Origin of the sequence: Lysinibacillus sphaericus (genome assembly GCF_006864135.1) — a bacterium.
GTDB lineage: Bacteria > Bacillota > Bacilli > Bacillales_A > Planococcaceae > Lysinibacillus.
In genome coordinates, this window is the sequence record NZ_SADV01000012.1 from 1 (window position 1) to 57,671 (window position 57,671).

General features: G+C 35.9%; 51 protein-coding genes, 3 pseudogenes and 1 riboswitch (1 of these 55 running past the window's edge). Of the genes and pseudogenes, 46 read left to right on the forward strand and 8 right to left on the reverse strand.

All coding sequences use genetic code 11. From position 1 onward, the window contains the following. The first annotated feature begins 503 nt into the window (after positions 1 to 503). Positions 504 to 603: riboswitch (purine riboswitch) on the forward strand. 273 nt (positions 604 to 876) lie between these two features. From C7Y47_RS14820 to C7Y47_RS14835, 5 genes and pseudogenes are all read left to right on the forward strand, one after another. Further along, positions 877 to 2,067, forward strand: coding sequence for an MFS transporter (locus C7Y47_RS14820; RefSeq protein ID WP_142509482.1), 1,191 nt, complete (start codon positions 877 to 879; stop codon positions 2,065 to 2,067). Between the two features lie 413 nt (positions 2,068 to 2,480). Continuing rightward, positions 2,481 to 2,765, forward strand: coding sequence for a hypothetical protein (locus tag C7Y47_RS14825; protein ID WP_142509483.1), 285 nt, complete (start codon positions 2,481 to 2,483; stop codon positions 2,763 to 2,765). A gap of 330 nt (positions 2,766 to 3,095) precedes the next feature. Continuing rightward, positions 3,096 to 3,203: pseudogene (locus C7Y47_RS25695) on the forward strand (bacitracin ABC transporter ATP-binding protein); the annotation flags it as partial. Positions 3,204 to 3,218: 15 nt separating this feature from the next. Continuing rightward, positions 3,219 to 3,920, forward strand: a complete 702-nt coding sequence (locus C7Y47_RS14830) for a hypothetical protein (RefSeq protein WP_142509484.1) — start codon at positions 3,219 to 3,221, stop codon at positions 3,918 to 3,920. Between the two features lie 882 nt (positions 3,921 to 4,802). Continuing rightward, a complete protein-coding gene (locus C7Y47_RS14835; RefSeq protein ID WP_142509485.1) occupies positions 4,803 to 7,409 on the forward strand; it encodes a cation-translocating P-type ATPase in 2,607 nt (868 codons plus the stop codon). Between the two features lie 323 nt (positions 7,410 to 7,732). On the opposite strand, the gene C7Y47_RS14840 is transcribed toward C7Y47_RS14835, so the two are convergent. From C7Y47_RS14840 to C7Y47_RS14850, 3 genes are all read right to left on the reverse strand, one after another. Then, the gene (locus C7Y47_RS14840) at positions 7,733 to 8,218 is read right to left on the reverse strand and encodes a DUF3231 family protein (protein WP_142509486.1); all 486 of its coding nucleotides are present in this window, start codon (positions 8,216 to 8,218) and stop codon (positions 7,733 to 7,735) included. Between the two features lie 893 nt (positions 8,219 to 9,111). Then, complete coding sequence (locus C7Y47_RS14845; protein WP_142509487.1) at positions 9,112 to 9,399, reverse strand: hypothetical protein; 288 nt, start codon at positions 9,397 to 9,399, stop codon at positions 9,112 to 9,114. 110 nt (positions 9,400 to 9,509) lie between these two features. Beyond that, entirely contained in the window at positions 9,510 to 10,205 is a 696-nt protein-coding gene (locus C7Y47_RS14850) for a cupin domain-containing protein (RefSeq protein ID WP_142509488.1), read from the reverse strand. A gap of 237 nt (positions 10,206 to 10,442) precedes the next feature. Here C7Y47_RS14850 and C7Y47_RS14855 point away from each other — a divergent pair, with 237 nt between their 5' ends. From C7Y47_RS14855 to C7Y47_RS14880, 6 genes and pseudogenes are all read left to right on the forward strand, one after another. Continuing rightward, positions 10,443 to 10,664, forward strand: a complete 222-nt coding sequence (locus C7Y47_RS14855; protein ID WP_142509489.1) for a transcriptional regulator — start codon at positions 10,443 to 10,445, stop codon at positions 10,662 to 10,664. Beyond that, a pseudogene (locus tag C7Y47_RS14860) lies at positions 10,661 to 12,157 on the forward strand (opine metallophore biosynthesis dehydrogenase). The gene C7Y47_RS14855 and the pseudogene C7Y47_RS14860 overlap by 4 nt, the downstream one beginning before the upstream one ends. Positions 12,158 to 12,419: 262 nt before the next feature. Next, positions 12,420 to 13,250, forward strand: coding sequence for an AraC family transcriptional regulator (locus tag C7Y47_RS14865; protein ID WP_142509490.1), 831 nt, complete (start codon positions 12,420 to 12,422; stop codon positions 13,248 to 13,250). A gap of 307 nt (positions 13,251 to 13,557) precedes the next feature. Beyond that, entirely contained in the window at positions 13,558 to 14,919 is a 1,362-nt protein-coding gene (locus tag C7Y47_RS14870) for an NtaA/DmoA family FMN-dependent monooxygenase (RefSeq protein WP_142509491.1), read from the forward strand. Further along, a complete protein-coding gene (locus tag C7Y47_RS14875) occupies positions 14,912 to 15,907 on the forward strand; it encodes an ABC transporter substrate-binding protein (RefSeq protein ID WP_142509492.1) in 996 nt (331 codons plus the stop codon). Before C7Y47_RS14870 ends, C7Y47_RS14875 begins: the two co-directional genes overlap by 8 nt. 825 nt (positions 15,908 to 16,732) lie before the next feature. Beyond that, positions 16,733 to 16,873, forward strand: a complete 141-nt coding sequence (locus tag C7Y47_RS14880) for a helix-turn-helix domain-containing protein (RefSeq protein WP_255505205.1) — start codon at positions 16,733 to 16,735, stop codon at positions 16,871 to 16,873. A 553-nt stretch (positions 16,874 to 17,426) separates the two neighbouring features. Here the strand turns inward: C7Y47_RS14880 and C7Y47_RS14885 are convergent. Continuing rightward, positions 17,427 to 18,035, reverse strand: coding sequence for a DUF998 domain-containing protein (locus C7Y47_RS14885; protein ID WP_142509493.1), 609 nt, complete (start codon positions 18,033 to 18,035; stop codon positions 17,427 to 17,429). A 249-nt stretch (positions 18,036 to 18,284) separates the two neighbouring features. Next, a complete protein-coding gene (locus tag C7Y47_RS14890) occupies positions 18,285 to 18,599 on the reverse strand; it encodes a hypothetical protein (protein ID WP_142509494.1) in 315 nt (104 codons plus the stop codon). A gap of 268 nt (positions 18,600 to 18,867) precedes the next feature. Here C7Y47_RS14890 and C7Y47_RS14895 point away from each other — a divergent pair, with 268 nt between their 5' ends. The 5 genes from C7Y47_RS14895 to tlp all read left to right on the forward strand — a co-directional run bounded on the left by C7Y47_RS14895 (position 18,868) and on the right by tlp (position 21,580). Next, positions 18,868 to 19,104, forward strand: a complete 237-nt coding sequence (locus tag C7Y47_RS14895) for a transcriptional regulator (protein WP_255505195.1) — start codon at positions 18,868 to 18,870, stop codon at positions 19,102 to 19,104. Further along, positions 19,094 to 20,353, forward strand: coding sequence for a DinB/UmuC family translesion DNA polymerase (locus C7Y47_RS14900; RefSeq protein WP_142509495.1), 1,260 nt, complete (start codon positions 19,094 to 19,096; stop codon positions 20,351 to 20,353). Before C7Y47_RS14895 ends, C7Y47_RS14900 begins: the two co-directional genes overlap by 11 nt. A 13-nt stretch (positions 20,354 to 20,366) precedes the next feature. Further along, the gene (locus C7Y47_RS14905) at positions 20,367 to 20,699 is read left to right on the forward strand and encodes a YolD-like family protein (RefSeq protein WP_142509496.1); all 333 of its coding nucleotides are present in this window, start codon (positions 20,367 to 20,369) and stop codon (positions 20,697 to 20,699) included. Then, positions 20,692 to 21,039, forward strand: a complete 348-nt coding sequence (locus tag C7Y47_RS14910) for an aconitate hydratase (RefSeq protein ID WP_142509497.1) — start codon at positions 20,692 to 20,694, stop codon at positions 21,037 to 21,039. The genes C7Y47_RS14905 and C7Y47_RS14910 overlap by 8 nt, the downstream gene beginning before the upstream one ends. Before the next feature lie 304 nt (positions 21,040 to 21,343). Beyond that, the gene (gene tlp, locus C7Y47_RS14915) at positions 21,344 to 21,580 is read left to right on the forward strand and encodes a small acid-soluble spore protein Tlp (protein ID WP_053595505.1); all 237 of its coding nucleotides are present in this window, start codon (positions 21,344 to 21,346) and stop codon (positions 21,578 to 21,580) included. 486 nt (positions 21,581 to 22,066) lie between these two features. Here tlp and C7Y47_RS14920 read toward each other — a convergent pair whose 3' ends face one another. Then, positions 22,067 to 22,543, reverse strand: coding sequence for a GNAT family N-acetyltransferase (locus C7Y47_RS14920; RefSeq protein WP_142509498.1), 477 nt, complete (start codon positions 22,541 to 22,543; stop codon positions 22,067 to 22,069). Positions 22,544 to 22,684: 141 nt separating this feature from the next. On the opposite strand from C7Y47_RS14920, the gene C7Y47_RS14925 reads away from it, so the two are divergent. The 18 genes and pseudogenes from C7Y47_RS14925 (at position 22,685) to C7Y47_RS15010 (ending at position 40,285) form a co-directional block, all read left to right on the forward strand. Continuing rightward, on the forward strand, positions 22,685 to 23,113 hold the full coding sequence (locus tag C7Y47_RS14925) for a GNAT family N-acetyltransferase (protein WP_142509499.1): 429 nt from the start codon (positions 22,685 to 22,687) through the stop codon (positions 23,111 to 23,113). A 1,004-nt stretch (positions 23,114 to 24,117) separates the two neighbouring features. Then, a complete protein-coding gene (locus tag C7Y47_RS14930) occupies positions 24,118 to 24,666 on the forward strand; it encodes a hypothetical protein (protein WP_142509500.1) in 549 nt (182 codons plus the stop codon). A gap of 269 nt (positions 24,667 to 24,935) precedes the next feature. Further along, positions 24,936 to 25,997, forward strand: coding sequence for a suppressor of fused domain protein (locus tag C7Y47_RS14935; protein WP_142509566.1), 1,062 nt, complete (start codon positions 24,936 to 24,938; stop codon positions 25,995 to 25,997). A 192-nt stretch (positions 25,998 to 26,189) separates the two neighbouring features. Next, positions 26,190 to 26,522 (forward strand): hypothetical protein, encoded by a 333-nt coding sequence (locus C7Y47_RS14940; RefSeq protein ID WP_185903501.1) that lies wholly within the window; start codon positions 26,190 to 26,192, stop codon positions 26,520 to 26,522. 253 nt (positions 26,523 to 26,775) lie between these two features. Further along, positions 26,776 to 27,210 carry a GNAT family N-acetyltransferase gene (locus C7Y47_RS14945; protein WP_142509502.1) on the forward strand — a complete coding sequence of 145 codons (435 nt, stop codon included), beginning with the start codon at positions 26,776 to 26,778 and terminating at the stop codon, positions 27,208 to 27,210. A 10-nt stretch (positions 27,211 to 27,220) separates the two neighbouring features. Next, on the forward strand, positions 27,221 to 27,700 hold the full coding sequence (locus C7Y47_RS14950; RefSeq protein WP_142509503.1) for a nucleoside 2-deoxyribosyltransferase: 480 nt from the start codon (positions 27,221 to 27,223) through the stop codon (positions 27,698 to 27,700). Positions 27,701 to 27,712: 12 nt separating this feature from the next. After that, positions 27,713 to 28,030, forward strand: coding sequence for a YbjQ family protein (locus C7Y47_RS14955; RefSeq protein ID WP_142509504.1), 318 nt, complete (start codon positions 27,713 to 27,715; stop codon positions 28,028 to 28,030). 508 nt (positions 28,031 to 28,538) lie between these two features. Further along, positions 28,539 to 29,516: a helix-turn-helix transcriptional regulator gene (locus tag C7Y47_RS14960; RefSeq protein WP_142509505.1), complete on the forward strand. Its 978-nt coding sequence runs from the start codon at positions 28,539 to 28,541 to the stop codon at positions 29,514 to 29,516. 173 nt (positions 29,517 to 29,689) lie between these two features. Then, the gene (locus tag C7Y47_RS14965; RefSeq protein ID WP_142509506.1) at positions 29,690 to 31,378 is read left to right on the forward strand and encodes an AAA family ATPase; all 1,689 of its coding nucleotides are present in this window, start codon (positions 29,690 to 29,692) and stop codon (positions 31,376 to 31,378) included. A 359-nt stretch (positions 31,379 to 31,737) separates the two neighbouring features. Beyond that, positions 31,738 to 32,271: a TetR/AcrR family transcriptional regulator gene (locus C7Y47_RS14970; protein WP_142509507.1), complete on the forward strand. Its 534-nt coding sequence runs from the start codon at positions 31,738 to 31,740 to the stop codon at positions 32,269 to 32,271. A gap of 150 nt (positions 32,272 to 32,421) precedes the next feature. Further along, entirely contained in the window at positions 32,422 to 32,844 is a 423-nt protein-coding gene (locus tag C7Y47_RS14975) for a DUF3995 domain-containing protein (protein ID WP_142509508.1), read from the forward strand. 402 nt (positions 32,845 to 33,246) lie between these two features. Then, entirely contained in the window at positions 33,247 to 33,546 is a 300-nt protein-coding gene (locus tag C7Y47_RS14980) for a hypothetical protein (protein ID WP_142509509.1), read from the forward strand. Beyond that, positions 33,504 to 33,661: pseudogene (locus C7Y47_RS14985) on the forward strand (ATP-binding protein); the annotation flags it as partial. The gene C7Y47_RS14980 and the pseudogene C7Y47_RS14985, both read left to right, overlap by 43 nt. Before the next feature lie 133 nt (positions 33,662 to 33,794). Further along, positions 33,795 to 36,050 (forward strand): poly(ethylene terephthalate) hydrolase family protein, encoded by a 2,256-nt coding sequence (locus C7Y47_RS14990; RefSeq protein ID WP_305067656.1) that lies wholly within the window; start codon positions 33,795 to 33,797, stop codon positions 36,048 to 36,050. Positions 36,051 to 36,095: 45 nt separating this feature from the next. Beyond that, a complete protein-coding gene (locus C7Y47_RS14995; RefSeq protein ID WP_142509510.1) occupies positions 36,096 to 36,707 on the forward strand; it encodes a histidine phosphatase family protein in 612 nt (203 codons plus the stop codon). Positions 36,708 to 36,979: 272 nt separating this feature from the next. After that, positions 36,980 to 37,819 (forward strand): D-alanyl-D-alanine carboxypeptidase family protein, encoded by an 840-nt coding sequence (locus C7Y47_RS15000; RefSeq protein ID WP_142509511.1) that lies wholly within the window; start codon positions 36,980 to 36,982, stop codon positions 37,817 to 37,819. 468 nt (positions 37,820 to 38,287) lie between these two features. Continuing rightward, positions 38,288 to 39,553 carry a polysaccharide deacetylase family protein gene (locus tag C7Y47_RS15005; protein ID WP_142509512.1) on the forward strand — a complete coding sequence of 422 codons (1,266 nt, stop codon included), beginning with the start codon at positions 38,288 to 38,290 and terminating at the stop codon, positions 39,551 to 39,553. 219 nt (positions 39,554 to 39,772) lie between these two features. Next, positions 39,773 to 40,285, forward strand: a complete 513-nt coding sequence (locus C7Y47_RS15010) for a GNAT family N-acetyltransferase (RefSeq protein WP_142509513.1) — start codon at positions 39,773 to 39,775, stop codon at positions 40,283 to 40,285. Positions 40,286 to 40,354: 69 nt separating this feature from the next. On the opposite strand, the gene gltS is transcribed toward C7Y47_RS15010, so the two are convergent. Further along, on the reverse strand, positions 40,355 to 41,539 hold the full coding sequence (gene gltS / locus C7Y47_RS15015; protein WP_142509514.1) for a sodium/glutamate symporter: 1,185 nt from the start codon (positions 41,537 to 41,539) through the stop codon (positions 40,355 to 40,357). Between the two features lie 5 nt (positions 41,540 to 41,544). Continuing rightward, positions 41,545 to 42,501, reverse strand: coding sequence for a formimidoylglutamase (gene hutG, locus C7Y47_RS15020; RefSeq protein WP_142509515.1), 957 nt, complete (start codon positions 42,499 to 42,501; stop codon positions 41,545 to 41,547). A gap of 140 nt (positions 42,502 to 42,641) precedes the next feature. Between hutG and C7Y47_RS15025 the strand changes: the two genes are divergently transcribed. The 12 genes from C7Y47_RS15025 to C7Y47_RS15080 form a co-directional block, all read left to right on the forward strand. Further along, entirely contained in the window at positions 42,642 to 43,529 is an 888-nt protein-coding gene (locus C7Y47_RS15025) for a LysR family transcriptional regulator (protein ID WP_142509516.1), read from the forward strand. An 803-nt stretch (positions 43,530 to 44,332) separates the two neighbouring features. Beyond that, positions 44,333 to 45,568: an acyl-CoA dehydrogenase family protein gene (locus tag C7Y47_RS15035; RefSeq protein WP_142509517.1), complete on the forward strand. Its 1,236-nt coding sequence runs from the start codon at positions 44,333 to 44,335 to the stop codon at positions 45,566 to 45,568. Beyond that, positions 45,565 to 46,341 carry an SDR family oxidoreductase gene (locus C7Y47_RS15040; protein WP_142509518.1) on the forward strand — a complete coding sequence of 259 codons (777 nt, stop codon included), beginning with the start codon at positions 45,565 to 45,567 and terminating at the stop codon, positions 46,339 to 46,341. The genes C7Y47_RS15035 and C7Y47_RS15040 overlap by 4 nt, the downstream gene beginning before the upstream one ends. Positions 46,342 to 46,353: 12 nt before the next feature. Further along, positions 46,354 to 47,397, forward strand: a complete 1,044-nt coding sequence (locus C7Y47_RS15045; RefSeq protein WP_142509519.1) for a phosphotransferase family protein — start codon at positions 46,354 to 46,356, stop codon at positions 47,395 to 47,397. Positions 47,398 to 47,900: 503 nt separating this feature from the next. Then, positions 47,901 to 48,110 carry a hypothetical protein gene (locus tag C7Y47_RS25700; protein WP_255505197.1) on the forward strand — a complete coding sequence of 70 codons (210 nt, stop codon included), beginning with the start codon at positions 47,901 to 47,903 and terminating at the stop codon, positions 48,108 to 48,110. A 96-nt stretch (positions 48,111 to 48,206) separates the two neighbouring features. Next, positions 48,207 to 48,575: a hypothetical protein gene (locus C7Y47_RS25705; protein WP_255505198.1), complete on the forward strand. Its 369-nt coding sequence runs from the start codon at positions 48,207 to 48,209 to the stop codon at positions 48,573 to 48,575. A gap of 883 nt (positions 48,576 to 49,458) precedes the next feature. Then, on the forward strand, positions 49,459 to 49,650 hold the full coding sequence (locus C7Y47_RS25710) for a hypothetical protein (protein ID WP_366151275.1): 192 nt from the start codon (positions 49,459 to 49,461) through the stop codon (positions 49,648 to 49,650). A 26-nt stretch (positions 49,651 to 49,676) separates the two neighbouring features. Next, positions 49,677 to 50,384, forward strand: a complete 708-nt coding sequence (locus tag C7Y47_RS15060) for an ABC transporter ATP-binding protein (RefSeq protein WP_142509520.1) — start codon at positions 49,677 to 49,679, stop codon at positions 50,382 to 50,384. A gap of 2 nt (positions 50,385 to 50,386) precedes the next feature. Continuing rightward, positions 50,387 to 52,360, forward strand: coding sequence for an ABC transporter permease (locus C7Y47_RS15065; protein ID WP_142509521.1), 1,974 nt, complete (start codon positions 50,387 to 50,389; stop codon positions 52,358 to 52,360). An 87-nt stretch (positions 52,361 to 52,447) separates the two neighbouring features. Continuing rightward, complete coding sequence (locus C7Y47_RS15070; protein WP_142509522.1) at positions 52,448 to 53,146, forward strand: response regulator transcription factor; 699 nt, start codon at positions 52,448 to 52,450, stop codon at positions 53,144 to 53,146. A 3-nt stretch (positions 53,147 to 53,149) separates the two neighbouring features. Next, entirely contained in the window at positions 53,150 to 54,385 is a 1,236-nt protein-coding gene (locus tag C7Y47_RS15075; RefSeq protein WP_142509568.1) for a HAMP domain-containing sensor histidine kinase, read from the forward strand. Between the two features lie 1,356 nt (positions 54,386 to 55,741). Continuing rightward, positions 55,742 to 57,671, forward strand: partial view of a non-ribosomal peptide synthetase gene (locus C7Y47_RS15080; RefSeq protein ID WP_142509523.1) — the start only. It continues 5,675 nt past the right edge of the window; the window shows 1,930 of its 7,605 coding nt (coding positions 1-1,930); the start codon lies at positions 55,742 to 55,744; its stop codon lies off the right edge, out of view.

The following is a 57,671-nucleotide window of genomic DNA, read 5'->3' on the forward strand; positions in this document are numbered from 1 at the left end:
AAAATCGAACAAGAAGTGCCTTATTTTTATCTGAGAAAGGTTCGCTTTTATGAAAACGTAAGTTTTTCAGTGCCCTCCGCTTGTGTTGCCTCTTTTTCCACTTTTTTAGTTGGCTGATAACGCTTGACAAACTTTATAAGTGGGGTAATAGACACAAACTGTTGAATTTTCAACTGTTTCTCTTATGGGGATTTGCTGTTTGCTGAGACTTGGAGAAATGATTGCTTGTTTATCGATTGAGAGCTCTTCTATTACTGGTTCTACACCATAAAACAACAATAAAAAATAGCATACTAAACCTACTATACGCAAACAATCACCTCGCAATATTCTGTTATATTAGTATGTATGGTCAAACTTAAAAAAATATAAGTAAAATCTAAAATTTCTCTCTTTTGAAATGATTTTTTATTCGGTAAGCGTTTGTATTTCAATGATTGAAAGGTATAGTAAACCGATTTTATGAAATAAATGTTGTCATGCAAAATTCAATATGCTAATATAGCTAACGTAAATATTTGATCTGTATAACCTCAATGATATGGATTGAGGGTCTCTACCAGGAACCATAAAATCCTGACTACAAAAATTTTGCTTTATTTTTGTAGTCAGGATTTTTTTCTTTTAACTTCTTTCAGCAAAAGTCTCCCACCTTTATAAATGGTAAGATGAATGCGGTTTTAAGTCACTTTTCAGCGATGTCCAAACATCTGTACCTGTCGCGTACAAAAAACATCCGCTGAAAGAAGTTAAAGCCTTCGGCAGACGTCACAGAATCGGCTTTGTGCAAGCACAACCCGATTCCGGACGCAATTATGCCGAGGCATAATTGATACCTCTCTACAAAAATGAAAGTGTAACAGAAGGGTGATTATTATGAATTGGAGAGTATATATTCTTGCCGTTACTACTTTTGCAGTAGGATTGGTGGAATTAATTGTAGGTGGTATATTACCAACAATTGCAGAGGATTTAAATGTGTCCTTAGCAACTGCGGGACAATTAATTACAATATTTGCTCTTGTCTATGCAATATCTGCTCCTGTCCTTTTATCATTAACCGCAAAAGTGGAAAGGAAGCGCCTTTATCTTATTTCTTTATTTATTTTTACTTTAGGTAATCTGATGACGTATTTTAGTACGACATTCTCGATCGTCATGATTGCTAGAATTTTCACAGCGATGAGTACTGCATTGGTCATCGTTTTATCCTTAACGATTACAACAAAAATTGTTGAACCAAAACATCGTGCAAAAGCTTTAGGGCTTGTTTTCGTAGGTGTTAGTTCTGCACTTGTCATCGGTGTCCCAATGGGGATATTTGTAGCTGAAGCATTTGGATGGCGAGCTGTGTTCTTAGGAATAGCACTTCTTTCAACTGTATCTATGATTCTTATTGCGTTACTGCTTGAAAAAATGCCTGTTGCAGAAGTTGTTCCATTAAAGGCTCAAATTAAATCATTAGCCAATTTAAAAATCTTAAGTGCACAATTAACAACACTATTTATGCTTGCTGGTCATTATATGCTTTACGCATATTTAACACCATTTTTAGTAGAAGCATTTGATATGAGTGCCTCATGGATTAGTATCTGTTATCTAATCTTCGGAATAGCGTCTGTCAGTGGGAATGCTCTCGGTGGTTGGCTAGCTGACAAAATTGGTACTGGTAAAGCCATTCTATTGATTGTATCTACCTTCGCCGTTGTATTATTTAGTATTCCTTACACGATTGTTGCGTTACCACTCTTTTTAGTCGTAACAATTTTATGGGGTGCACTTAGCTGGGCTCTTACACCGCCATTACAAAATTATTTAATACAGACTGATCCAAAAACATCTGATATTCAACAAAGTTTAAATACGGCTGCATTACAAATCGGTATATCCATAGGTTCAGCTGTTGGTGGGGCTATGTTTACTGTTACAGGATCTGCTATGCATTTATCTAGCTTCGGTGTTATTTTAGTTTTATGTGCGCTAGGCTGTGCTATTTTCTCTCTAAAAAGAGCGCCAGTTTCACATGAGGCTGAGCTAGGGCTGAAATCGGCTCACAACAATTTGTAGTTAGAGTGGCTCATCGAAATCGAACGCCCCTGGAAAGCGCTTAGTCGGAACAGAAATCACATTAAAGTAATAGCAGGAATTTCCGATGAAATTTGGCCTATCATAAAGCAATTTGCGAAAACGTATATCATGTGAAAAGTTGATTGGAGTGGAGGCTTGGCGATAATCCTTGGGGTCAGCAATAAAGAGGAACAAAGGCTAAAACTATCACGTCCTGTGATAACGCCTTCGTGACCAACATCATGTTGTGGACGCCCCCGGGAAAGCGCCCAGTCAAAACGGAAATCAACCACGTTATGGTAACGAACTTTTAGAGTGAATTTTTTGGTTTAAATATCCAGAAAATACTACTGTAAAAGAAGGACAATTATATAGAGAGATAGAATGTAAGTTTAGAGGAGGTTGGTAAATACATGCTGATAGATTTAACGGAATTTAAAGAATCAAATGTGAAAGTGTTCGCAACGATTGACCAGACGCTTTACCGAAATGTGGGTGCTATTATTTTATATGAAGAGGATTCACACACTTTATCTGTACGAAAATTGAAACGAAAAATCGCTGATCAATATATACCAACAGACGAACTCGAAAACTTTCTGTTCGACTCTCAAGCAGATGCTATAAAATTTACTCATAAGCTTACTAGAATGAGTGCACTCGATTATTTATTAGTATCGAATAAAAAAGCTAAATGATATAAGGTTAATTGGGATTGTCCATAATTTAAAGAGGAGTTAGATACTATCGTTAATTTGACAATCCAGAAATATACAAAGGGCCCATTTTGAGTAATTATATTCAAATGCCCTTTGTATATTTTGATTCATGATAAATAATTTTACTAACTAATAGAAGTGATAGACTTCTCTTAGCTTTTTTAAGTAAAAATAGTTAATAATTATGAACACCCCATGCTCTACATTTCTTGAAGTGTTTTCCCCTATGTAATTTATCAAATGATATCCCTTAAGAACTAATTTTTTAAAAAGAAATTTTATTTAAATTTCCTTCTAGCTGAATTAATACAGCGCGTAGTTATTGCTAGAGCGCTGATTAATTTGCCAAAGTTATTATTAGCTGATGAACCAATTGGTAATTTGGATAGCCAATCGGGTACGGGCGTAATGGAACTAAGGAGGTGTTAGATTGTGCGAAAAAAACACATTTTTATTATTTTGTTCATCATCGCAATACTGCTGCTTGTAACAAGGAATACGTATAAAATGGAGATGAATAACATGAGTAATTACCCAATACCTGGAGAGATGGTAGAAATCAATCAACATAATATTCATGTTTATAAAACGGGTGAATCATCAAAGAGTAATTCCAGAATCATATTGCTACCTGGAAGTGGAACGACTTCTCCTTATGCTGATTTCTATCCTCTATATAGTAAATTAAAGGACAAATATACATTCACTAAAAAAATTAGTTGGAATACGATAAAGAGTATCGGTGAAATAGGACTAATTAATGCAATATCTAAAACAGGAGTCCTAGATAAGGTTTTCATTGATATTGATAATTTACCAAAGGACTTACAAAATATAAAAGAATTCATGGCCATAAAAAATATGAACAATTCTACAATGGAGAACGAAATACAAGAGATGAGCTCTAATGGAGAAATAATATTACAAAATGGGACCATAGGAGATATTCCATTACTTTTGTTTAGTGCAACAAATAATGGCTATAAAAATTGGTCACAAACACAAACAGAATTATTGGGGTTATCTACAAATACGAAGCAAGTAGTTTATGAAAACACTAAGCACTACATTCATCATGAAAAAGCTGAACCTATGGCACATGAAATTCAAATATTTTTAGAACAACTCGATTAAAATGTATTCACGTTTCTTCAATTGTTTTAATTAAACTCTTAATTTTTATGTAAAGTTGTATTGTAAGATGTGTAACTCAAAAACGCTTTCTGTACGTGAAATAATTAGAGAATCAAAATGCGTCTTCTAAAAAAATTATATTAATAATATCTAGAGAAAACAGTTTGTAATCGCAAGCTGTTTTTTTTATTGTACGCCTAGCATGGACGTAATCTAATTGGTACCAGTCAGCCACAAAGATAGAAGTAGTGTTAGCCAAGTGCAAGGCACCTCCTACTCGATAAGGAAATTGTAGAGTTTTAAGTGTGGATAATCAAGGGCAGAGTTTTCTCTAAGCTAAGACATTATATCCTCGAGGTCACTTCATTCTCTCGAGCGCTTTAACGCAAAGGTTTTATCAGCGATGTTCGAGGCCTTTATCAGTGATTCTAGCTCTTTTATCAGCGATTTTCGTTTGTTCTTTGCCCTTCAACTTTTCATGTAATAAAGATTCTTAATTTCTTAGTAGTACGAGTACTGCTGCTCGAAAATTGATGAATTTACATAAATATAATACAGAATCCATTTTATATGTTTACCTATCAAACAAATATTTAATTTCTATATCGATTATTATCATACTGGAATAGGGCAAGGAATAGATTGTTGTAGTTAAAGTATTTTAGGGGCTCGAGTAGATAGAGAGTCTGATGATTCAATACTATTTTTAGGATATATAAGTTTCTCTCTGCCTAAGATAGATAATTCAAAGGGGTCTACTGTTGGGAATCTAACGTATTAACTAATAACAGTATTTTCTCCTGAATCCAGTCAGTGAGAAGGAATTCGGGATAGGATAGCTGCTGTGAGTTACTTAATAATTTCAATTGGAGGGGGAATCGAATGTCAGACTATCATCAACAATCATCAGCTGAAGTTATGAAAAATTTGAACGTGACAGATCAAGGATTGAGTGATTATGACGTTCAAAAGAGGCAAGAAGTGTACGGCTATAATGTATTAAAGGAAGGAAAAAAAACAAGTGCATTCGCCGTTTTCTTTGGGCAGTTTAAAGATTTATTAGTCATTATTTTAATCATCGCTGCTTTCGTTTCATTTCTATTAGGGGAAGTAGGAAGCACGATTGTGATTATGGTTGTCGTTATATTGAACGCTATCCTAGGTACTGTACAGCATATCAAGGCAGAACAGTCTTTGGATAATTTAAAAGCCTTAACCTCTCCGATTGCCAAAGTAATGCGAAATAATCAACTCATAGAGATTTCTTCAGAAGATATAGTCGTTGGGGATCTTCTGTATTTGGAGGCCGGCGATTATATAAATGCAGATGGGAGATTATTAGAAAATCATAATTTGCATATCAATGAAAGCTCGCTGACAGGTGAATCAATCGCTGTAGCGAAAAGTATCGATCCTATTAAGGAAGGTAATGTAACGGTTGCTGATAAAAGGAATATGGTGTATTCTGGAAGTTTTGTGACAACAGGTCGAGGTATTGTCATGGTTACAGCTATCGGGATGCAAACGGAAATCGGCAAAATTGCAAATTTACTCGATACTGCGAAAGAAAAGAAAACACCTTTACAAGTAAGTTTAGATCATTTCGGAGAAAAATTAGCTTTAGGGATTACGTTAATCTGTTTAGCCATTTTCGTGATTGACCTTGTTAGAGGGCGTGCGCTAGTAGAATCGTTTATGTTTGCTGTTTCACTTGCCGTCGCAGCAATTCCAGAAGCACTAAGCTCCATTGTTACCATTGTGCTAGCTTTTGGAACACAAAAAATGGCAAAGGAAAATGCCATTATTCGAAAGCTTTATGCTGTTGAAAGTCTTGGAAGTGTATCTGTCATTTGTTCAGATAAAACAGGAACATTAACTGAAAATAAAATGGTTGTACAAGAGGTATATGTGGATGAAAAAGTTATTCCACATGATCAGCTACACACTGGAAATGCAGTTGAGAAAGATCTTATGTTAAAGGCAATATTATGTAATGATGCTGTAGGAAGGGACGATAAGGAATTCGGTGATCCTACTGAGATTGCACTTGTAAAACTAGGGAAGCAATATGGTTTTGACGAAATCCAGATAAGAGATCATTATCCAAGGGTGACCGAAATCCCTTTTGATTCAGATAGAAAGCTCATGAGTACTGTAAATAATATCAATCAGCAATCTATCATGATTACAAAAGGAGCATTAGACGTCCTTCTCCCTAAAATTATAAAAATAAAAACTTCAAATGGTATAGTTACTATTACAAAACAACAACGTCAAAAAATCGAAGCGGTAAATCGTGATTTTTCTATGAATGGGTTAAGGGTGCTAGCAGTCGCCTACAAAGAGGTAAAGGAAAATCAAGCAATTGATGCAAGAGCTGAAAAAGATTTAATATTTGTTGGTTTAGTCGCGATGATGGATCCGCCAAGAAAAGAATCTAAAGGTGCGGTTGAAAAGTGTATAAAGGCTGGTATTAAACCGGTGATGATTACAGGGGATCATAAAATTACGGCAACCGCTATCGCCAATCAAATCGGGATTTTAAATGAGCCCTCTGAAGCGATTGAAGGGCATGAAATAGAAGGTCTAACAGATCAGCAGCTTCAAGAAAAGGTTAATGATTTTTCTGTTTATGCCCGAGTAACACCAGCTCAAAAAATTCGTATCGTTAAAGCGTGGCAGGAAAAAGGACATGTCGTCGCCATGACAGGAGATGGTGTTAATGATGGCCCTGCCCTAAAACAGGCCGACATTGGTGTGGCAATGGGCGTTACCGGCACTGAGGTCGCTAAGGATGCCTCTTCTATGATACTAACAGATGATAATTTTTCAACGATTGTTAAGGCTATTGCAAACGGTAGGAGTATCTATACGAATATTAAAAACGCTATTTTGTTCTTATTATCTGGGAATGCAGGTGCCATTTTTGTTGTTTTATATGCAACAATATTAGGTTTACCAGTTCCTTTTGCGGCTGTGCATCTATTATTTATTAACTTACTAACGGATAGTTTACCGGCGATTGCAATCGGTCTAGAGCCGAATAATAAAAAAACAATGAAGGACAAGCCCCGAAATATTCATACACCATTATTAAACAAAGCATTTACTACTCAAGTGGTACTCGAAGGATTACTAATCGCCATTTCTACAACTATTGCCTTTGAAATCGGCTTGTCAACGGGAGATACTCTAACGGCGAGCACTATGGCATTTACGACATTATGCTTGTCACGATTAGTGCATGGCTTCAACTCCCGAGCTAAAGAATCGATCTTCGCCATTGGACTATTTTCGAATAAATACACTTGGCTTGCATTCTTAATCGGTTTTTTAAGCTTACACGCAGTATTGTTTATTCCAATGCTTACAAGTGTGTTTGAGGTTGCTACATTAAGCACCGCACAATTAGGCTTTATTTATAGTTTGTCTGTGCTACCGTTCCTTGTGAATCAGTGGTACAAGCTGTTGTTTGTGAGAAGGAGATAATGAGGAAAAAAGAGGCTGAAAGTTAAGATATCATATTAAATAAGGTATAATCTTCGGCAAAATGAGGGGTTGATTTCCGTTCCGCCTGGGCGCTTTCCTGGGGGCGTCCGATGAGCCGCTACGCTAGGCTCCAGGGTCTCATCTGTGACGCTATCCCCAAGGAGTCGCCCAGTCTCCACTCCAATCAACCTCTTCACAGAGCCTGTGCTTTCTAGCATATCACTCTAATTTATAGTGATTAAACAAAACTTTAGCATGAGGTTTGTCTGTGAAAAAGCGAAGCAACAATAAAAGCTCTCGTTTCAACAAAACGAGAGCTTTTATTAAATTGTAGTAGGAGCTAGTAGCCAGCCTTTGTCATTACTGAGTCGCACTAGCTTTGCACCAAGTATGGCATACCTTATATGAAGTTCTCCATATTTTGCAGTATGCTTCTTCTTAACGGATATTTCTAAAGCCTGGCTAACTGAAATAAGTGAAGAAGCTATATTCATCGATAAAATGGCGCTAATTTCTGTATCATTAATGGCTTTTTTTCCTCGAATATTGCCCATTTTCAACTGTCTGTAGTCGATTGAAGTAGTAGGAGCAAGTACCCCGTTTTCCTTTAATAACACTGTCAGATGTTTATTTTCCTCTTTTAAAGATTGCACAAAATCCACGATAATAGCCTTCAATTTTTTATCAACAGCATGCTTGAAAAATGCATGATTTGAAGCTATATAGCCATTATTAACGCCGATCTGTGTCCATATCTTAAAAATTTCCCTATAGCGTAGTGATACTAGATTTCCATTTACCAATTCCATAGTGACACTTCCTAACTCATGTTCTCGTTCATTTATTTGAGATTAGGATGTGTTAATAAATGAAATTCTAATCACTTTTTACAATAAAAGGGGTTAGCGATCATAACGTGAGGTTGATTTCTGTTCCGACTGGGCGCTTTGTTGCTGCCGCTTCGCTTTCGCACAGTAAAAACATTTGTTGCTGCCGCTTCGCTTTCGCACAGTAAAAACATTTGTTGCTGCCGCTTCGCTTTCGCACAGAGCAAAGCTTCCTGGGGGCGTCCGATGAGCCGCTTTTGGTGTTGCTGTCGCTACGCTTTCGCACAGTCAAAACATTTGTAGCTGCCGCTTCGCTTTCGCTACAGAAAACATTTGGTGCTGCCGCTACGTTCACACTACGCTTTCGCACAGAAAACATCCGCTACGCTGCAGGGTCTCGGGCCAACACGATGTTGGTCACGAAGGCGTTATCACATGATGTGATGCTTTTAGCCTTCGTTCCTCTATCGCTAATCCCCAAGGAGTCGCCCAGTCTCCACTCCAATCAACTTATATACACGGCATGTGTTTAAACAAATGTCATCCTAAATTAATAAGTTTATTCCTATTAGATTGTAGACAAACGCTACTCCTGATTGCATAAAGCTGTATAGTAATTTGATGATATGGGATTTTTGGTGTTTTAATCAAAATTATAATACTGTTTTGGCTATAGCTTATCTATTCATAATAAAGATGAGGAGCTGTTGATTTTTCACGGAGAGTGGCGACTCCTGCGGGATGAGCTTGCGCTGAAAGCCCCGCAGGAACGCAGTGACGAGGAGATTGAAGTCAAGCCCGCGGAAAGCGCCAACTCGGAGTGAAAATCAACCTTTGTTTATTGTTACGCATTATTTGTAGATAAGCTGAAAGTGTTATTCTTTTAACTTCTTGCTTTTATAGCTATTAATAGTTGTTTTTAATGCGGCAAAGTTTCCGATAGCTGCGTAACCATAAAAAAAGCCCATAAATATTCCTGCAATAAGATTATGTCTATGGCTAATGAAAATAGAAATAATCAAGCCGATAGCAAGGGCAATCGCGGGAACATATTTAGGCTGAACATGCATAAACACCTTAATGAGTTGTGTAATAAGTAACACAGCTGGAACGGCTATTATAGCGTCCCAAAAATTCGTATGGATCACTGGAAATAATTCCATTTTCTACACCTCTTTTAGTAATAACGAAGCTATGACTTAAAATTAGATTTTCCTTTTTATTTATTTTTATGCCATAAAAGGTGTAGCGCTTATGAGTCATACACTATTGCTTAATAATATGAGCCATAAGGATTCATATATGGATTCATATTTGGATAGTGATATGGCGGATATGGGTTCATAAATTGTGAAGGTCTGTACTTATTTTTATGTTTATGATGGGGATCTTTTTGCTCCTTTTGATCTTTTTGCTTTTCAGAGGTTGATTTTACACGGTTACAGTCTTTAGGTGGACCGATATATGTTGATGGTACAATAGGCGCGATTGTTTTCTTCCACTGATTTTCATCTAAACAATAAGTGTGAGCCATAACATTGGAAGGTGTAAATTTCAAAATATCTGAACCTAAAATAACATCAGGAGTTGGAGCATCAAAAATAGTCAATAAATGCGTGTCATTCTCAGTAGCTATTTCATAATGCCACCATCCTTGTGGTACATTGGCAACTTGGCCAGGCTCGATAGGATAGTTTTTAAACTCTTTTGTAAAAGGATTAAATATAGAAACAATGGCAGCACCAGAAATACAATAAATAAGTTCTGCTGCATTTTGATGATAGTGAGGCTCTATCACCTTATTTCTACTTAGAAAAATATCAAGCAAAGATATATTTTCTAACGTATTTAGTTGTTCTACACCTAGAATATTAATAAAATTTCGATCATCTTTTTTGAAAAGAGTATTGTCATTTACATCTGAAGTGAACTCGGTTGATGACGAAGTATAGTCAATATTCGAGCTAATAATTACATCCTTTCTAATTAATTTTCAATACATATCTTAAGCACAGAATATGTACAAAGCTATTTTAGTCTTACACAAACGCCCACTTTATTGCCCTCCTTAAAAATTAGCTGAAATTCCCTCTTCTGATTAGGAACATACGTGCGTATAATATGAATACGAACCTTTGTTCATTTAAAGAACGGCTCTGTTGTGCTCACTGTATATAACAGAGTTAGTAAAAAAGGAGCAGCGAGGATGAAAGAACAGTTAATAAAAGTAATGCAGCGTCAACAAGTAGTTAACATGATTTATGTAGCTAAGTCTGGTGTCATTACGAAAAGGCGTGTGAAAATCATAAAGATTGTTGGTGATTCTTTTACAGCATTTTGCTTTACGAGGCAGGCAAAACGTACGTTTATTATTAACAATGTTCTAGCATTAATGCCCGTTACACATCGAAAGCGTGAGGTGATATGAATTACGACAATTTGCCGCACAAAGACATTTTTTGTATTGACATGAAATGCTTTTACGCAAGCTGTATGGCAATGCTAGAAGGTTTAGATGTCTTGAAAGATCCCATTGCAGCTATTGGTAACTTTGAACAGCCCGGTAGAATCGTGCTCGCAGCCTCGCCGATGATGAAGGGGATTTTTAAATCAAAAAATAGACATTTTAATAAGGTTTTACTGTTAGGAACAGGGCCCACGGTAATTCAATTAGCTGTGAATTTCAAGAATTATTATAATGGTAAAGTAGCTATTGTTTGCTGGTCGAGAATCTTTACGTTCCAAAATTTTTTTTGACACTATCGTTCAGCATCAACTTGCACTTAAGGTATATATACAAAATATACAACATCAGTCTGTTGCAGGAACATGTACTATTGATGCATTTTTTAAAGGTTATCATACAATATATGGAAAATTGGATACCGTTGTACTTAGTGTTACTACAGATTCTTATTTATCAGTATTAGCACAAATCGATACCAAAGTGTTGGAGGAGGCTAGCTGCTTTATATTAATTTCGCCTACATTTGGCTCTAGTCATTTAATAACTAATTTCCTAAAGAATGTATCTCCCCAGGCTGAGGTAATTAGTTTTTCAACATATTATGGAGATACTAGATGGTTAAGCGAAATTCCATCAAATGAAGTATTGACGACAGGAGTAAAGAAAACAGTTTATATTGGTTCAACTTACTCAAAATCGGATAGATTAGATATATTATCTGAATTGTTTGATTATTTAGGGGTTCATCTGAAAAAAGTAGCATCTCCTCTTGAGGCAGAAACAAGAAATATTTCTTTATACGTGCACCCGCCCTTATTTATGAATGATTTTTCATTAAAAGCAATATTTGACGAAAAGAAAATAACAAAGTATGTGTATAAGCTTTATCCTGAAGGTCCTATTACTTATACTATGATTCGTCATTTATTAAATTATTGGAAAGAAATGATGGCGATTGTAAAACACTTCAATATTCAACCTCTAAATCTCTATTGAAATTTATGGTAGATGATAATTATCCATTACAGCCAGAAAGTATAGCCAGACAAGAAATAGAGGATTTTAACAAACTTGAGTCCATACTTCAAGAGTATCTGCTCTATATTCGCTATGCATCCTTATTAATTGACCCATTTTCTATACCAAATCAAGAAGGACGGTACTTTGATTTTTCTGCAGTTCCTCTTAGAAGGATTTTTAAAAATCATGATGGGGAATGGGATATTCCTAGAATGCCAAAAGAGGATTACTATCGTGTGAAAATCATTCAAGGGATTGCTAATGCCCTGAAATTGAAAAGTCCAACACTGGATCATTTTGTACAAACCTATGAAGAAAAGTTACAGCAAGTAGAAGCTTTATCTGAGAACAAAGTATATTCAGAAGCCTTTCGAGTAAAATCCTTTTCACAAGAAATAGAGATGATATGTAAGGAATTAATAGGTGTTATATAAGGACTCACGATTTTGACTAAATCGAGATTCAATGTGATGAAGAAATTAAACACTGGAAATTGTATGTGGAAATTTACAAGGCTCTTACAATATCGGCTCAATCATCATTCAGTGAACCTGAATTTGATAATCATGCATATAGCATTTGTAATTTGTGTATTTGCATTTGTTGCAAACCTTGCTAGACTATAGTTAATAATGAGAATCATTATTAACTATAGTCTTCATGTACAATGTTTGGATAGGGAGCAGGTGTACTATCATGATAGATTTGGATAAATTAGCCGAAATATTTGCTAGAGGTTTCTATGATATAGAAGGTGTTCACCGTTTAGTCATCCAGCCGAAAAGTATACTAAGTGAATTTAAGGCTGTCCGGCATGGATTTCTTTTTGTAATTCGTGGAGAGGCTAGAATGAGTGTGAATGGAACTGTCTATGAATTACATCCAGGCGCAGTAATTCATGTGGCTCCAGGTATGCAACTGGACGCGCAAGTTTTAAGTCAATCAGAGTACGAGTACTATTTACTGTTTTATAGATTTGACAAGTTAGACGAAGTATATGGAGGTCATGAATGCGACGCTCATTTCAAACTGGAAGCGGGAGCAAATCCGAGAGTGCTAGAATTACTTATCATGCTTCATCAGAATGCCAATACACTTAGAGGTATTGGAAAGCTTCGTGTTAAGGAGTTATTTTTAAGTGTCATGCATCAAGTTTTGATGGGGTGTAAGCATCGAGAGAGTGGCAGTTCACCAAGTGAAAGGGTGATAGAGGAGGCTATTGCATACATACACCGGTATTATATGAATCCGTTGACACTCGACGAATTGGCGGAGCTGCATGCAATGAGTCCCAAGCGTTTTTCCTACTTCTTTCATAAACATACTGGATTTCGTCCAATCGACTATCTTATTAATTATCGTATGGAAAGAGCGAGTGACTTACTTAAAGTAAGCAATTTTCCCATTCACGATATTGCTATTAGTGTTGGTTATACCAATCCGCTATATTTCAGTAGAGTGTTTAAAAAGAAATTTGGTGTGTCTCCCTCCGCGTACATACATAATTTAGATAATCATATAAATTGAGTTACTGATTGATATATTACGCCTGCAACTGGTGATGAACCGGGAGTGCAGGCTTTTTCCTTTTTGTCTCATTTTTTCCTTCCAGCCCTATCTTACACAGTCGGCTAAATCATCATTCAGCAAACCTAAATTAGATAATAATGCATATAGTATTTGTGATTTGTGTATTTGCATTTGTTGCATACCTTGCTACACTTTAAACGATAATGAGAATCATTATTAATTAATAGCCTTCTAGAGGTAACATCTGATCAGAGTATTTCATGGGCGCAAAACTATTTTTTCTATATAGGAAGGATTGGTAATATTGACTGTAAATAGACAATTATGTATTGGATTAGTCTTATCTGCTTGGTTGAAAGGAGGCGACTGGCGGCACCCAGACAGCGGTGTGGAAAAAATGGGTTCAATTGACCCTTACATTGATTTGGCAAAGATGGCGGAGCGGTCAAAGCTCGATTTTCTTTTCAGGGCGGATTATCTTTTTGTTAGTCCACAGATGCTTGGCGATTCCGCTAATTTCGGTAGTCCTGACCCTACTATGATATTTGCAGCGATTGCTCGTGAAACCGAGCGGGTCGGGTTAGTTACGACTATTTCTACGACTTTTAATCCACCTTATGTTGTTGCTAGACAGCTTCAGTCTTTGCATTGGCTAAGCAATGGACGTGCTGGCTGGAATATTGTCACTTCTATTGAAGGAGCTGAAAATTTCGGTGAGTCACCTATGCCTTCATCACAAGAAAGATATGCAAAAGCAATTGAATTTACGGAGGTCGTACGCAAACTCTGGGGAAGTTTTCCGAATGAAGCCATCGTTATTGATCGTGAGTCAGGTATGTTTTCTGATTTGAATAAGATTTCTCCAATTAATCATTCAGGTGAGTTTTTTAGTGTTAAGGGACCACTTACTTTGCCTGCCCATAAATCGGGACCGATTCCTTTATTTCAAGCAGGTGCGTCGGATACAGGACGAAATTTTGCCTCTTCAATAGCAGATGCTATTTTTGCAGCGATGCCAGACCTTGAATCGGGAGTGGAATTGCGAAATGATCTGAGAAGAAGAGCTATCGAGCATGGGCGCGATCCGGACGCCATAAAAGTTTTGCCAGGTTTATATTTTTTCTTGGCTGAAACTCGTGAGGAAGCCCATGAATTACATAAGGCCGCACACGCACATTTGACTATTGAGCGCAGACACGCATCGCTTAAATCAGTACTGGGTCTTGATTTGAGTAGCTTTGCTTTGGATCGTCGAGTAACTTCGGATATGCTACCTGATCCGAATCAGCCAGTCCGCAGCCGAACACATGCTGAGCTGTTGCGCCGGTATATTACAAATCATCAGCCTACAGTGGAAGAGGTATTAGCAAGGCCAGAGGTTGTCGGGTCTGCTCACTGGGTTTCAGTTGGAACGGTTGAAGACGTATTGAACGATATAATTGAGCGATTTGAGGCTGGAGCTATCGACGGATTTATAGCTATTCCAGGCGGTTCAGAAAAATCTTTGAAAATATTTTTTGAAAAGCTGATGCCGCAATTGGTTGAAAGAGGTTTGTTCAGAAGTGAATATACGGGTGTCACCTTGCGTGAGCATTTAGGGATTAATAATACTGATCATTATGATAGGGATACTGTGTTGAAAGGGGTTCCGGTGAAGAATGAATAAAAAATTTATACTAGTTGGCTTGATAGCATCATTCATGATTGTTTTGGCTGCATGTGGAGGAGGAGATAAACAGAGCAAATCAAGCTCAACCTCCGGCAGCAACGGAGATACAACGCAATCTCAAGTGGACAATATAGAAACAAGCGAAACAAGAACGATTGAGTATCTCGGTGAACAGTATACCGTTCCACTAAAAGCAGAAAAAATTGTGATTACTGGGGCTATGGAAGCGATGGAAGATGCGGTAATGCTTGACGTTCATCCAGTAGGGGCAATATCGGTGGGCGGAAAGTTTCCAGAAATGTTTGCTTCGGTAACGGACAAGGCGGAATCAATTGGTGAAAAAAGACAACCTAATCTTGAGAAGATATTGCAATTAGAGCCAGACGTTATTTTAGGTTCAACCAAGTTCCCAAAAGAAGTAGTGGTGAAATTGCAAAAAATTGCTCCCACTATTTTGGTGTCGCACGTTTCTACAAACTGGGAAGACAATTTGAAATTAATGGCCGAATTAACTGGAAAGCAAGGTGAGGCAGAAAAAATTCTATCCCAATATAAAACAGATTCACAAGCAGTAAAAGCATCGTTAAAAGAAAAGCTTCAAGGTAAAAAAGTAGCTGCTGTTCGTATTCGCGGAGGGCAAACTTACATTTTTGCGAAAAATGTAGACTTTAACCCTTTTTTATACAATGACATTGGTTTAGAAATGCCAGATCAGATAGGCATGGCTAAATTGCAAGATGCAATCTCTACCGAACAATTGGCAGAAATGAACCCAGACTATTTGTTTGTGCAATTCTCTACGAATGATAACAAAGATGCGGAAAATGCATTCGAAGACTTGAAGAAGAATCCAATTATCCAAAATATTAATGCCTTTAAACACGATCACGTATATCTCAATGTGGTTGATCCGCTTATGGAAGGAGGTCCTGTTTATAGTCGAATCAAGTTTTTAGAAAGTGTGCAAAAGCATCTGAACAAGTAATGGAATGGATCAAGGAGGAATGAAATCGTTATTAAGCCATAAGTTTGTTCTAATTGTCGTATTATGCATTCTGTTCAGTGTGACAATAATCGTATCTCTTTTTATATCTCTTTTCTATGATTCAAAATCAATGAGTTATGAAATGATATGACAGGCGTTTTTTCATTTTGATTCAGAGAATATGGATCATTTAAACATTCAAACTTCGCGCCTTCTTAAGTCCCGAAAAATTTACAATACCGTTTGTATTAACAATTAGAGCTGTAGGAATCCATTGGGAAACTCCTGAGATATTGGGGAATTACAGGACTATAAATTAGTTTTAGATTAATAAAAAAGACTGATCTAAAAATTACCACTTCTAAAATAGAACGTTTGTGCATATAACATATACGAACCAACGTTCTTTTTTTGTTGCGGAGGGAGAGTAAAAACAATGAAAGATCAGTTAGTAAAAGGGGTGCACCACAATCAGTTAGTATGTTAGATGGTTAAAATTACCACAAAAACAGAAATTTTTGTTCCGTACGAGAATATTTTAAGATTATGTCAAACGGGAAATTAAACTACAAAAACATTGTGATAGGTCCTATAAAGTTATTTCTATTGTTTATCGGTTGTGCGATAAGATGTTAAAAGATTTAATTAATCGATAAAAATTTCCCTTTCTATATTTTTCGAAAAAAGTGAAGCAACTTTTGAAGAATTTATTAAAAAATTTTTATGTTTTTAGGATTTTTTATAATTTTCAAATTTATTTTATTTATATCTCATTTTGTTACGGGGAAATTAACTTATGTTCATGTTTTTTCAGGAGATTAATTAATCACTCAAGAAGAATTAGCTGAAAAATGTGGACTACAAACTTCGTATTTAGCTAGTGTTGAAAGAGGGGGTAGGAATATGACTATTTTGAAAAAAAGAGCTGATTATGATCTTGCAAAATCTTGTAGAAGACAAAAGTGAAACTGAGGTAAAATTAATATTAAATATAGCTAATGAGATATTTAATACATACAAAGATTGAAAGAACAAGTAAGAGCTATAGTATAGAGATAAGAAATACACACTAAATGATTTTATATGTTTCTTAATTTTCTCTTTTGTCCATCGAAGACAATAGCAAACAGATAAAAACGGATTAGCTTTATTGTTAAAAGTAGCTACTAACGTAGAAAAAACCGATCCCCTGTATGTTAGGGAATCGGTTTTAACTTTGTTTTTTGTTGGGTATTTCGTGAATCGAATATTCAACAAAAAGCATCCATTAGTTTAAGTGAATAAAATGCACAATCAATCAAAGACCAAATTTTATGTTTTATGTAATGATAATATAGATGTTTAATCTTAAAGCAGAAAAACGTATTACACCGTCCGTAAATATGAACGGTGTAAAAGTAAAGATGTTTTTATTACTGAATAAGAACTCCTAGAAATAACAATAAAGTCGTTTGAAAACCCAATCATTATGCAACAATCACACGTGTTTGTTTAATTGTTAAAAACCTTCATTCATTTATCATAGAAGGTAAACGAACCAGATGCTTACGACAATAAACCAAATGTTGATTGACAACAGGAACACGCGCTCACAAATCCCAAAGATAAATCGCAACGGCTTGAACATCGTTACAATGACAGCCCCAAGCGAGATAGAAGAAATCATGGTTATGATGTAAAAGAATAGATTTAGATTTTTAAAGTCTTCCAGTAATTTTAAATGACTTCCTCCACGATCAATGACCATATAGGAAAAAGCGAACGCAAGAATAGCAAATAAGTAATGGAGTTTTCCTCGAACCGTAAGTTTTTCTCCTTCTAGGTCAGTTGGAAAGAATAACATGAGGATACGGGAGATGACCATTAGAATGATTAAAATCGGAATGGACGAGGATATGGAGAAGCGATCTTTTACATTTAACAACACGATAGAAAGTGACAATGCCCCTAAGTTGCTGAACCAAGCGTAAATTAAAAATAAATTTTTCGTAGCACCTACACCGTAATCACTTACAGCATGCCGAATAGGATGATAGCCTGTATTCTTAAAGTGAAGTATGAGAAAAAAAATGAAATAACTCAAAAAGAACAATACGGCCACAATCGATAGGATTTTCTCGATGGACAATTTCAGACCTCCCAAAGTTCATCAGATTCAGTTTCCCAACAGTTCCTTCCCCGTTTGTTGAATAGCATCGTCGACAATTTAATTTTAAATGACTTTATTATTTTATGATTTAAACGACTTTATTATCACGAAACATATATTTTATGAGAATCCATTTTTGTAAACTGAGATATACAACATTTTCACTTTAGAAAAAAAGCAAAAAACGAGCTAGCGAATTTACTTATTCGCTAGCTCGTTTCATGAAAATTAAAGCGGAAGGTCTTTTCGTTTAAATACTTCTAGACTTGCTATATAGAGAACTATACCAATACCTAAAAGAATGATTAGCTTCCACCAATAGTTTTCGCCTTCTAGAATAGCAGTTGTATTAAATAATACATTGACTGTGAAGTAATTAAGTACATTAAGGCTTTCGTCAACTGTACTTAACAACTGGAATAAGAAAAAGACAATAGGGATACCAGCCCCAAAAGCAAGGGAGTTTTTCGTTAAGTTGCAATAGCTTGAGCAAAAGAACGAAATACCGCTGTTATTAATTTTATTAGTTTTATAATGTTTCATTTACTTTGTGGCTATGTGGAAACAACACTTCAAAAAAGATTAAGTAGATGTCTACTTGACAGTGGTAAATCTAGTGCCATTGAGTACCGGTATTTTTTTTGTTTCCAAAAATTTCATCTTGCTAAAATGCAAACGTTTGTTCTAAAATGTATACAAACAAATGTTCTTACGTATGATAGGTAAAGGGAAAATCAATGTGCCAATAAAAAATATCAATAATACACAGCTGTTATTTATAAAATTTGAGAGATAGTGGGGGAAAGCTAAGGTGAGAGAGCGACTGATTAAAGCTATGCAGCGCAATCATTTAGTGAACATGATGTATGTAGTGAAAGATGGTTCCTTAGCAAAAAGGCATGTGAAAATCATTAAAATTGTTGGCGATTTATTTCAAGCATTTTATTTTACAAGATGTGCAAGAAGTGCAAAACGTACTTTTTTGATCAGTAATGTTCTAGTCGTTATTCCTTTTGTTAGTAAGGGCGTGAAGTTGTATGAATTATGAAAGTATGCCCAATAGACCTATTATGTGTATCGATATGAAATGCTTTTACGCCAGTATCGTAGCGATGTTACATGGGCTAGATGTTTTAAAAACTCCAGTTGCAGTAGTAGCAAATTTTGACCAACCAGGTAGCGTAGTGCTTGCTGCCTCCCCCTTAATGAAAGAAAAATTTAATATCAAAACTGGTAGTCGTCGTTATGAAATACCTAAACACCCTGACATTAGATTGTTTGAGCCTAAAATGAGTTTCTTTATTCAAATGTCGATGACGATTACAAAATTGATCTCTAATTACGTACCAGTTGATGCTATACATGTGTATAGTGTGGATGAAAGTTTTGTTGATTTAACCGGCACTGAAAAGCTTTGGGGTTCACCTGAAGAAACGGCTAAGGAAATACAAAGGGCTATTCTTGACCAATTTAATATACCTAGTGCAGTAGGGATGGGACCCAATATGTTAATAGCTAAATTAGCTTTAGACCTTGAAGCAAAGAAAACAGGCTTTGCTAAATGGACGTATGAAGATATTCCAAAGAAATTATGGCCAGTTCGACCCCTTTCTGAAATGTGGGGAATCGGTAAACAGATGGAAGCAAATCTAAATGCTATGGGAATACAAACAGTTGGTGGTTTGGCTAATACAGATCTAAAAGAATTAGAAAAGCGCTTTGGTGTAATGGGCAATCAACTCTATTACCATGCATGGGGAATCGATTTATCCAAATTAGGGGAGCCGTTAATAACAAACGGAGCTTTAAGTTTTGGGAAGGGACAAATGCTGATGAGGGATTATCACACACGAAAAGAAATCTCTGTAGTGCTCCTAGAAATGTGCGAAGACGTAATGAAACGCACACGTGATGTAGGGTTTGTTGGCCGTACAATCAGCTTAGGTCTTTCCTACAGTCATAATGCCACGACCAAAGGATTCCATCGATCTAAAACGATTGCAGTACCAACAAGCGAAACACTTGTGATGTATAAAACTTGTCTTGAATTACTGGATGAACATTTTGCAGGTGAACCAGCTCGGCAGTTATCTGTCCGAATATCCAACTTAGAGAGAGAGCATAGCATTCAATTGGATTTATTTGATGATCGTAAGCCACAGCGTCAAATAATCGGTCCTACAATGGATGCAATACGCAACAGGTTTGGAGCTACCTCAATATTAAGAGCAGTTTCTTTCACAAAAGCTGGTACAGCTATTAATCGAGATCGCTTAGTTGGTGGTCATTTGGCATAGGAGTGATTTATTTATGATACAAGATAGAGGTAATATTAAATGGGCATCGATGATGTTGCCGGAGCATTTGGAGCTTCTTAGAGAGTACAAACAAGAGCGCACAGAACAGCCAAGAGAATTGACTGAGTGGGAACTGGAAGAACTACAGAATACAATCGATCGAGCTTTTAACCAGCAATTGCACATAAAATTAGAAGAGTGGAAAGACTACAAAATCACACAGTGGACTGGAATAATTAAATCGATGAATACTAATGAACTCATACTTGAAACACTACTTAAAACGAAAAGTATTCCAATCCAAAGTATTCAATCAGCCCAACTGGACGCTGATTATTATGATTAAAGCTGACGAAAGACAGTTACTTCATAAGTATCTTTTATTAGAGCTAGCAGTTAAATCATTGCAGGTTGACTATTGTAAATTAGAGCAGTTTAAAATGAAAACGGTATTTCTTCCAATGATGGATTCATTACTAAAGGATCTAAGACAAGAATATTTTAACCTCAAACGAGAACTTACACAAAAACGTATACGAGTCGTAGGTTGGCAACCAGTAGATGAATACTTTAGTGACGTGCAAGTTGCCACTGCAGGTAATGATGTAGTACTTCGTTATGCAAATCAAGCTCTTAAATCACAGGTGGAAAAGCTGTTGATTAATCATATAAGCAATAACAAATGACAGGTACTAGTCCTGTTTTTTGTATTAAAAGCCACTCGTTTGCTTTGTTGTCTACTATTCATTGATTTCATATAAAAACTGTTTCTCTTTTTCTAAACCTTTTTTAAAAAGATTTGAGAAGATATTTAAGAAAGTTACAACTAATATTTCCGATAAAAACAAAAAAATAAGACCCTTGTTATTCCAAAATGCTTACTATAAGTGGAAATAAAAAAGGTAGCATTCTTCTTAGTAAAAATTAGTACACATAGGAACATTCTAAATTAGCCAACCTAGATTTATGTCAAAATTTTAGGAGGTTACCATGGCTAATTCAAGACACTCAAAACCAGATGATAGATCCAATAACGTTGAACGAATCCGTGATATCGTTAAAAACACTGAAGAAAAACTTCATGAAGCGGAAATTAGTTTGGAGTTTGCAGACCCTATGCAAAGTGAAATGATTAAAGAAAAAAATAAGCGACGTCAAAAGTCAATTGAAGGATTAAAAGAAGAAATGAAAGATGAAATGGCAGCTCGTAAAAAAGGTGAAGTGTAGAATTGGAGACTTAGGAAGAGGAACAAACATATCTCCATTCTTTTTAATGATAAAAAAGTGCTTATAAAAGCAGATGGTTTAGAGTTCTGTAATGGACCTCTACATGGCCATCTGCTTTTATTATGAGGTTGTAATAAAGGTATAGCTGTTGATGACGGTGGGGACAGCATGTTCCAAAGCAGTTTAAACTTCTTATGGTGTGGAAGCAAGAGAGCTACTATGAGAACTTACAAAATAGAGGAACACTTTATTTCTAAATAAAAATATTATGTAAACTATGGAAAGGAACTTGAAAATTTGAAGTGGAATCCCACACAAAAGAGTATAATTCTTACACATGTCGTTGGCATTTTTCTTTAAATAGCCGATTGTCAAAACAGCTATCCGTACTGACAATCATATGTGTGGGCGCCATCAGTAAAGGGGCGGATAGAAAAAATCACTCATGTCATAACGAGTGATTTTGAGAAATCATATCTACAATTATTAAATGGTTAGGTTCATAACAATTTGCTCGCCAATACGTCCCATTCTTCTTTCCCCGTTATCGACAAAGCCAGCTTTTAAATACAAATTTTGAGCCGGAATATTTTTATGATTAACGACTAAAACAACTTCATCATAATCTTTAAATTCCCTCTTCATAAATTCAGACAATGCTAACATCCCTTTTTTGGCGTACCCGTTTCCTTGTTGTTTATGGTCAATAGATAATGCAGTAAGCAACATAGCATTTGGATTATTAGAGTATTCTTTTACTCTTTCTGTTGCGTACAGGACAAAAAATCCTACAGGTACATGGTCACTCAAAATAACAATCGGATATTGACCAACCATCTCTATAGAAATTTCTTTTGGAAGGGCAGTAAATTGCCTTTGTTCTTCCGAAAGCTCAAAGGCATTCAAAATAGCCACATACTCTTCTGAGAAATGTGCTAATTCAATGATGTTCGTTTTTTGCATAAAATTGCCTCCTTTTTTATCATTTTAATATCAGAACAAACGTTCGTCAAGAGACTTGATTTATAAATGGTATGTAATCTCTTTAGTTTAATGGTTAAATATAGTTAATCAACATTAAAAGAAAAAATAGGGGGCGTAAAAATGGTTTTACTTAAATATGACATAGAGGAAAACGAGCTAACAATGTTAAAAGAAGTTTATCAATCAGTAGGGTGGATGAAACATGATGAACGTATAATAAAAAAAGTTTTCAATGCAAGTACACATCAAGTTTTCGCAGTAAAAGATCATAAAATTATAGGTTTTGCGAGAGCTCTTTCAGATGGAGTATTTAATGCTGCGATTTATGATGTTGTAGTACATAAAAATTATCAAAGAAGCGGGATAGCTAAAATTCTTTTAGAGGATATCATCGACCAATTAGAGGATGTTTCTTGTATTCAGCTAATTGCAACAACAGGAAATGAACCTTTTTACGAAAAGATCGGCTTTAAAAAATTGAAAACTGGTATGGCCATATATAAAAATCCACAACTAGCAGAGGAGTATTTGGAAAGCAATAATCCATGAGGAAGAGAATACAAAAAAAGCTGTAGCGTACGGTATCGCTACAGCTCAATTTGACTTGCTTAGGTTAGTCAGTAAAGCGATTATATCATACAATAGAGCAAACTAAAAATAACAACAGCTATATTTGATAAAGTATTTAACAGGAAAACTTTAAAGAAATCACTTGTTTTTATTCCTTCGTTCCATCCGTCGCTCTGGCGATTCTTTCCGTCACTTCGGTGACTTCTTCCGTCGTTCGGCCGTTCTTTCAGTCAAGTCCTTAATATTGTGTAAAATTCTATACAAAGTTTTCAACCCTGATTTTAGTTTTCCTAAATTTTACAGCTTATGTTGGGATTCGCCGCTAAAACTTTGAGTTTCGCCGCCAACCACGCCGCTAAACCATAAAGTTGCGCTGCTAACAAGCTTTTTATCCATCGTTTCAATCTGAAAAGAACCCTTTGACAGGGATGTAGAATGAAAAACTCAGGGGTTACGCCAAAAATATGAAGGGGAAGATATCTTGTACCCCTTAAGTTTACGCTGTAGCCGGTATATTCTTTCGCATTCTTCTGGTATTAGATAATCGATTCCTTGTGGAAGGCACGCTAGACAGTTGACTGAACCGACATACCAGAGTGATAAGCTCCACTACAGTTTGTATCAATTTTTTATAGTATCGTTTTTGACTCAAAAAAATGTTACACGCCCTCTATTAGTTAAAAGGATACTTACTTAACCAGGATTTTGTCCGTGACTCTATGCTACATTCAAATTTTTAAGCACCTATAAAGCCTCAAACTTTACACCACGCATATTGACAATCATATTTAAAGTTTCTTGTACATACCTATACTTAAATTCCCAGTAAAAATTTTATTGATGAAAATTAAGAAAATTTTCATTTTTTTCTAAGAAAAAAGTCAACTTCTTTAGCTATACTTATAAAAAAAGGAAATTTATGAAACCGTTTGAATATTTAAAACGTATTGGTAGTGTGGAAGAATATTGAAGTGGGTGAGGACATGGCATATACCATTTACATAGTATTAACAAAAACAGGTACATTATTATCAAAAGCTATAGGCATGTATACTGGAAAAGAGATGAATCATGCGTCCATTGCTTTTGATGAGGAACTTTTTGAAATGTATAGCTTTGGACGTAGACAATTAAATAATCCTTTAAGTGGGGGTTTTTTGCAAGAAGATGCAGTAAGAGGGCTATTTGAAACAGCTGATTGTGTAATTTATCGTTGTAAAATATCTCAGTATCAATACTTAGAGATGATGAAAATCGTGCGTTATATGTATTGGAATCGTGATCGCTATAAATATAATTTTATCGGGCTCTTTGGCGTTATGATGCAAAAGGAGGTACGAAGAGAGCGTGCTTATTTTTGCTCACAATTTGTAGCGACTCTTTTAAAGGTTGGTGGGCTGAAAGTTTATCAAAACCCAGCATTAATGACACCCCATTGTATCGCACAATTACCTTATTTAGAAAAAGTATATGCTGGGAAGCTTGCAGATTACTTACAAAGTGTGCGTTCACCAGCTATGTTATACGGTTAAGGCGAAATCTTGAAGCATTCAAATTATTTTTTATCCAAGCTATAATAACGCCTCGGCGAATTTAGATATCCGTTGAGGCTTCATATTTAGCCATGTCTCTATAGATTGCCATAGGACTTAGTAACTTTTACTCAATATCCACCACCGATTAATAAAAAAATCTAGTAAGATTAGAGGAATTAAACTAGGTATTATTCTCTTTTGAGTGTGTGTTATATACTTTATAGTATAATTATAGGTAATATAGAAATGCATAGGGGGCGTTGATGATGAGCGAAGAAGTAAATGCATATGGTTGGGATGCGATTGATCAGGAATTATTAAAAGTTTACGGAGAACAGGAGCCTAAACATTATGGAACGGTTATTCCATATTTATTAGGGGGAGAAGATCCACTTGAAGGAATCAGCGCCTATAAGAGTGAGACACCAGTTCCACACTGGCATTTTGTAACTTATGGATTTTCCGAGTTATATGAAAAAGAATCTGAAGATGCGAAATATAGCGGATATGGGTTTGAGTTAACATTTCGTCTTGCTCGAAATGAAGATGAGGAGGAGCCACCAGCGTGGGCGCTAAATTTGCTGCAAAACATGGGAAGATATGTTTTTGACAGTGGCAATGTTTTCAGAGCAGGCGATTATTTGGATGCTAATGGTCCAATCTGCGAAGGTGCTGATACGCTTTTAACGGCGCTTGCATATACGTTAGATCCCGAGTTACCTGCTATTGATACACCAAATGGACAAGTGGAGTTTATTCAAATGGTAGGGATTACAGACGATGAGCTTGAGGCAATGCAAACTTGGAATACGATTGGTGTACTAAAGGCAGGTCTAGAATATATCCCGAGCTATGTTACTGACTTATCTCGTGCATCTCTTTTACAGATTTCATCCATTGCTGGGGCGGTAGAAAAAGGAATGGCGGAAGAAGGCTCAAACACCGGCTATTTATTTGTGGACCAACTAGCTTGGGAGCAGGGGAAAACAGGGTTGTTCAGCAAACAGCTTAATAAGTTAACGCTGGGGGCAAAGCAAGCAGGAATAATCGGTAAACTATTACGGGGACGGATTTTAAAAGGGAAAAGACTAACCTTAGTTGGTCGAGGAATCCGAGTTGTTTTTGAGCCAGGAGAAAAATGTGGCTATAGCGTGGAGGAAGCGGATGTTACCATAACTTTAAATGAAAAGGCAGTTATGGAACTCACTCAAAACTTGATGCCACAAGAAAAAGAATTTGAATTATCTTCTATACCGGAACTGTCACTCTTAATTGAAAAAACATATATTAAAGATCAACAAGGAAACATTGTGGAAACAATCGGATGATAGAATATAATCTCCTGCTAAAACGAACAAAATATCCAAATGATATGAGTTTGGGTTCGTATAAAAGTGGGAGGTTTTTTATTATTTTGGGACGAAATGTGAAGGCTGGAGATATATCGGTTTACTCTGATTACCGTAAGGAGCGTGAACGGGGTACCGATTTTATGTCAATGGTAACCTGGAGAGGTATAGATGGCTATTCACATGAAAAAAGATGAACCTTTCTGTAAAGGGGCGAAGTGTTCAAATGAAGAAACCGATGAAAAGAGCATTAAAAACGGTGATATTGCCGAAGAGCCTTTAGAGAAAATACCATACCGCAAGGATTTCTTTCCCATTTATTGGGGAGAGATGCTTGAACTACTAGAAGACTTGATAAATGACATGAGTATTGGATACCAGCATTTTTATGTTAGAGAGCTACGCAATAGCATATTTATTTCGTCTATAGGGATGATTCCTACCTCCCCGTATTTCGGCGACAATAGAGGAGAATGGGCGTCACCTGGCCGTTCCCGTTGTTAATGCCTTGGAAAGGTTACCACCTGACTTAACCGTTAGCTTGAGAAACTGTCCTGTTATCTCAAACTATATCGTAATATTCTTTATTTAATCCAAAAACTCCGAGCGGATTAGTTCGCCTGTTCGATAAAATAAACACTTAGCACTGTATAAAGGACGTTATCTTTTTCCAGAAAACAAACAATACTGCAATGTTCAACCTTATAGTTCGAGCTTTTCTGCTATAATGAATGACTGTAGAGATAGGGTGATAAAAATGCATATCGTCATAATTGAAGGCGTACCATATGATTGGTTGAAGCAATTACAGGAAATTCATGCACATGTATTTGATGGGGCAAATCTACCACTAGAAAAACTTAAAAGCAAAGAAGGACTTCTTTGTTTATTAGCAGTAGAAAATGAAGATATTCTAGGATTTAAACTAGGCTATACACATCCTGATGGCGTTTTTTACAGTTGGTTAGGTGGTGTCCATGAAAAGAAACGGGGTCAAGGGATTGCCAGTCAATTAATGGGGCGACAGCATGAACATCTACAGGCACTTGGATTTAAAAAAGTTCGTACATATGGTAGAAATGAGCGAAAAGCAATGCTCATCACAAATCTTAAACATGGATTTGATATTATTTCCACTTTTGTGGATAAGAAAAATCGACATAAAATAGTGTTTGAAAAAACATTGGAATAGGAGTTTTATTATGAAGGCATACTTAGCAAATGGATTATTTTCTTTAGGAGATCGTTTAGTCAACGAGCAACTCGCTGCGGCAATTAGAGAGGCAGTACTAGGTATTGAATTATACGTACCACAGGAGAATGATGCGATAAATGATAAAGCGGCATATGCTGATAGTTTGGCGATTGCGCAAGCGGATTTAGAGATGCTGCAAAATAGCGATGTATTAGTGGCCGTTTTAGATGGAGTTGAGATTGATTCAGGTGTAGCAGCAGAGATTGGTGCATTTGCGATGTTGAATCGACCAATCGTAGGCGTCTTTACAGATGTTCGTCAACAAGGCCGGGACAATATGATGAAAATAGAAGCACTTGTACGCGACGGAGTTGAAAATCAGTTTGTTTATCGCAATTTATTTGTGATTGGCTTAATTAAGCGCACGGGAGTAATTACGACTTCCATTGCTGAAGCTGTTAAAGCCGTTGAAAAATATAAAAAATAGGAGGGCTATTGTATGTTACTATCAACCACAGATATTATAGCAGGAAAAGAAATTGTAGAAACTATAGGTTTAGTAAAAGGTAATTCGGTACAATCGAGAAATATTGGCCGCGATATGATGGCTGGACTTCGCAATATTGTCGGAGGAGAGATGAAGGAGTATGCAGAAATGCTCACTCGCTCTCGAGAAATTGCTACACAAGCTATGGAAGAAGAAGCAAGAAGACTAGGGGCAAATGGGATTGTTGCGATAAGATTTTCAACATCATCGGTCATGGACGGCACATCAGAAGTATTAGCATATGGAACTGCGGTAAGGGTAAAGGAATAATCCGCTAAAAAAACCGTCTCGGCTACACATTTTCGCATAAATACTCATTTTGCTGAAGTTTCGTTTTATCTCAAAAAATTTTATGTGACGTGGTTGATTGGAGTGTAGACTGAGCGACTCATCGGGGATCAGCGGTATCGGACGCCCCCAGGAAACCTTGCTTTGCGCGAAAGTGAAGCGTCAGAGACTTATCTTATCTGTGCGAAAGCGAAGCGGCAGCAACAACAAAGTGCTCAGTCGGAACGGGAATCAACCTCTCACTTTGCCGAAGAGCAACATGACATTTGTATTTCATTGACATAATAATGAAGGACTTCAATCACCCAGATTGAGGTCCTTTTTATCTGCTTATACGGAATTAACTGTAAAAATAAAGTGAATTATAACAAAAGTATAGTATGTCATGCCAATTATACCAATAAAATAGAAATTCTGTAGTTAAAAGGACTAATAGTGTCCAACTCTTTTTGTATAATAGAAAAGTAACTTTGAAGAGAGAGTGGGATATATGGTAGATTCACAACAACACAAAGGCTATCGCGTCATTTCAATGTTTGACAGGCTAATGGATGGTCAAGGAATTAACAAAAAACAAGAAGCATTTACACATAATGTTGGTGAAAAAACCATACAACGGGATTTGAATGAAATTCGAGCGTACCTGGAAAAAGCTAAATTGGATTGCCATTTAGAATATGTGCGGACGGAAAAAGTGTACAGGCTGACAAATAAAGGAGAAAGTATTTTATCAAAGGAGCAAGTTTTAGCGATTGTTAAAATTCTCATCGAATCGAGAGCACTGCTAAAATCAGAAATGAGCGATATTATAGATAAGCTTATTTCGATTGTTGCGGCTGATAAGCAGGAGTTTATTCATAATATTATTTTAAACGAAAAGCATTTGTACGTAGATTTAAATCATAAAAAGTCTTTATTGCCTTTAATCTGGGTTCTATCAGAGGCGGTTCAAAAAAAGAAAATCATTAAAATTGATTATTTACGTGAAGGTGAAACAATTCCTACAGAAAAGATTTTAAAACCACTCGCCGTCATTTTCTCGGAATACTACTTTTATTTAATTGCTTATGATAATAAGCACGAAAAGGATTTGCCCATTGTTTATAGAGTCGACCGAATTCAACATTTTTGTGAGCTTGATAAAAAATTCCAAATACCATATGCCGAACGTTTTCAAGAAGGAGAATTTCGCAAACGTATTCAGTTTATGCATGCTGGCGAGCTAATGCGTATGAAATTTATCTTTAAAGGACCATCCCCACAAGCTGTGTTAGATCGCTTGCCAACAGCAAAAATATTATCTAAAAATGATGGGCAATATTTATTTGAAGCGGAAGTTTTTGGACATGGTATTAAAATGTGGTTGCTGAGCCAAGGGGCAAACATTGAAGTGTTAGAGCCAATTGAGCTTAGAGAAGAGATGATTGAAACGATTCAATCGATGCAACAAAATTATCGCTACATATAAAAACAAAAAATAAGGTAAAAATCCGCGTAGATTCTAATCGAAGCGGATTTTTCCTTATAAGAATGTAATTTCTTAAAAAGATCACCCTGTGAATTCTGAAAATTCTCACATAAGTGTTCTTTTCCACGCTATAATTGAACATATACTGAAAATGGATAAAGGGTGGCAATCAAATGACATATAATCATGAAGAAAAAGATATATTGTATCCAGATGGTACATTAATGTATCGTGGCGGTGTAAAGAAAAATGACTTTGGTCATGACATATATGATGGGAAGGGTGCGCTATTTGACCAAGAAGGGGAGCTGTTATTCGAGGGTGAATTCGTCAATCATATGAAGCAAGGTAATGGGATTATGTATTTAAAAGGTCAAATGATTTATCAGGGCGAATTTATTCAAAATAAAAAACAAGGTAATGGTATTTTATATAAGGATGGTCAGATATATTACGAGGGACATTTTCGTAATGATTTAATGGAAGGTTACGGGATTTTGTATTATGAGGAAGATGCTATTGCTCCATTTAAAGAGCTTCGTACACAGTATCCGCATTTAAATCAGCAGCAATATGAAGGTGATTTTGTCCATGGCATGAAGAAAGGCAAGGGAAAACAATACTATCCAAGTGGTTTTTTACAATATGAAGGTGATTTTATCTGGAACCATATGCAAGGTGCTGGAAAGCTTTACTTCGCACCAGAATCGCCAAGTGCTGAGGAACTTGCAAATGGTGTAACAACGCTTCAATATGAAGGCTATTTCTTTGAAGATATGAAGCATGGAAAAGGTAAGAACTATTCTAGTCAAGGTGTGCTAGTATCGGAGGGGCAATTTAAAGAGGATGCTATGACGGGACATGGTACTCTTTACTATACTAATGGACAGGCTTCCTATATCGGAGATCTTGTAAATGGAGAAAAGCACGGTCGAGGAGATTATTTTAATGAAGAGGGAAAAATTATTTATAGTGGTGAATTTATTAACGGTGAACGTTTACGAATAACACCAGAAATAGAGCGAGAAATTGCAAAATTACAGAAGCAGCTGGATGGACTTGTAGGACTTCCAAATGCCAAAAAGGAATTACATAATCTAATTAACTTCATTAAAATTCAAAGCTTGCGGGTCGACCATGGTTTAACAAGCTTCCCAATCACCTATCATCTAGTGTTCTCTGGAAATCCAGGTACAGGAAAAACAACAGTGGCACGTATTATAGGCCAAATATATAAGCATCTTGGTGTACTTTCAAGCGGGCATTTTGTGGAAACAGATCGTGCAGGCTTAGTAGCAGGATATGTTGGTCAGACGGCTTTGAAGGTCCAGGAAGTTGTGAATAAAGCAAAGGGCGGCGTGCTTTTTATAGATGAAGCCTATTCACTAATTAATGATAAACAGGACGCTTTTGGTAAAGAAGCGATTGATAGTCTATTAAAGTCGATGGAGGATTTACGCGATGATTTAGTTGTGATCGTTGCTGGTTATACGGAGCTCATAGAGGAATTTTTACTTGCCAATCCAGGTTTTAAATCACGCTTCAATCATTTTGTGCAGTTTGATAATTTTAGCACGGATGAGCTTTATGATATTTTTGCCATGCTATGTAAAAATAATGATTACGAGTATGGTGCCGTATTTGCACATCATATGAAGGAGCAATTGCATCAAATTCCAGTCGAATCTATTCCAAACTTTTCGAACGGTCGCTATATCCGAAACCTATTTGAAAAGCTCGTGACGATTCAGTCAAACCGCTTAATTCAACAGAAAACTATTACAAGAGAAGAATTAATGGAGTTTACAGAGAAAGATATTTTACAAGGCATTGCAGAAAATCTATTTGATAATACATTTTAACTTCTTTCAGCAAATGTCCGCTAAAGACAGAGGAACTCAGTCTAAGAACGCCACGCCCTGTGGCAATTTATCTGTGCGAAAGCGAAGCAATAACAACAACACATAACTGAGTGACCAACTTCGTGCTGCAGCCGCTACGTTGCCCGATGCTTTCGCGCAAAAACATTTAAAGATGAAAAAACTTTTAGCTATTATATTAGTATGCGCCTGTATTTTACCAAGGGTAATGACTATAAATATTACGATTAACAATAACATTAAAGTTCATAAAGATAAATAAATTGAATATTTGACAAAAAATGAAATTGGTAGTAATCTAACGAAAAACATACGCTATCGTATCTTACTGGAGAGTTGACATGCAATTAACAAGAGAAGATTGGATAAAAGCAGGATTACAACAATTAGCTGATGAAGGAATACATAAAGTTCGCATCGAAGCACTTGCCCGATTGCTAAAAATAAGTAAAGGTAGCTTTTATCACTATTTTCGTGACCATCAAGAGCTGTTAGATTCAATGGTCGACTATTGGGAAATACATGCAACAAAGCTGATAGTTCAAAGTATGGAGCAACAGGATGCTTCATTAGAACAACTATTACAGATTAGTTTTAATCGAGATAAAAAAATGGAGATTGGTATTTATACTTGGGCAAAATATGATCCTGTTGTTGCTGAACGCTTAGTGAATATTGAAGAACAAAGAATCTCGTGTGTTGCGAAATTGTATCAAAAAAAGGGCATCGACAAAGCTGAATCGATTGATAGAGCGAGACTTGCCTATTTAACGTATGTAGGATGGATGACAAGGTTTGAAGAGAATCCTAATTTTGATATTGATAAAATGGTAGTACTTTTAACTTCTTTCAGCGGTTCGCCAAATATTCGCTGAAATAGTTGACACTACGCTTTCGCATAAAAAACATCCTATTCGATAATTAATGTCCCTAATAAGGTTGTAAAACCTGAAGGGACAAAATTTTTACTATAAACATACGCATGTGTATGTTTTGTTTGAATTAAAACATTAGGGGGCGAAAAAATGAAATTACTTTTAATATTAGTAGCTGTAGGGCTTCTGTGGTTTATCAGTTTGTTGCATATTTATTGGGCTTTTGGAGGTCGTTGGGGTTCTGCCGCTGCTATCCCTGTAAAAGTAGGAGAGCATAGACCTGCTTTTACTCCTAAAAAATGGGGAACATTATTCGTGGCTATTCTTATTCTACTGGCTAGTGCCATTATTGTTGTTCAAGGAGGTTATTTGCAGGGGTTCCAAGCAAATAGTTTATCTAAAATCGGAAGTATTGTTTGTGCTTTCGTTTTCATTATTAGGGCAATTGGTGATTTTAAGTATGTTGGATTTTTAAAAAAAATAAAACACTCACAGTTTGCTAAATACGATACTTGGCTTTACAGTCCATTATGTCTATTTTTTGGATTTGTCTATATTACTCTATTGTTTTAACAAATTAACAAGTATAAGTTTTATACGGCAGCTAGCTTTAAAGTCCACATATCGCAATAGCCGCGATCTACTGCGAATGCCTGCAGAGCTTGTCCATAGCGTGACAGACATTGAGGGTTTTTGCTTTGTCTGGAATCGGGGAAGTGAGGCTATTATGTACGGAACAGGGTCATTTGCCGAGATGCAGGAGTTAACAATTTTCGTCAATTTGACACGAATGTTTTTGCACAAGTGATAGATCTTATGCAGCCCGACGGAACGGTAATTGGCTATTTGCTGCTTGGTTCAAAAAAATAATACGTCCTTTACACCTTAATCGACAAAGTAAGGCTGGAAACCGTCCGTCTGCTGATGGGAGCTGCCTTACTCGACGAACTACGAGGAGCGAGAAGTGGGTTACCAATGAAAACCTCGGAATACAGATTACTAGAGGCACAGCAAGCAGAGCGAGTTCGAATGTCATATTATTTGCATGATCATGTTTTGCAGAATCTAATCTTTCTTGCACGCGATTTGGAAGAATTATACGATACAGAACAAAGTGACAAGCGGTTGACCGCCGTCTGGTTAAAATGTTTGTATGATACGCAACGCGACATCCGAATGCTGTGCGATGATTTATACCCGTACATCATCGATCAGGCAGGGTTAGATGCAGCCGAGGGGACCAATCGCGCAAGAGTGATGGTGGTACAGGGTTAGGACTAGCGATCGCCAAACAAGTTATCGAAAAACATGGTGGAAATATTAAGCTGACAACGAATGGCGAGACGAGTTTTATCTCTTCTTGCCAAAAAAAGTTCTGACATCTAACTAATGTATTCTTCAAAAAATATCCAAAAAAGAAATGTAAGATTATTGAAAGAAAGATGAAAGTTGATTGGAAGAGTCATCCTGTAACCTACAATAGAATATTTATGAAATAGATTGTAGGTAGGGGGATTAAAAAATTGGAAGTATTCAAAAGGAAACTCATTTATTTTGTTAGAAGGCTATATGCAAAACCAGATCGGATAGAGCCATTGTCATTAGGTTGGAAAGGTGCAGCTATCGCTTTAAGTACGATGACATTCCTATTGATGTTGAATCAAGGGAGGTATTTATTAGAGCAGCGTAGTTTTTTAGATTTCACTATTGGAATGTTCGTATTTATTTTTTCCGTAGTGTTAATAAGTGGTTTTATCACTCTTCTATTGCATGGAGTGAAAAAAATTCCTAGTCGATATATATGGATACTTTTTAGTTCACTAATATTTCTGGTGTTCTGCTTTTTCGCTCCTTTGGAAGTAGCTATCCCATTTATTCTATTAGTAGCGGTTGTTGTTTCTTTGTGGGGTGCACTATTATACAAATGGTTAAAGGGTAGTTATAAAAATGCAAAGAAATATCAAAAAGTTAGCGTCCTCACATGTTTATCTATATTGACTATTGGGATTGGAGCATGTGGTTATTGGTTGATTCATCCCGGGGAAGCGAACACCCCAGTAGTTGTATTAAAGCAGCTGAAAACATCGAAACGGTATGACAATACTTTGCTTAGAAATCCAGCGAAACCGGGCACTTATCCAATTAGAAAGCTCACATATGGCAGTCCGAATACTTATCGAGAAGACTTTAACCAAAAAAACTCTTTGACAACTAAAACAGTAGACGCTAGCGATTTTGTAGAAAAGTGGTCTTCTGTTCGCACGAGAACACTTGGTTTTGGACCTGAGGCAATGCCGTTAAATGGTCAAGTGTGGTACCCAGAAGGGAAAGGAGACTTTCCGTTAGTAATGATTGTTCATGGAAACCATTTAATGACTGATTATTCTGATCCAGGTTATGAATATTTAGGTAACCTTCTTGCGAGTAGGGGCTATATAGTTGTATCCGTAGATGAAAACTTTCTTAATGTTTCTCCCTACGATGATTTGTTTTTGGTTAGTCCGCTAAAGAATGAGAATCCAGCGAGAGGATTATTATTGCTGGAGCATTTACAGACGTGGAAAGAATGGAACAGGACTAAAAACAATCCATTTTATCAAAAAGTGGATATGGAACACATTGCACTAATAGGGCATTCTAGAGGTGGAGAAGCTATCGCGATTGCAGCTGCTTTTAACGAAATGCAACACCCACCTAGTAACGGAAATATTCAATTTGATTATAATTTCTCAATCCGATCGCTTATTTCTATTGCTGGAGTAGACGGTCAATATATGCCTGCTGGGAAACCACTTCCGTTAAAAAACGTAAACTATTTGGCACTACAAGGGGCGCATGATATGGACGTAAATAGCTTTGATAGCTCTAATCAGCAATATCGGATTTCCTATACGAATAAAGATGATTATATGAATGCGTCGGTCTATATTTATGGAGCCAATCATGGGCAATTTAATGAAGAATGGGGACGAGGAGATCTAGCTGGCATGGCTAACCAACTCTTTAACTTAAAACAAATTATGCCTCGCGATCAGCAAGAAACCATCACGAAAGTATTGATATCTGCTTTTTTAGATAGTACGTTGAAAGAAAAGAAACGATACAAGGAAATTTTTAAAGATCTAGGTTATGCTAAAGAATGGCTTCCTGACACACTGTATATCAATAATTACTACGATTCGCAAACATCTTTGATTGCTACGTTTAATGAAGATATTGATCTAAACACGACCACTGTTCCAGGCGGCAAACTGTTCGGCAAGAATTTGAAGGAATGGAAAGAGGAAAAAGTCAAAATGAAAAATGATGAGGCAGATTATAGTGCCGTTCGTTTAGGTTGGAATTCAAAAGACAAATTTTCTCCAGCTTTTTATACATTAACTCTTCCCGAGAATGGATTAGAGATAGGGCAGAACAGTTCTATCGTATTTTCACTTGCAGATAATAGAAAGGAAGAAAAAGAGAACAATCAGGAGGAACTAATTGATTTTACAGTCACTGTAGAAGACAGCAATGGCAACCAGGCGAGCCTGCCTCTTAGCTATATAGCCAAATTGACACCTGCCATAAAAGGAAAGTTACTGAAAAAACCCTTTTCCAATATAGGTAATACGACGGAACCAGTGTTTCAACATTATGGATTTTTATTGAACGATTTTAAAGAAGTAAATCCACAGTTTGATCCACTGAAGCTGAATAAGATCCATTTCCAATTTAATTTAACCAAACAAGGGACGGTACTAATGAATAATATTGGGATTAGAAATGAAAATATATAAAAATATTAGTAATAACTAGGGAGAAATTATGGGGGGGAAACAATATTGAAGAACCAAACGATTTACTTACTCCGTCATGGTGAAACTGAATTTAATACACAAGGGCGATATCAAGGAGAGCTCGATTCACCATTAACTGAAATGGGTGTACATCAAGTACAACAAAATGCTCTAATGCTAAAAAGTTTAATTGGAGATCCAAATGAATGGAAAATTTTTTCGAGTCCATTAGGCAGAGCTATGCAGAGCACTGAAATAATTTGTGAAACAATTGGATATGATTTGAAGAATGTTGTTAAAGAAGATCGTTTAACTGAGGTGGCTGTGGGACAATGGGCTGGATTAACAACGAAAGAAATTGAAAGTTCTTGGCCCAATCTTTTTCATAACACAGACGTGTATAATTGGTATTTTAATGCGCCAAATGGAGAAGCTTACGACTCAGTAGTGAACAGACTAAGTGCTTGGCTAGAAAACATTCAACATATACCGAAAGTGATCGTTATTTCACATGGTCTAACAGGTCGTATTTTACGAGGAATATATGCAGATTTAATGAAGGAAGATACACTTAAGCTAGAAGTATCTCAGGATGTATTTTTTAAATTAACGAATAAAACAATAACAAAAATATGTTCAGATTTTGATGATTTTTAACTTATTTGGAGCGGGTGTACAAACATCCGCTGAAATAGAGGAACTTAGGCAAAAAACACGTTGCTACCGCTACGCTTTCGCGCAAAAAACATCTGCTGCTGCCGCTACGCTTTCGCGCAAAAAACATCTGCAGGCCTAAGCACAAAGCCGATTCCGGACGCAATTATGCCAAAGCATAATTCATCATTCAAACTTTAAGAATTTCTTCATAAATTTCCTACAGGAATAATCATAAATGCCTCCTATTATAATGTGTGGGGGGCGTTTTTTTTATGAAAAAATTTGTCTTATTTTGTTTTATATGTGCGGCAGCATTCTTTTTTTATTATACGAATAACATAACTACGGAACAAACGCCAGTAGAGCTACCTTCGTTGCATAGTAAAAATGCTTTGTTGCTGAATGAAAAAGGAGAAGTATTATTTGAAAAAAATGCAGATGACATTATTTATCCTGCATCATTAACGAAAATTATGACAGCGATTGTTGCCATTGAAATGACTACTGATTTGCAGAAGCAAACCATTGTTAAACCACAAACGATTTCTAAATTTACTGCTCAAAATGCTTCCATGGCGGGCTTTAAGGCAGGAGATTTTGTAACGATAGAGGATTTATTATATGGCACACTGCTTGCTTCTGGGGCGGATGCTACAGGAACACTTGCGGATGCGATGGCAGGTAGTGAAGAAGCATTTGTAACATTAATGAATAAAAAAGCACAGGAATTAGGGCTGAACGATACCCATTTTGTCAATGCCAGCGGATTACATGATCCTGCTCATGTCTCCAGTGTCCGTGATATAAGTAAGCTATTTCGTTATGCCATAAAAAATCCTACCTTTTATCAAATTTTGACTTCGAAAAGTTATATGACTCATGTTCCAAATGAATTAACGATAACAAGCTCACTATTAGCGAGAATACCAGTTGGGGAAGGTGCAATATTGGGAGGAAAAACGGGCTACACACCTGAAGCAGGTCTTTGCTTAGCCTCTATTATCGAAAAAGATGGAAAACAATATATTTTCGTGACGACGAATGCGAATGGGCAGGCTTGGACACCACCATTCCATATTGAAGATGCTCTTACAGCGTACGATGCGCTGTAAGAGGAAAAATTATGAAAAAGGTATAACTTTTTTATCGTTTCAATCGTCTTATTTATAGGGTGCACGGTTCAAGTACCTGATAAAGGCGTCTTGGGGCCTTTGACAAATGAAAGTTGGCAAAATTGCTAACGCAGTATTCATACTTGGGGAACAATCGATCATTTTCATTTAAGTGGGGAGGTATTACGTGTCAATTGTTTTCATCATCTAATGCCAGTGCTACCACAGAGGAATTTTTATGAAGAAAAGGTGAAAGTTTTTTAGAAAAGCATCAGTAAACAATTTGATAATATGCCGTTCATCCTAGCTACCAAAAACGTTAATAAGAAATTTTTATTCACAAAAACTAGTTGATTTCTACTATTTCCTGGAATAATTTATTATTCTATAATTAGAGTCGAATCCTATACTTTTATGGAAAAAACATATGAGAAAAGACATCTGTGATGAAAAGGGCGGTGTAGAACAATGAAAAAACTTTTACCCTATGCAATTATTTTGACTTTTTTAATCAGTTTTATGTTTGTAGGTAATACTTCTGCAAATGCTGAGGGTACACCAGTTATTCAATCCGTAGCTAATGACACAACAGTTTATGTAGAACCTTCCGTAGAAAGTACCGTAATTGGGCAAATAGCGAAGGGTAGTTATGTAACAGCCACACCAGTAAGTGAGGAATGGACTCGAATTAAAACGCAACAGCTAGAGGGATATGTAGAAACGGCAACATTAGTAAGCCTTAAATCGGAAAAATATGTAGTGACGAAAAAAGATGGAACAACTTTATTTACATACCCTAGTCCAAGTGCACAAAAAGCCGGACAGATTTACGAAAATAGTATTATCTTTGTATATGGATCGGCACCTGGAGGTTGGTCATTTATCCAATATGGTCATCAAACAGGTTATGTTGCAACAAATTCTTTAAAGAAACCTGTTGCGACAAAAAAACGAGTAAATGCTACTAATGGCGCTGTGCTTCATTTAACTGCTAGCCCAAGTGGTGAGGTTCTTGGTACAATTGCCAATAAAACAGTCGTTCAGCAATATACAATGCTAGCAGGCTGGGCCTATGTAGAAGCAGATGAACAAAAGGGCTATGTGAAAGCTTCAGAGCTAGCAAATATCCAAATAACGGATAACAAAGTATACAATAAAGGTTTACCAGTAGCGAAAGGGGAAAAAAAGCGTGTGGCATTAACATTTGATGATGGGCCAGATGCAAAAGTTACCCCACAAGTTTTAGCAATTTTAAAGAAATATGATGCAAAGGCTACATTTTTTATGGTTGGGCAAAATGTCTCTAAAAATTCAGCAGTCGTAAAGCAAATTTATGAGGCTGGCCATGAAATAGGCAATCATACATGGGACCATGCAAAGTTAACAGCCTTATCGACAGCAAATGTTAAACAAGAGGTTGATCGAACTAACAATGCTATTTATGCTGCAATCGGTCAATATCCAACGGTTTTCCGTCCACCATATGGTGCAACGAATGATAAAGTTCGTTCTGTCATGACGATGCCTTCTATTCTATGGTCAATCGATACGCTAGATTGGAAGCATCGCAATGCTGAGAAAATATTAACGTATGTGAAAGCGTCAGCAAAAGATGGCAGCATTATTTTAATGCATGATATTCATCAAACGACAGCAAATGGTTTAGAAAATGTCATTCTATACTTGCAAAAACAAGGCTACGAATTTGTAACTGTTAGTGAAATATTACAATAATCAATAAGCGAATGGAAAGGCCGTGCAACTGTCAATCAAGACAATTGCACGGCCACTTATTTTATGAAGTTGACGAGACCTATTTCATTACCCTGAAAAAGGGAAATGTTAAACACAGAGGTATTAGCTACGAACAGGTCTGCGTCCTTGTGTAGACCGCTTAAAGGTATGGCTACATACGTTTGTCTAAATTCAATTTAAAGATTCGGAGGAATAGAAATGACTACTAATAAGAATCTTTCACAATGCATAAAGATAAGACCTTTAACCCTATATGATTATGAAACTGCCTTAAAATGGAGTATGGATGACTCTTTTTGTTTAGCCAATGGATGGGAGTTAAATAGAAGTCCCGAAGAACTATATAAATGGTGGCTCAAATGTGTTAACAATGTAGCTGAAGATTTTATCCGAATGGGTATAGAGTTTAACGATAAAATAGTTGGATATGCAGATTTAGCCTGTATTAAAGGTAATACTGCTGAATTAGGTATTGCAATTGGTGAAAATGGGCTGTGGGGGAAAAGGATTGGATTTAATTCTGCCATATGTATGATGGAGTTTGCCACAAAGAAATTAGGAATTACAACTTTTAACGCAGAAACACACGAAGCTAATGTTCGTTCACGAAAAATGCTTGAAAAGATAGGATTTAAAGAAATAAGTAGAGTAGGTAATGAAGAATATTTTGGAATGAACAGCCAACTAATACAATACGAACTAAATTTATAACAGGGAAACCTCAGTTTAAAGGTTTCCCCATATTTTCTTTCAGAAATAAATATTAAATTTAACAGAGCTTTATTTAAATAAATTGATCGTCGTAATAATAATTGGAATACCGAAGACGTCGATTAAAAACGCTCCTACAATTGGTACAACAAGAAATGCTTTTTGAGATGGACCGAAACGTTGGACAACTGCTGACATATTGGCCATCGCATTTGGCGTTGCCCCTAAACCGTGACCAGCAAAACCGGCAACCATCACCGCAGCATCGTAATTTTTTCCAAGAATCTTAAACAAGACAAATATACTAAATAAGACAATGAAGAATACTTGTACAAAAACAATGATGAATAGTGGCAGTGCTAAATCAGCAATTTCCCATAATTTAACACTCATGAGCGCCATTGATAGGAAAACACCTAATGTCACATCGCCGATTAAAGAAATGCTTTTCATGTTAATCGCTTCAGGTTTTATTTTATCCATAATATTGCGCACTAGTACAGCTACGAACATTGCACCGACATAGCCAGGTAGTACGAAGCCAGTAGCCTCTGAGAATAATGTTCCAACATATGTCCCTACAGCCATACAGAACGTAATTAATAATACTTGTGTAAAGAATGAATCGGATGTAATTTGTTCATTTTTATTTTCAAAATCAATTTCTTTTGTTTCTTGTTCATTTGGCGTTAAATTATATTTACCAACTAAGTATTTGACAATCGGACCACCGATTAAGCCACCAGCTACTAAACCACATGTAGCCGCAGCCGCACCGATTGTCATGGCTGATGAAATACCTAAGTCTTCTAATGTTTGTCCAAATGCTGCAGCGGCACCATGGCCACCTTCCATAGAAACAGCACCAGCCATCATACCGATTAATGGATGAATCCCCATGAGCGATGCAAGAGATACACCAATAACATTTTGCATTAATGCTAGGAAACCACAAGCCAACCAATAAATAATTAATAATTTTCCGCCAAGCTTCACTAGTTTAAAGCTTGCTCCTAAACCAATTGTTGTGAAGAATGTAATCATAAATAAGCTTTGTAATGACGTATCAAGCGAAATTTCTAATACGCCAGTTGTCTTTAGAATAGTGGCCAATGCGGCGAATAATAAGCCGCCAACAACAGGTGCTGGTATACAAAAACGCTTTAAAAAACCGATTTTATTGATGAGCCAGCCGCCCAATGCGAATAGTGCAACTGCTAGAAATACTGTTGTAATTTGATTAATTTCGATCATGAACCTTATCTCCTAAGTAAGTGATTTAGTGCTTCATATACAAAATAAGCACCTAGTTTAACTGTGCGTCCATTCTCATCCAGTGAAGGATTTACCTCACAAATATCAAAAGAATGTGTATTTGGATGTGAAGTGACTTGTTGAAGTATCGTACGTACCGTTTTTGGATCTAGTCCAAACGGTGATGGAGCACTAACACCCGGTGCAAATGCAGCATTTAGTACATCCATACAAAGTGTTAAGAGAATATAATCATGATTATCCATATATTGCTGAAGGTCATACATGATTTGCGCTTTATTTTCTGGCGTCATATTTTCTTCTAACACATAATTCACATGCAATTCATCGGCCTTATCAAATAGTTCTTTTGTATTGCCGAAACGTTGTATACCTAAAACAAAGTAATCGGCAAGCGCATCCTGTTCTAAAATCTGCCGGAACATTGTACCAGAAGATGGTTGCTCATCGTATGGTCGTAAATCGAAATGAGCATCGATGTTGACGATCCCGATTTTTGCATCTTTAGGTAACGCTGCACGAACGCCTAAATAATGCCCGTATAATGTTTCATGTCCACCGCCAAGCACGACACATTGTATTTTTTTATTTAGCAATGTTTTGACAATTTCGCCGAGCTCATGTTGTGAATCTTCTAATGCGTGGTTAAGACAAAGAACGTTACCAACATCTATAATTTGCTGTTCATCATTAAATGTCCAAGGTAAGCTAGATAGTGATTCACGCAGAGCATTAGGTGCACTTGCTGCCCCTACACGCCCCTGATTACGACGTACACCTTCATCACATATAAAGCCCACAATTCCGGCATGCTGATTATCTGAAGCGCTTACATCATTAATTGGAATTCTTTCCACTTTTTGATGTAAGCGGTAACTACTCGTATTAGTCGTAGAATCTATACGGCCTTTCCATTGTTTTTGATCTGTCATTATATACATATCTTCATCAACCCCATTTCCAATATTATTCTAGTGAAAATATTGTTATGAATAAATTATATATTCACATAATTATAAATGCTAATATATAATTAATATTAATCTATAGATTAAAACTATAAATGTGGGGGGATGTTGCTGTGGATTTTAAACAATTACAATATTTTTTAGCAGTTGTGGACCAAATGAATTTCTCGAAGGCAGCTGAAAAACTGCATATTTCTCAGCCTTCTCTAAGTAATGCTATTAAAAAATTAGAGCAAGAAATTGGCTCACCTTTACTTGAAAGGAATACAAGAAATCTTCAATTAACAGAAGCAGGCGAGCTTTTATATGAACGAGCAAACGTTATATTGAAAAACATGGAAGTTTTAAAAATAGAAATGGATGAGGTTATTGTACGTGGCACAAGTGACATAACGATAGGCGTGATGGAATCGATTAAGCATTGGCTCCCAAAAGTCATTACAGAGTATAAAAAAGAATATCCAGAAATGATGATTCATCTAGTAGATATTTTAGGGAGTAAGCGTGTTGAAAAATCGCTTAAAAGCTATAAAACACATTTAATTATTACAAATCAGATAATGGATGATGAAGAGCTCGAAGTTAACTGCTTATATGAAGAGCGACTTGTAGCCGTTTTACCTTTAAATCACCCATTAGCGAAGAAAGAGAAGTTGACGATCGCAGATTTAAGTGAAGAGCCTTTTATTATTAGTACAGGGGGCTTTCAAACGAGACATGACATTTTAGATGCATTTGAAAAGGCTGGAAAAAACATTAATATCCAATTTGAAATTGAACGTTTTGAAACGGCTGTATCTCTCGTTCGTGAAAATTTAGGCGTTACCATTCTACCAGAAAATTATTTAAAAGGTCCTACAGCTAAAACTATTGTACAAAAAGAAGTAGATTGCCCCAATTTACGACGAAATGTTTATGTGGTGTACTTAAAAAATCGCCATTTACCTTTGGCTATTCGTGAATTGCTTACTGATATTATTGAGATAGGCAAAAAACTTTAGAATATTGAAAGCTTAAATACCACGGTTGATGGATTATGTTAAAAATGAAACTAAGAGAAAAATGATTGTAGAACGTTGATAACCTAAAATAGTTTTGGGATGTTTCGTGAATTCTAAATATATATGAAAGGTGACAATATGAGAAAAATAGTAATTGGTATTCTAATAGTCTGTTTATACTGTTTTCCTTATTGTTTATTTTTCAATGTACCAAGATTTAGCTAACCGATCAATGCTCAGCTACTTATTGATCATTGTAGTGACTTCACTTCTTGCTTTTCTTGGGAACTTAATTCCTTTTATTATCGGCAATATTGTATCGGCAGTTATGTCCTTTTACTTTATCGGTAGGATGGAAGACAAGCTAGGGGCAGGATGGGATAGTGGTTATATTAGTAATTGTGAGTATTTTAATTTTAATCCCTCAGTTTTTCGCTATGAAGTTAGCTAATGGACACAAAAATAAAGTTAAAGATTAAATTAAGTGAGATGAGTAACTTCAATGAATGAAAAGTTACTCTTTTTTTGATGAAGTGCACATTGCGATAAATAAACTCAATCGACGCTATTGTGGTTTGAAGATACATATTATGGCAAAATAGTGTTTTAACTTGTATTTTTTTATTGTAATGAGATTTTCTATCCCTAAAAACACTGCCTTAAGTATGAATTTTCTCTATAATTCAAATTTTTGTTTAATAGACATTGATTTACAAGAAATATAGCGGTAACATTTAATGTAAGAATAATAATGAATATTCATTCATTTGTCATTTTGATGTTCAAATAAAGGGGGCTTTTTTATGAATTTTTCTTATAGTGAAAAAGTAGTCGAATTACAAGAGAAGCTGACAAATTTTATGGAGCAGTACATTTATCCAAATGAGGCAGTGTTTGCTGCACAGGTAGAAGCAATGGAAGATCGTTGGGGAGCGATCCCACCAATTATGGAGGAATTAAAGCACAAAGCACAAGAAGCGGGCCTATGGAATTTATTTTTGCCAGATAGTGAATACGGTGCGGGATTGACGAATTTAGAATATGCACCTTTATGTGAAATAATGGGACGCTCTTTACTTGCCCCTGAAGTGTTTAATTGCAATGCGCCAGATACGGGAAATATGGAAGTACTTGTGCGTTACGGCTCAGAACAGCAGAAAAAACAATGGCTAGAGCCGTTACTACGTGGAGAAATACGTTCTTGCTTTGCAATGACTGAGCCTGCAGTAGCGTCTAGTGATGCAACAAATATCGAGGCAAGTATTGAACGTGATGGTGATTATTATATTTTAAATGGACATAAGTGGTGGACAACAGGAGCTGGAGATCCTCGCTGTAAAATCGCTATTTTTATGGGGAAACATAAAGATACTACAGCACCTATTCATGAGCAACAGTCGATGATTCTAGTGCCGATGGATACGCCAGGAGTAAAAATAGAGCGTATGCTTACTGCATTTGGCTATGATCACGCACCAGAAGGACATGGTGAGGTGACGTTTACGAATGTTCGAGTACCTGTTGAAAATATTTTGTGGGGAGAAGGCAAAGGCTTTGCGATTGCACAAGGTCGTTTAGGGCCAGGTCGTATCCATCACTGTATGCGTCTGATTGGAGCTGCTGAACGTGCATTAGAGGAAATGTGTGTGCGAGTAAGTGAGCGACACGCTTTCCATCGACCACTCGCAGACCAAGGTGTAATGCGTGAGCGTATTGCAGAGTCCCGTATTGATATTGAGCAAGCAAGACTGTTAACGCTTAAGGCAGCGTATATGATGGACACAGTTGGGAATAAAGAGGCGAAAGCAGAAATTGCCATGATTAAAGTAGTGGCACCGAATATGGCATTACGAGTGATAGACCGAGCGATTCAAGCATTCGGTGCTGCTGGAGTAGGGCCTGATACGACGCTTGCAGCACAATGGGCAAATTCCCGTACATTACGATTAGCGGATGGACCGGATGAAGTGCATCGTAACACAGTCGCCAAGTTGGAGCTAAAGAAGCATGCCAAAAAACATGAGGAGCTGGTGAAATGACGGTACTAGATTTATTTAGCTTAAAGGGGAAAACGGCTATCGTAACAGGGGGAGGGCGTGGTCTTGGCGCTCAAATTGCACAAGGCTTTGCCGAAGCAGGTGCCAACGTTGTACTTTGTTCAAGAAAGGTTGAGGCATGCGAAGAGGTAGCGTCAGAATTAGCTGAATTAGGTGTACAAACATTAGCGCTTGCTTGTGATGTGACAAAGCCAGAGGATATCGCGAATGTAGTGTCAAAAACGCTTGAAACATTCGGTCAAATTGATATTTTAGTTAATAACAGTGGGGCGTCTTGGGGTACTCCAGCTGTTGAAATGCCATATGAGGCCTGGCAAAAAGTCTTCGATGTTAACGTCAATGGTACATTTTTAATGACGCAAGCTGTCGGCAATATAATGCTAGAACAAAAGAGCGGGAAAATTATCAATATCGCTTCGGTTGCAGGGCTTGGTGGTACATTACCTGATTTCATGGATACAATTGGCTATAACGCAAGTAAAGGTGCGGTCATTACTCTAACAAAAGATTTAGCCGTAAAATGGGGGCCATATGGCGTCAATGTAAATGCGATTGCCCCAGGATTTTTCCCAACAAAAATGTCAAAAGTTTTAATTGAGCGCGGACAAGATTATTTAATGGGCGTGACGCCGTTAAAACGTTTAGGAACTGAAAATGACCTAAAAGGCGTTGCATTATTTTTAGCCGCGGCTGCCTCAGATTATATTACGGGGGACGTCATAGTTGTAGATGGCGGTATGAGTTCAATCATTTAAGGGAGGGGTACAATGGATACGATACAAGTAAGGGCAAGTGAACGTATTGATGAAGTGAAATTACATTCATTTCTAAAGAGTCAATTTCCAGAGTTACCAGAAGGGAAGCTAGAAATTTCACAGTTTAGTGCCGGACATTCAAATTTGACTTATTGCCTAAAAGTAGGCGAATTTGAAGTTGTTCTTCGTCGACCTCCACATGGACCAGTCGCCAAAAAAGCCCATGACATGAAACGTGAGTTTACGATTATATCTGCATTACATCCATTTTTATCTGCTGTACCAAAACCTTATGTTTACGTTGAAGATCGAGAGATTATCGGTAGTGATTTCTTTTTAATGGAACGCAAAAAGGGTATCGTACTCGATACTCATTTTCCACCTGGAACTGAAAATACGGAGGATTTAGGACGGCTCATATCAGAAAAGATGGTTGATTCACTTGTTGCTCTTCATGCAATACCATATAAGGAAACGAAGCTAAAGGACATGGTAAAGCCAGAAGGGTTTATGGAACGGCAGGTACATGGATGGATTGAGCGCTATGACAAAGCGAAAACGGCAGAGCATGCTGAAGTAGCGACATTGACAAAGTGGTTAAAGAATCGAGTACCTTCTAATCATGAAGCAACCATTATTCATTATGATTACAAGCTTAATAACGCCATGTTTACAAGCGATTTCTCAGAGATGATTGGTCTTTTTGATTTGGAGATGACAACTGTAGGGGATCCATTAGCAGATTTAGGTGTAGCCATGAGCTATTGGATGCATGCAGATGACCCAAAAATGCTACTATACGCATTTGGAGAACCGCCAATAACGACTTTACCAGGGTTCTACACACGTCAAGAATTCATTAATCGATATGCAGAGAAAAGCGGGCGTGATGTTTCAGCCATCGATTATTATATTACATTTGCCTACTTTAAATTAGCTGTAATATGTCAGCAAATCTATTATCGATACGTGAATGGTCAAACAAAAGACGATCGTTTTGCACAAATGGATAAAATGGTAGCTGCACTAATTCATCAGGCTTCCAAGGCACTATAAACTATGGTGAAAATGACGGTTGCTTGTAAAGCAGCCGTCATTTCATGTTGTTAAAACCTTTTTCTGTCAATGAAATTAAGGTGTCAAATTATATAAGGTAGGATCCTTCCCTACCAAAATAAGAAATGATCAGATTTTAGGCGTGGTTATACATAAAAAATACTATTTACATACTTACCCATTTGACTTCTTAAGAATGAACGTTAATGTTAGGATGGGTTTATTTTGGGGAGTAGTTCTTGCATTGTTAGTTGGCTTATATTTTGGCTGTTCTTCTTAAACTCCCAGGAAAGAACTTAATCATCTTTTATTTCTGTGGTGAAGAGCTGAATTTTGCGGTTCATGGATGGCTAACGGAGGCTTTCCGTGAAGATAATTGAGTTGCATAGGCACCTCTTTTTTTCTTATTGAACTACCGAAGTATGTTACTTTAAGAGGGCAAAAATAACAAAGTATTAAATTTATATACAGTTAAGTTTTTAGTTGTGCAAGGAGGGAAAACAATGATTAAACAAATAATTCAAAATTGGAATCAGTATTGTAGAGATGGAAATTTTGTTGGCATAGGTTCTACAAGAAAAGTATATAGAGTTTTGGATTATGTAATAAAAGTGCATTTGCATCCAATCGGTTATAAACAATCAAAAAATGAATTAGAAATTTATACTTCAATGGCTGATAAAGGTTTCGGCCGATTATTCGCCCAGACATAATATGTTGATGAATTCATTTCTGTACAAAAATATTGCAAACCTTTAGAACTAAAGAATAATCAGTCCTATGAGGTGAAAGTTGAAGAAAACCGACGCTTGATCCCTAATTTGTTTGATGAGGTTTTAGAAATATTAGATAAAAACTTCGACTGCTTTGATTTAATAGACAGTAGTAATTACGGTTTAAACAATTATGGTAAACTTGTTTTTATCGATTATGGTATGACAAAGAAATTATATGAGAAAGAGTGGGTTCCATTAGCAGAAGAGGGCATACTTCCGCAAATACATTTTGACTTTTGCATAGTTTGTGGATTAGAAAAGGAACTACGTATATACGGAGATGATGACAAGACAAACGTTGTTATGATTGTGGTAAGGAATAAGGAGAATCAGTATGTCGGAAAGTTGAAAGAACGTAATTATCTTTCATTTTCTGTGGATTTACACGACATGGATGGCTAACGGGCGCAAGAGTTCAAGATCAAGCTACGTCAAAGGAGCTTTTCTTATTGAGCTAAGTTAAGTTGCAACAGCTACCCTGTAAATTAATAGACTTAGATTATAAAAGGATTGACAATAAAGCGTGTGTTGCCAATCCAATAGCTGCATAATTGAAGAAGACTAGCCAAGCTAGTCTTTTTTTCTATGTTTTTTGATTGGTAGTGAATTATAAAGACCTAATAAAAACTATAAGAAATATCCTTTTATGTTTGGATAATAGGAATACTTTCTAGCTTCGAAGGTTGTTAACATCTACAAAAGCGCTTTCAATCCTAATTCCTCCTGCAGTAAGTATATTTCCATTTCCTAACACAGGAAAAAGTAGCTATTCTTACAAATGAGTAAGAATAGAAAATAAGTAGTTAGATAACAGTTATTCAAATATAAAGAATATCTAGTCTATAATTTAGACAGCGAGTAAAGAAGGAGGAAGAAAGTTTTATAGGCATAGAATTCGGAGTAAAACGTTCCACCACAACCGGCCAATGGAATAGTAGTTATCGGCACGGAAAAAGATGTGAATAAAGTTAAGCAGGAATATAAATATAAAACCGAACGAACTGTTGATTCAAAGCGAAGTGCTTAGTAACAAAAAAGGTGAATCAAAAGAAAGTATATTGTTATTAATACAGCTGAACAATTTATTAGGAAAGGAATTATTAGAGCAAGAGAAGAACCAAACAGTGTGTCTACCATTTCAGACCCTGTTCATGAAATTAAAGAATAATCCGGTTCACTAAATTTGTTCTATTCTATATGTGATTATGATTTGGTAGATTGCCAAATAGATTTGAATGGACAAATGATACCTGTACATTATGTTAAGAATCACGGATATAGCCCAATGGATTTTGTTATTCTAGATGACCAAAATTATGATGAGTTAACTGAACCAGATTCCTTTATTACACTGCTTCCAATGGCTAATAAATTTGATTATAAAGATAAAGAAGAAGTAGAGGGAATTTTTGGCACAATTAAGAAAGCTTATCCAGATAGCAAAGACAAAGTGAATTTTGTAGACATACAAGATTGAGTTTTAATGAAAAGAGGTTGGTTTATATGGAAGTTGTACGTATGGAGAATATAGTGAAAAGTTATGGGGAAGGCAATAACAGGGTAGATGCATTAAAAGGAATTGATCTTTCTATTCAGCAAGGCGAGTTTGTCTCAATCGTCGGTGCTTCTGGTTCTGGAAAAAGTACACTGCTACATATTTTAGGTGGATTGGATCGCCCTAGTTCTGGGAAGGTATTCATTGGGGATAATGATATTTATAAATATTCAGATAATGAACTTTCAGTATTCAGAAGAAGAAAAGTTGGGTTCATTTTTCAATTCTTTAATTTGATACCAGTATTAAATGTCCAAGAAAATATTGCTTTACCTACGTTATTAGATAGTGAATCTATAGATAGGGAGTATTTAAATGAAATTATTAATATCCTGGGGCTTCAAGACCGTAAGGATCACTTACCTTCCGAACTATCTGGAGGGCAACAGCAACGGGTTTCAATCGGCAGGGCGCTTATTAATCGTCCGCATTTGATACTTGCTGATGAGCCTACTGGTAATCTAGATACTCGAAATACGAAAGAAGTTATGGATTTATTAAGACTCACGGCGAAAAAATACAATCAGACCATTGTAATGATTACTCATGATCTAAATATTTCATCGGCTTCTGATCGGATCATCACAATACAAGACGGCGAAATCATTTCAGATAAACGGCTAGCTACAAAAGAATCAAAGGCTGGGGATGAATGAATTTGATCAACAGTTATAAACAATTAGGTAGCAGGTATTTAAAGGGGAATATGAAAAGAACGATTTTGACCGTAATTGGAATCGTACTTTCCGTAGCGTTAATTTCAACTATTGGTCTGTATATGAAAGGATCTCAACTCTCTCTAATTGAGAACATTAAGAAATTAAACGGTGTTTCTTTTCATGTTGGTATTTCAGATTACGATGAAGAGATATTAAATAAAATCAGATATAATCCCCAAATTGAATCGTTTGGTTTAATGTCTGAAGGGGACATCTTTCCACTTGGAGAGGTTTCTGTGCAAATGAATTTCGCGGATCATCACGCTTTAAACTTTCTAACCTACAGTCTACTGGATGGAAAATTACCAACCAATGCTCATGAGGCAGCTATCGATTCCTGGTTAATTCCTTCTATAAAAAAAGATCTTCAATTAGGTGATTCATTTGAACTGGATGGAAAAACATATCAACTGGTAGGTTTACTGAAAAATAATGATTCTACACAGAAAGATAAAATGGGGCGATTATTAACGTATAAAAGTGAGTTTGCTATTGGAGAGGGAAGAATATTAATAGAAATTAACCAGAAAGCAGACTTAAACGAGGTTTTAGACGAATTAAACTCAATTACTGAAGACAATAACATTGCTATTAATACTGATTTGATTCGAGCTTTGAAACCGGAATCGGATCAATCGATTTTGGCTATTCTAGTAGTTGTAATTAGCATTGTTGTAATTATGACAATTGTTGTTATTTACAACACTTTTCAAATCAGTGTCGTAGAACGAATGAAGCAGTTCGGATTGTTGAGAAGTATCGGTGCTACACGAAAACAAATTCGACAAATTGTTATGAAAGAAGCTTTTGTGTTAGCTATCATAGCCATACCAATCGGCATTATATGCAGCTTATTGGCACTAGCTATTCTCCAAACCATTTTCTTGATTTTATTAGAAGATGGTCCAGATGTATTCAATATCGATTGGCAGATATTATTGATTAGTTCGATTATTACGCTGATAGCCGTATTAGTATCCAGTTATTACCCTGCTTTTTTTGCAAGCAGAATATCACCATTGTTGGCAATTAGCAGTAGATTGTCAATAAAAAAAGAGAGAATCAAAAAACAAAATAATAAGGTGCTAAGAAAACCTTTTTCATTCCCATTAAGTATGGCCATTAAAAATGTAAAAAGAAATAAAAATCGTTATGTCGTTACTATTTTATCAATCATTATAAGTAGTGTATTGTTTATTACTTTTTCAACTTTAATGAACATCGCATTAACATCCAAACTTGTGAACGATCCGTCCGAATCGGATCTTACAATCTATCTACAAGAAGAAAATAATGTTTCTTCTAAGAATCCGGAAGTTTTAGATCATTTAAAGTTGATTAAAAATGTATCCGAGGTTTCCGAACAAGACTTAATTTTTAAAATTGAATTGAAGGATACAACTCAATCCCTAGCGACTGTTGAAGACATCCAGAAGACTATTGGAAAAAAACACTCCATTATAGTGGTCAATAACTTTGAAGAGAATAAAGCCAAAAATGAAGATGTTCTCATCATCAAAGTTCTTGTCTATGCTTTTATTGTGGTCATTTCTTTAATCGGTAGTTTAAATATCTTCAATACGATTACTATAAGCATCTTGGTTAGGCGAAAAGAACTGGCTGCACTAAAATCCATAGGTATGTCCCAAAAGGATTTGAAAAAAATGATTACATATGAAGCACTGATTTACGGTTTTTCTGGAAGCTTGCAAGGTATATTTTTCGGTTGTATACTTTCATATATTATTACGTATAATGCTACTTCCGGTTTCTTGAAAGCAGAATGGTCGATTCCTTATATTGCTTGTTTTATTACGTTTGTTGCAGCTTTATTAATCAGTTATTTATCTGTTCTGCTACCGCTGAGAAGAATCCGACAGGATAATATTATAAATACGATAAGAGAAGCATAATACCAAAGGCCTGGCTATTGATATAGTCAGGCTATTCTGATTTGATGGTAACTGCTAATATAGAGTGAGAGGAAGGAGAAGATATACTTGAATAAAATATTACTTGTAGAAGACGATGAAGCTCTCGGTCTAGCCATTGAATTTTCATTAAGAAATGAAGATTATGAGGTGATTAGAGCTACTAGTGTAAAAGAAGCGAAAAGCCAATTTAATGATAATATTTTTGACTTGGCTATCTTAGATATCAACCTTCCGGATGGAAATGGTTATGACTTATGTTTGCACTTCAAAAAACAAAATCATGCAACAGCTATTATATTCTTAACAGCTTTGGATGAAGAGGCAAATGTAGTAATGGGACTAGATATTGGCGGAGACGATTATATAACAAAGCCTTTTCGGGTTAGAGAACTTATGTCGAGAGTAAAAGTACAATTACGTAAACAAGCTAGATTGGAAGAAGTTTCAATGATTTTAATATCTGAAAATATAAAGGTGGATATGAACCAAGTAAAGGTCTATAAAAATCAAGGTATTGTTCCATTAACAACCTTAGAATATAAGCTTTTGTTAACTTTTATGAAAAACGCTCACAAACTATTAGAAAGAGATGAAATCCTACTGAAAATAACAGAAGAAGATGATGTTTTTTTTGGTGAAAATACGTTATCTGTATACATAATGCGTTTAAGAGAAAAAATTGAAGATGACCCCAAAAATCCACAGTTTATCATTACTAAAAGAGGATTAGGATATCATTGGGATAAGGATGTGAACCGAGAATAGATGATGAAAAATACCGAATTGAAAGGTTATATGATAATACTGGTGGTTTTATTTTCTCTATTTATCGTTTATCAGTTAATTTCACATCAAATATTTTACAATCATTTAAAAACAGATTCTATTACAGCTTGGGGAGAAATTACCGCTAAATTGATTGAACAAAATCCGGAGAATGAAGCAGAAATTATGAAAGTCTTTACAAGTAATTCTTCTGATTCAAGTAAGTATCAGGAGAAAGGGAGAGAAATCTTTAGGCAGTATGGATTATACGAAGATTTGGAGACGAAACTTTTTCCACTTTTAAATAACCATATTTCTAGCTTTAATCAAACAATACTTTTGGGAATGATTTGTTTCGGATTAATACTGTTTCTGGCAAACTATATACAATACAAGATTATTTTCAATAAAATTAAGCAACTTACATCAACTGCTAAGAAAATAATTGATGGAGATTACTCGGTTACAATAAATGAAAATAAAGAAGGAGAAATCGCCAAATTAGCTGTTTCATTCCGCTCCATGAAAGACATCATTAGAAAAAATATGAAGGATTTACTTGTAGAGAAGGAATTTTTAGGACGAATGTTGCAAGACATATCCCATCAATTAAAAACGCCACTTTCAACTATATCAATCTATAATGAAATGTTATTGATTGAAGACTTGCCCCGTCAGAAACAAGTTCAATTATTGCAAAATAATGAAATTCAAATCTCCAGAATGAATGTTTTAATTCAAAACTTGTTAAAAGTAGCGAAAATTGATGCCAAAGCAATTTCATTTAATAAAGAACCGTTAAACTTGGTGAATACTATTAAAGAAGTTTTGAATCGTTTGGAAAATATAATTAATGAAAGGGATTTGTCAATTGACTGGGACGGTACGGAGGAAGTAGTGATTATCCACGATAAATTATGGATGCAAGAAGCTTTGATGAACTTGCTAAAAAATGCGATTGAGCATTCTAAACCTGGTGAGAAAATCACACTTCAAGTCATGGATACACCGATTTATACAGAGCTCGTAATTCAAGATTTTGGAGAAGGGATTGCTGCTGAAGACTTACCACATATTTTTAATCGATTCTACAAAGCAAGCACTTCTAAAAAACATGATTCTACAGGGATTGGCTTGGCTTTAACAAAAGCGATTATTGAAGCTCATCAAGCTTTGATTAAAGTTGAAAGTGTGAAAAATGCTTATACAAAGTTTACAATTACCTTTATAAAATTTTAAAATGTTTTATATCTGAATCAGTTTTTAAGGTTGTAGTCGATCCGTGCAAAAACCATACAAAGTTTTCTACATGATTATACATTGTGACTTTACATAACAGAAAGGCAGTAGTAACAAGGAACAAGTCCTTGTTACTACTGCCTTTTTTATGAATATTATTGATAATTCAAATCTTCCAACCTATCCGTTTAGTTTTTAGAAGAAATCTAAGAGTTGCTGAGAAATAATTAGGTTGAGTGGATTCTATTATCGTTATAACTTAGTAAGATAATATTTCAAATTGTAAGAGAACAGTTATTCATTTAAACAAAGAAAATTTATATCTTTAAAATGAAACAATTGGACAAAAGCGAGGTAAATAATAGGACTTTTGAAGAAAAATTACAAGCATATCAGAACTTTTGGTATAAGTCGATTTGCATCTTCAACTACTGAGTATAAGCTAAGAGGGGGTATAGAAAAGAACACAATATAAAAAATTAGGTAGAGAGAAGGACCTGCTGAAATACTTTAGTTGATAATCGAATGTACAGTTCAAAGAATATTTGAAAAGGAAGGAGAAGTTTTATAGGGATAATTTGTCATATTCATTCCAAAAATATACTGGTTTTTTATGTTATTATAACTAATGATTGCTATCGAGATGTTGTGTCAAGCAATTGGAATTTATGTCCTTAACCCATCCTAGCTTTATAAAAGATGAGCAATTACCTCGCTTATTTGGTAAAATTTGACAATTTGTTATACCTGTCATATACTATTGCCATGCTTTGCGATATATAAATATAAAACTTTGTACAGGTAATAAAATTTGATGTAGGAAAAGTTTACATTCGAGATTAGCTCAGTTTTAGTTGACGTTGGGTGGTTGCCATAGTTGATAAAGAGGATGCTTAAGGTTATTCATTAACACAGCAAGTACATAATGGATTTTTTAAAATCTACACTGTAACCGTTATTGCGTCGTTTACAAACTCGAACTAGGGGTTTGTGTAGTAACGGAACAAAAAAGCAATATAACTCCATACCTCTTATATTTTATTTCCCTTTAATTTTTAGTAACAGTCCAAAATCTTTCAACTCCCTCTAGTAAGTGAAATGAATATCCTTTCCATAATACTTATAAGTGCATGTCCTACTGGAGTGAGTTCTTTGTTTGATCACCTGTATTATTATAAGGGTCAAGCCACGACTAATTCCACAACTGAAGCGTAGCGAAATGCGTTAGTAATCTTTAGTAAACATATTCCTCTCTTCTCACATTCAAGAGTTTCTATACACATTTATATAAGCAAAACTATACATTTTAAAATATTATCATTGTGTATTCTATTGATAATAATTAGGAGGATCAGTATGAACCGATTTGTTAAAGTAGAAAATGCCCAGTTGATAACTGAGGCTCAATACGATGTAACAGAAAATCAGAAAGTATTATGGTTGGCACGTCAAATGGACATAGAAGCGGGCATTTATAATGAACCCGTATCTATACAAATAAAAGGAGACTTAGATCATAAAAAATTACAAAAGGCCTTGCAATATGTTGTAGCGAAACACGTAGCGTTACAAATGAATATTGTATCTACGAATAACGGTCTGAAGCAATTAAGGAAAGAACAATTTCATGTAAACATGGATTTTTATGATTGGTCTTCCTATCCTAGCGCCATAAGAGATCAGATGTTGGACAAATCTTTGAAATTAAATCTTCACACAAGATTTGATCTAACCTCAGATGCTTTGTTTCGGTTTCAACTGTATCAGTTGGAACCAAATGAATATCTCCTTCACATGATGTTTCATCATATTATTTATGATGGATGGAGTTTAGGATTATTCTTGCAAGATTTAGAACAGGCCTATTCATTAGATCTAACTTTTGAAATAGAAAAGAACAATCATAGACTACATATGTATGAAAAACTTTTACATAAACATCAAAATTATATTGGAACAGAGGATTATGTTACTTCAGAAAAATATTGGAGTATAAAATTAGAAGGTACCTTACCGTGGAGTGAATTTCCAACAAGTTGCGCAAAGTCACCTGTACCAACATATCAAGGAGGAGCTTTACAATATGCAATAAAGCCTTCTTTATCTAACCTTATAAAACAATTTTCAAAGGAAAAGCAAGTTAGCTCATACCGTGTATGGCTAAGCATCTATGTTGTTTTATTACATCAAATGACAAATCAGACAGACTTGGTAGTTGGAATGCCAATTAACACGAGAAGCAGTGACGAAGAAGCGCGAGAGGTATTTGGCTACTTTGTGAATACAGTCCCACTACGTATAGCATTTTCACCGACCGAGACTTTTACAGAGTTAGTTCAAAAAGTGAATGACTCAGTAAAAGAGGCTATTGCACATGGAGATTATCCATTGAACCATTTGATTCAGCAAGTTAAGAATCGAGAAGAAAATAACACGTCTTTATATTCAACAGTATTCAACATGGTGAAACTTCCGAATTTCAGAATGGAAGACTTAGAAACGAAAGTCATTACACATCAAAATCGAATAAGTGTGTTTAATATGGTATGGCGATTAGTTCAAAACCAAAGTGATGCTTTAAATATTGAAATTGATTATAACGCAGGTATATATGATGAAAACGACATACAGAACTTTATAGATAGATTTCAACATTTACTACAGGCATTGATAGAAAACAGTGACAAACCTATATCCAATCTAGAGTTGCTTTTACCACAGGATATTGATGTTTATCAAAACACATTGGCTGTGAAAAATGTGCCGCCTATGACATTAGATCAACTCATTGATGAACAAGCGGATATACACCCAGATCGTATTGCTATAACGATGGGTCAACAAAATATCACTTATCAAGAGTTACGGGTCTTGTCAAACCAAGTGGCACAAACTTTATTGCGCCAAGGATTTCAAAAACAAAACCGTGTAAGTATCATCATGAATCGTAGTATAGAAGCCGTTGTTTCAATGATTGGAGTATTAAAGGCAGGAGGTACCTATGTACCTGTGGAGCCAGATTTTCCTGTAGACCGGGTTCGTTTTATATTACAGGATAGTGAGTCAACTCATATTATTACAAGTCATAAGTTCAGTTTACAACATATTCAACTAGATCAAAAAGTTATTTTATATGAAGACATGTCTAAACAGTCCATTATTGAGCAAGCGAAACGAACACATGCAACGGAAGATGCCGCCTATATCATTTATACATCTGGTTCTACTGGAAATCCTAAAGGTGTATTGATTCCTCATAAGGGAGTAATTCACTTTATACAATCCT

Coding starts and splice junctions, on each gene's coding strand:
- C7Y47_RS14820 (WP_142509482.1), top strand. CDS start 877: ATGAATTGGAGAGTATATATTCTTGCCGTTACTACTTTTGCAGTAGGA.
- C7Y47_RS14825 (WP_142509483.1), top strand. CDS start 2,481: ATGCTGATAGATTTAACGGAATTTAAAGAATCAAATGTGAAAGTGTTC.
- C7Y47_RS14835 (WP_142509485.1), top strand. CDS start 4,803: ATGTCAGACTATCATCAACAATCATCAGCTGAAGTTATGAAAAATTTG.
- C7Y47_RS14840 (WP_142509486.1), bottom strand. CDS start 8,218: ATGGAATTGGTAAATGGAAATCTAGTATCACTACGCTATAGGGAAATT.
- C7Y47_RS14845 (WP_142509487.1), bottom strand. CDS start 9,399: ATGGAATTATTTCCAGTGATCCATACGAATTTTTGGGACGCTATAATA.
- C7Y47_RS14855 (WP_142509489.1), top strand. CDS start 10,443: ATGAAAGAACAGTTAATAAAAGTAATGCAGCGTCAACAAGTAGTTAAC.
- C7Y47_RS14865 (WP_142509490.1), top strand. CDS start 12,420: ATGATAGATTTGGATAAATTAGCCGAAATATTTGCTAGAGGTTTCTAT.
- C7Y47_RS14875 (WP_142509492.1), top strand. CDS start 14,912: ATGAATAAAAAATTTATACTAGTTGGCTTGATAGCATCATTCATGATT.
- C7Y47_RS14890 (WP_142509494.1), bottom strand. CDS start 18,599: ATGAAACATTATAAAACTAATAAAATTAATAACAGCGGTATTTCGTTC.
- C7Y47_RS14900 (WP_142509495.1), top strand. CDS start 19,094: ATGAATTATGAAAGTATGCCCAATAGACCTATTATGTGTATCGATATG.
- C7Y47_RS14905 (WP_142509496.1), top strand. CDS start 20,367: ATGATACAAGATAGAGGTAATATTAAATGGGCATCGATGATGTTGCCG.
- C7Y47_RS14910 (WP_142509497.1), top strand. CDS start 20,692: ATGATTAAAGCTGACGAAAGACAGTTACTTCATAAGTATCTTTTATTA.
- tlp (WP_053595505.1), top strand. CDS start 21,344: ATGGCTAATTCAAGACACTCAAAACCAGATGATAGATCCAATAACGTT.
- C7Y47_RS14920 (WP_142509498.1), bottom strand. CDS start 22,543: ATGCAAAAAACGAACATCATTGAATTAGCACATTTCTCAGAAGAGTAT.
- C7Y47_RS14925 (WP_142509499.1), top strand. CDS start 22,685: ATGGTTTTACTTAAATATGACATAGAGGAAAACGAGCTAACAATGTTA.
- C7Y47_RS14930 (WP_142509500.1), top strand. CDS start 24,118: ATGGCATATACCATTTACATAGTATTAACAAAAACAGGTACATTATTA.
- C7Y47_RS14935 (WP_142509566.1), top strand. CDS start 24,936: ATGAGCGAAGAAGTAAATGCATATGGTTGGGATGCGATTGATCAGGAA.
- C7Y47_RS14940 (WP_185903501.1), top strand. CDS start 26,190: ATGGCTATTCACATGAAAAAAGATGAACCTTTCTGTAAAGGGGCGAAG.
- C7Y47_RS14945 (WP_142509502.1), top strand. CDS start 26,776: ATGCATATCGTCATAATTGAAGGCGTACCATATGATTGGTTGAAGCAA.
- C7Y47_RS14950 (WP_142509503.1), top strand. CDS start 27,221: ATGAAGGCATACTTAGCAAATGGATTATTTTCTTTAGGAGATCGTTTA.
- C7Y47_RS14955 (WP_142509504.1), top strand. CDS start 27,713: ATGTTACTATCAACCACAGATATTATAGCAGGAAAAGAAATTGTAGAA.
- C7Y47_RS14960 (WP_142509505.1), top strand. CDS start 28,539: ATGGTAGATTCACAACAACACAAAGGCTATCGCGTCATTTCAATGTTT.
- C7Y47_RS14965 (WP_142509506.1), top strand. CDS start 29,690: ATGACATATAATCATGAAGAAAAAGATATATTGTATCCAGATGGTACA.
- C7Y47_RS14970 (WP_142509507.1), top strand. CDS start 31,738: ATGCAATTAACAAGAGAAGATTGGATAAAAGCAGGATTACAACAATTA.
- C7Y47_RS14975 (WP_142509508.1), top strand. CDS start 32,422: ATGAAATTACTTTTAATATTAGTAGCTGTAGGGCTTCTGTGGTTTATC.
- C7Y47_RS14980 (WP_142509509.1), top strand. CDS start 33,247: ATGAAAACCTCGGAATACAGATTACTAGAGGCACAGCAAGCAGAGCGA.
- C7Y47_RS15000 (WP_142509511.1), top strand. CDS start 36,980: ATGAAAAAATTTGTCTTATTTTGTTTTATATGTGCGGCAGCATTCTTT.
- C7Y47_RS15005 (WP_142509512.1), top strand. CDS start 38,288: ATGAAAAAACTTTTACCCTATGCAATTATTTTGACTTTTTTAATCAGT.
- C7Y47_RS15010 (WP_142509513.1), top strand. CDS start 39,773: ATGACTACTAATAAGAATCTTTCACAATGCATAAAGATAAGACCTTTA.
- gltS (WP_142509514.1), bottom strand. CDS start 41,539: ATGATCGAAATTAATCAAATTACAACAGTATTTCTAGCAGTTGCACTA.
- hutG (WP_142509515.1), bottom strand. CDS start 42,501: ATGTATATAATGACAGATCAAAAACAATGGAAAGGCCGTATAGATTCT.
- C7Y47_RS15035 (WP_142509517.1), top strand. CDS start 44,333: ATGAATTTTTCTTATAGTGAAAAAGTAGTCGAATTACAAGAGAAGCTG.
- C7Y47_RS15040 (WP_142509518.1), top strand. CDS start 45,565: ATGACGGTACTAGATTTATTTAGCTTAAAGGGGAAAACGGCTATCGTA.
- C7Y47_RS15045 (WP_142509519.1), top strand. CDS start 46,354: ATGGATACGATACAAGTAAGGGCAAGTGAACGTATTGATGAAGTGAAA.
- C7Y47_RS25700 (WP_255505197.1), top strand. CDS start 47,901: ATGATTAAACAAATAATTCAAAATTGGAATCAGTATTGTAGAGATGGA.
- C7Y47_RS25710 (WP_366151275.1), top strand. CDS start 49,459: ATGGATTTTGTTATTCTAGATGACCAAAATTATGATGAGTTAACTGAA.
- C7Y47_RS15060 (WP_142509520.1), top strand. CDS start 49,677: ATGGAAGTTGTACGTATGGAGAATATAGTGAAAAGTTATGGGGAAGGC.
- C7Y47_RS15075 (WP_142509568.1), top strand. CDS start 53,150: ATGAAAAATACCGAATTGAAAGGTTATATGATAATACTGGTGGTTTTA.